Annotated in this window: 40 protein-coding genes and 1 pseudogene; 1 reads left to right on the top strand and 40 read right to left on the bottom strand. The window is 47.0% G+C overall.

From position 1 onward, the window contains the following. From B2751_RS12065 to B2751_RS12035, 7 genes are all read right to left on the bottom strand, one after another. The coding region (locus B2751_RS12065) for a Glu/Leu/Phe/Val family dehydrogenase (RefSeq protein WP_290774967.1) at positions 1 to 552 on the bottom strand (552 nt) is incomplete at its 3' end. A gap of 146 nt (positions 553 to 698) precedes the next feature. Then, complete coding sequence (locus B2751_RS12060; protein ID WP_056062191.1) at positions 699 to 1631, bottom strand: D-alanine--D-alanine ligase; 933 nt, start codon at positions 1629 to 1631, stop codon at positions 699 to 701. 139 nt (positions 1632 to 1770) lie between these two features. Further along, a complete protein-coding gene (locus tag B2751_RS12055; RefSeq protein ID WP_290774965.1) occupies positions 1771 to 2361 on the bottom strand; it encodes an adaptor protein MecA in 591 nt (196 codons plus the stop codon). Positions 2362 to 2418: 57 nt separating this feature from the next. Next, a complete protein-coding gene (locus B2751_RS12050; RefSeq protein ID WP_035407123.1) occupies positions 2419 to 3303 on the bottom strand; it encodes a MerR family transcriptional regulator in 885 nt (294 codons plus the stop codon). 71 nt (positions 3304 to 3374) lie between these two features. After that, the gene (locus B2751_RS12045) at positions 3375 to 3569 is read right to left on the bottom strand and encodes a hypothetical protein (RefSeq protein WP_035407120.1); all 195 of its coding nucleotides are present in this window, start codon (positions 3567 to 3569) and stop codon (positions 3375 to 3377) included. Between the two features lie 43 nt (positions 3570 to 3612). Continuing rightward, entirely contained in the window at positions 3613 to 5043 is a 1431-nt protein-coding gene (locus B2751_RS12040; RefSeq protein ID WP_290774963.1) for a RecQ family ATP-dependent DNA helicase, read from the bottom strand. Next, entirely contained in the window at positions 5043 to 6065 is a 1023-nt protein-coding gene (locus B2751_RS12035; RefSeq protein ID WP_214854459.1) for a helix-turn-helix domain-containing protein, read from the bottom strand. The genes B2751_RS12040 and B2751_RS12035 overlap by 1 nt, the downstream gene beginning before the upstream one ends. Positions 6066 to 6295: 230 nt before the next feature. Here B2751_RS12035 and B2751_RS12030 point away from each other — a divergent pair, with 230 nt between their 5' ends. Further along, positions 6296 to 6544, top strand: coding sequence for a ferredoxin (locus B2751_RS12030; RefSeq protein ID WP_029342027.1), 249 nt, complete (start codon positions 6296 to 6298; stop codon positions 6542 to 6544). Positions 6545 to 6677: 133 nt separating this feature from the next. Here B2751_RS12030 and B2751_RS12025 read toward each other — a convergent pair whose 3' ends face one another. The 33 genes and pseudogenes from B2751_RS12025 to B2751_RS11865 all read right to left on the bottom strand — a co-directional run bounded on the left by B2751_RS12025 (position 6678) and on the right by B2751_RS11865 (position 45878). Beyond that, a complete protein-coding gene (locus B2751_RS12025; RefSeq protein WP_035407114.1) occupies positions 6678 to 7637 on the bottom strand; it encodes an ABC transporter permease in 960 nt (319 codons plus the stop codon). Next, the gene (locus B2751_RS12020; RefSeq protein ID WP_290774961.1) at positions 7637 to 8707 is read right to left on the bottom strand and encodes an ABC transporter permease; all 1071 of its coding nucleotides are present in this window, start codon (positions 8705 to 8707) and stop codon (positions 7637 to 7639) included. Before B2751_RS12020 ends, B2751_RS12025 begins: the two co-directional genes overlap by 1 nt. Then, positions 8704 to 10233, bottom strand: a complete 1530-nt coding sequence (locus B2751_RS12015) for an ABC transporter ATP-binding protein (protein WP_035407107.1) — start codon at positions 10231 to 10233, stop codon at positions 8704 to 8706. Before B2751_RS12015 ends, B2751_RS12020 begins: the two co-directional genes overlap by 4 nt. A gap of 65 nt (positions 10234 to 10298) precedes the next feature. Further along, positions 10299 to 11372 (bottom strand): BMP family lipoprotein, encoded by a 1074-nt coding sequence (locus tag B2751_RS12010; RefSeq protein ID WP_035407104.1) that lies wholly within the window; start codon positions 11370 to 11372, stop codon positions 10299 to 10301. Positions 11373 to 11502: 130 nt separating this feature from the next. Then, a complete protein-coding gene (locus tag B2751_RS12005; protein WP_035407101.1) occupies positions 11503 to 12222 on the bottom strand; it encodes a GntR family transcriptional regulator in 720 nt (239 codons plus the stop codon). Positions 12223 to 12444: 222 nt separating this feature from the next. Continuing rightward, positions 12445 to 13458: a BMP family lipoprotein gene (locus B2751_RS12000; RefSeq protein WP_290751301.1), complete on the bottom strand. Its 1014-nt coding sequence runs from the start codon at positions 13456 to 13458 to the stop codon at positions 12445 to 12447. A gap of 317 nt (positions 13459 to 13775) precedes the next feature. Continuing rightward, a complete protein-coding gene (locus B2751_RS11995) occupies positions 13776 to 15923 on the bottom strand; it encodes a DNA translocase FtsK (protein ID WP_035407095.1) in 2148 nt (715 codons plus the stop codon). A 68-nt stretch (positions 15924 to 15991) separates the two neighbouring features. Further along, positions 15992 to 17656 carry a ribonuclease J gene (locus tag B2751_RS11990; protein WP_023468670.1) on the bottom strand — a complete coding sequence of 555 codons (1665 nt, stop codon included), beginning with the start codon at positions 17654 to 17656 and terminating at the stop codon, positions 15992 to 15994. Between the two features lie 153 nt (positions 17657 to 17809). Beyond that, a complete protein-coding gene (locus tag B2751_RS11985) occupies positions 17810 to 18472 on the bottom strand; it encodes a M15 family metallopeptidase (RefSeq protein ID WP_290774959.1) in 663 nt (220 codons plus the stop codon). Further along, positions 18472 to 19731 carry a lipid II:glycine glycyltransferase FemX gene (locus B2751_RS11980; protein WP_290751309.1) on the bottom strand — a complete coding sequence of 420 codons (1260 nt, stop codon included), beginning with the start codon at positions 19729 to 19731 and terminating at the stop codon, positions 18472 to 18474. The genes B2751_RS11985 and B2751_RS11980 overlap by 1 nt, the downstream gene beginning before the upstream one ends. Continuing rightward, positions 19728 to 21191 (bottom strand): UDP-N-acetylmuramoyl-L-alanyl-D-glutamate--2,6-diaminopimelate ligase, encoded by a 1464-nt coding sequence (locus tag B2751_RS11975; RefSeq protein ID WP_035407085.1) that lies wholly within the window; start codon positions 21189 to 21191, stop codon positions 19728 to 19730. Before B2751_RS11975 ends, B2751_RS11980 begins: the two co-directional genes overlap by 4 nt. 59 nt (positions 21192 to 21250) lie before the next feature. Beyond that, positions 21251 to 22483, bottom strand: coding sequence for a M16 family metallopeptidase (locus B2751_RS11970; protein ID WP_035407082.1), 1233 nt, complete (start codon positions 22481 to 22483; stop codon positions 21251 to 21253). Positions 22484 to 22557: 74 nt separating this feature from the next. Beyond that, positions 22558 to 24777: a polyribonucleotide nucleotidyltransferase gene (gene pnp / locus B2751_RS11965; protein WP_290751315.1), complete on the bottom strand. Its 2220-nt coding sequence runs from the start codon at positions 24775 to 24777 to the stop codon at positions 22558 to 22560. A gap of 138 nt (positions 24778 to 24915) precedes the next feature. Then, entirely contained in the window at positions 24916 to 25185 is a 270-nt protein-coding gene (gene rpsO, locus B2751_RS11960; RefSeq protein ID WP_023468676.1) for a 30S ribosomal protein S15, read from the bottom strand. 123 nt (positions 25186 to 25308) lie between these two features. Next, a complete protein-coding gene (locus tag B2751_RS11955) occupies positions 25309 to 26238 on the bottom strand; it encodes a bifunctional riboflavin kinase/FAD synthetase (RefSeq protein WP_035407075.1) in 930 nt (309 codons plus the stop codon). Between the two features lie 16 nt (positions 26239 to 26254). Further along, complete coding sequence (gene truB / locus B2751_RS11950; protein ID WP_290751322.1) at positions 26255 to 27163, bottom strand: tRNA pseudouridine(55) synthase TruB; 909 nt, start codon at positions 27161 to 27163, stop codon at positions 26255 to 26257. 50 nt (positions 27164 to 27213) lie between these two features. After that, complete coding sequence (gene rbfA / locus B2751_RS11945) at positions 27214 to 27555, bottom strand: 30S ribosome-binding factor RbfA (protein ID WP_035407069.1); 342 nt, start codon at positions 27553 to 27555, stop codon at positions 27214 to 27216. 39 nt (positions 27556 to 27594) lie between these two features. Then, positions 27595 to 29705: pseudogene (gene infB / locus B2751_RS11940) on the bottom strand (translation initiation factor IF-2). A gap of 15 nt (positions 29706 to 29720) precedes the next feature. After that, positions 29721 to 30023: a YlxQ family RNA-binding protein gene (locus tag B2751_RS11935; RefSeq protein ID WP_023468681.1), complete on the bottom strand. Its 303-nt coding sequence runs from the start codon at positions 30021 to 30023 to the stop codon at positions 29721 to 29723. Beyond that, on the bottom strand, positions 30016 to 30285 hold the full coding sequence (rnpM, locus tag B2751_RS11930) for an RNase P modulator RnpM (RefSeq protein ID WP_023468682.1): 270 nt from the start codon (positions 30283 to 30285) through the stop codon (positions 30016 to 30018). The genes B2751_RS11935 and rnpM overlap by 8 nt, the downstream gene beginning before the upstream one ends. Positions 30286 to 30288: 3 nt before the next feature. Then, entirely contained in the window at positions 30289 to 31398 is a 1110-nt protein-coding gene (gene nusA, locus B2751_RS11925; protein WP_023468683.1) for a transcription termination factor NusA, read from the bottom strand. Positions 31399 to 31415: 17 nt separating this feature from the next. Then, positions 31416 to 31883 carry a ribosome maturation factor RimP gene (gene rimP, locus B2751_RS11920; RefSeq protein WP_023468684.1) on the bottom strand — a complete coding sequence of 156 codons (468 nt, stop codon included), beginning with the start codon at positions 31881 to 31883 and terminating at the stop codon, positions 31416 to 31418. 129 nt (positions 31884 to 32012) lie between these two features. Continuing rightward, a complete protein-coding gene (locus B2751_RS11915) occupies positions 32013 to 36284 on the bottom strand; it encodes a PolC-type DNA polymerase III (protein WP_290775058.1) in 4272 nt (1423 codons plus the stop codon). A 147-nt stretch (positions 36285 to 36431) separates the two neighbouring features. Beyond that, the gene (locus B2751_RS11910) at positions 36432 to 38132 is read right to left on the bottom strand and encodes a proline--tRNA ligase (protein WP_035407061.1); all 1701 of its coding nucleotides are present in this window, start codon (positions 38130 to 38132) and stop codon (positions 36432 to 36434) included. 34 nt (positions 38133 to 38166) lie between these two features. Next, complete coding sequence (gene rseP / locus B2751_RS11905) at positions 38167 to 39408, bottom strand: RIP metalloprotease RseP (RefSeq protein ID WP_056062204.1); 1242 nt, start codon at positions 39406 to 39408, stop codon at positions 38167 to 38169. A 14-nt stretch (positions 39409 to 39422) separates the two neighbouring features. Continuing rightward, positions 39423 to 40577, bottom strand: coding sequence for a 1-deoxy-D-xylulose-5-phosphate reductoisomerase (locus B2751_RS11900; RefSeq protein ID WP_035407056.1), 1155 nt, complete (start codon positions 40575 to 40577; stop codon positions 39423 to 39425). 14 nt (positions 40578 to 40591) lie between these two features. Further along, on the bottom strand, positions 40592 to 41392 hold the full coding sequence (locus B2751_RS11895) for a phosphatidate cytidylyltransferase (protein WP_035407053.1): 801 nt from the start codon (positions 41390 to 41392) through the stop codon (positions 40592 to 40594). A 19-nt stretch (positions 41393 to 41411) separates the two neighbouring features. Continuing rightward, complete coding sequence (locus B2751_RS11890; protein WP_290774956.1) at positions 41412 to 42152, bottom strand: isoprenyl transferase; 741 nt, start codon at positions 42150 to 42152, stop codon at positions 41412 to 41414. A 79-nt stretch (positions 42153 to 42231) separates the two neighbouring features. Next, positions 42232 to 42789 carry a ribosome recycling factor gene (gene frr / locus B2751_RS11885; protein ID WP_023468691.1) on the bottom strand — a complete coding sequence of 186 codons (558 nt, stop codon included), beginning with the start codon at positions 42787 to 42789 and terminating at the stop codon, positions 42232 to 42234. Between the two features lies 1 nt (position 42790). Continuing rightward, positions 42791 to 43510 carry a UMP kinase gene (gene pyrH / locus B2751_RS11880; RefSeq protein WP_029342047.1) on the bottom strand — a complete coding sequence of 240 codons (720 nt, stop codon included), beginning with the start codon at positions 43508 to 43510 and terminating at the stop codon, positions 42791 to 42793. 111 nt (positions 43511 to 43621) lie between these two features. After that, entirely contained in the window at positions 43622 to 44503 is an 882-nt protein-coding gene (gene tsf / locus B2751_RS11875; protein WP_056062207.1) for a translation elongation factor Ts, read from the bottom strand. Positions 44504 to 44585: 82 nt separating this feature from the next. Beyond that, a complete protein-coding gene (gene rpsB, locus B2751_RS11870) occupies positions 44586 to 45320 on the bottom strand; it encodes a 30S ribosomal protein S2 (protein ID WP_012370721.1) in 735 nt (244 codons plus the stop codon). A gap of 129 nt (positions 45321 to 45449) precedes the next feature. Then, on the bottom strand, positions 45450 to 45878 hold the full coding sequence (locus B2751_RS11865; RefSeq protein ID WP_035407047.1) for a hypothetical protein: 429 nt from the start codon (positions 45876 to 45878) through the stop codon (positions 45450 to 45452). Between the last annotated feature and the right edge of the window lie 90 nt (positions 45879 to 45968).

The following is a 45968-nucleotide window of genomic DNA, read 5'->3' as shown; positions in this document are numbered from 1 at the left end:
CGGTTTTCCTGTGATGAAACCAGGAGAGTTAAATTCATCGATCCGGCTGTACTCATCCATCATCCAAGCCATGATTTGTGAGTTCGTGAAGACGTCAGGTGCTGGAATATCCTTTGTCGGTCCAACGATCTGACTGATGGCACGGACATATCCACGGCTGAGACGTTCGATTTCGCGGAAGCTCATCTCACGTGGATCACAAATGATCCCGCCTTTCCCGCCGCCATATGGTAAATCAACGATACCTGCCTTCAGACTCATCCAGACGGATAATGCTTTGACTTCGACTTCCGTCACGTTTGGGTGGAAACGAATTCCCCCTTTTGTCGGTCCAACAGCATCGTTATGTTGCGCACGATATCCTGTGAAGATTTTCGTCGAACCATCATCCATTCGCACCGGAATCCGGACTGTCAACATCCGGAGTGGTTCTTTAAGTAATTCATACATTTCGTCTGGATACCCTAATTTCCCTAGTGCTTCCTTGACGATTTCTTGTGTTGCTTCCAGTACGTTCTTGCGATGATTCGCATGTTGTTGGTCAGTAATCATTCCAACGTTCCTCCCCATAAGTGGCATCCCCTATGCCGTTTCCTTGTTCGGATAAAGTATACTCTTTTCTCGAACGTAATGAAAGGGGTTACGCCCATATTTGTAAGCGCTTTCTCACTTCTTTTCCTAGGATATCAATGATTGGATTACTTGATTTGGGCGTGGCGTTCAATCGCTAATTCCATGAAATACTCGACCAATTCCGGATATTCGATACCAACTGCTCGTGCTCCGTCCGGGAATAAACTCGTTGATGTCATACCTGGCAATGTATTCGTCTCTAAAATAACTGGATTTCCGGACTCAGGAACAAGGAAATCTGACCGGGAATACCCAGCACAACCCAGTACTTGATGTGCTTTGACGGCCCACTCCTGAAGTATTGCTGTCGTCGTCTCATCTAGTTCGGCAGGGCAGATATGCTCTGAACCTCCGATTGCATATTTCGATTCGTAATCATAAAAGGCATTCTTCGGAATGATCTCGATGACCGGTAATGCTTTTTCTGCACCTTTATGACCAACGACTGGAACCGTCACTTCGCGTCCTTTAATGAATTGTTCGACGAGAACCGCATCATCGGCTTCGAACGCTTTTGCAATCCCCTCACGTAACATCGTCTCGTCTTGTGCGATTGTCAATCCATTCGATGAACCTTCTTGTGCTGGTTTAACGACACAAGGGAATTGACCATTCCATTCTGCGATTTTCGCCTCGACATCATCTTCACGTTCTAATAATACATCACGTGCAATCGTGATACCCGCTTTATCAAAGTGAACTTTTGAACGTGCCTTATCCATCGCAAGTGCTGACGCTAACACACCTGAACCTGTGTATGGAATATTCGCAAGTTCAAGTAACGCCTGCACGCGTCCATCTTCACCAATTTTCCCATGAAGAGCGATGACAGCCACATCTACATCCAGCTGGAAGAGTTCATGTGCTCGATCAGGATGGAAATCAACAGCCGTGACTTCATGTCCTTTACTGTTTAACGCTTCCATGATTGATTTTCCACTGTTTAATGAAACCTCCCGTTCACCTGAAGTCCCACCATATAACACTGCCACTTTCATCCTACTTCACTCCTTCTTCTTACGTTCAATGATTATCATACCATCCTTCTGACCACGAAAAAATACAAAATGGTGCCACTTCTGGTAGAAGATAAAAAGGTGCGACATTGCCTGACGAGGCAATGTCGCACCTGATGTTCTAAATGTGGAATTGTTCCGCAATCGTGGCAATGGCTTGTTTCGATTGAATCGTTTTTCCGTACTCTGACATGACGAGCGGACTTTTCGGGCTCGGTTCCCCGTATTCTGACAAAATCGTCGTCACCGTACGCTCGAGCGCGTCATTCATTCGTTCCTGGAAATAGAGATAATAGCTGCCTTCGAAGAAATAAAGACTACCGCCTGTCTGCGTGTACGACATATGTCGTAATAACCCATGGCTCGCTTGAATGACATCTTCGAGCGAATTCAAGGCATACAAGACATGATGGACGATGTCGACCGTCATGCGAATTTCGACTTGATCAAATTCGTCATTCATCTCTTCCGATAGATCACCTTCACGACGCACATCAACGAGCATGCCGTCATTCGGAAAGAATGTGACGAAAAATTCGAGTGTTCCTGCTGCCTGAAAACCAAAATTCGATTCAGCTTCCTCTAATAAATTGCGCAATAGAGCTTGTCCCTTCCCAACGGCCAACGTTTCTGGTCGGACATCGTGAAGTGATAACTCTTGCTTCGTAATAAAGACACGAAGGTGTCCTTGTTTCATTTGTTCAAACCTCATATAGACTCCTCCAGTCAAGACCGGAAACATAGGTGTCTCCGTTCGCTATGAACCATACTATACACCAGATACCGGAGTGAGTCGACTTAACCAACTTTTCCACGATTGATCGTCCGCACCAAGTAAGTGTGGTCCGTATCGTTCCGGAAGCTGATCGACCGCGTATCCTCCAAGTCCAATTTCAAGATTCGGAAAATCAGCCATCAAACAGTCTAATGCTTCATCAAGCAATGGTAAATGATCGGATAACGTGCACGATAAGATGACAGCTTTCGGTTGCAATTGATGTGTCACGGCTACTAAGTCCGGCACCGGAATACCAGAACCGAGGAAAATCACATCAAAACCCGATTGCCGCAAGTAGAGTGTGAAGAAGAGTAGTCCGAGCTCATGTTCTTCTTCTGGTGCACAGACACAAACGATTCGCGGCAAGAACGGATTGATCGGCATCTGTAGTGATAACGTCGAAAGACGGGCTCTTAAGAAAGCTGTTGCAAAATGTTCATGCGCAATTGTAATCTCTCCTGACTCCCATTTCAGTCCGATTTCATGTAAGAGTGGACCAACGATATCTTGAATGACTTTATCGAAACTAAACATCGAGAACGCTTTATTCATGATGTCATGCGCGTGTCGTTCTTCGAAGTTCGTCAATGCACGGAATAACTGATCTCGTAGTTCGACTCCGTAATCATGGGGCACTTCAGCTCGATTGACAGGCATCTCATATAATTGAATTGCCTTTGAAACCGACAATCCTTCTTTTTGTTTATCGACGATCCAACGCAATTTCGCAACGTCACTATCACTATAAATGCGATGCCCGGATTCACTTCGATCCGGATCAAGCACTTGATATCTCCGCTCCCAAGCACGAATGGTCGTCGGGTTGAGTCCCACCAACGCAGCGACTGCTTTGATATTGTATTTCCCACGATCCATGCATCGTGCCTCCTTCCCCTTCCTTTCTAGTATACGCTGAAAGGAAAAAAATCTCCGTTCACAATGTGCCTTTACATCATGAAACCGATGGAGACGAAGGCGATGATGATCGTGATCATGAGTACCGTTAGCGTGATTGCTAGCGGATTTTTTCGAAATGGTTGCTTCAGTCGTTCATTTCGAACGTGTTCGATTCGCGAGGAACGTGGTGGTAAGAGTTGCTCCTCTTCGTTCTGATGTAACCGCCGTTGATCTTGTTTACTCAATGTTCATCACCTTTTCTTGAAAAAAATAAGGATATTTTCTAGTTTACACCGAATCTAGTGACGAAAAAAAGACTTGTTCTAAACGCTTTTTCCAATTTACCGTTTGAAGCACCTTACTCTTCACGGGATCCTGCCATTCGATCGTACCGCATATATCACAACAACGTGGCTGAACGATTGCCGGTTCATCAAAATGATGCAATAACATCGTACGGCGACATTCATTCCGGTGAATATAGTCCATCATCTGGCTGACTTCTCGTCCTTTGAGCTGTTTTCGTTCCACCTGCCATTGCATGATACGTTCCTTCGACCAGCCATTCTCAAGTTGCGATTTCAGTAACCGATATGCTGGATCTTCCGGATTGAGGTGTAGACGAGTCTCGATTTTCGCGTAGGACTCACCTCTTCTCACCCCTTGTTGTAACTGATCAATCCAAAGGACAGGCGCATATTGTGTCTCAATCAGAAAGGTTTGTAATTGTTCATCCTGAGGAGCATAAAGCAAGATCGCCGTCGCCTCTTTTCCGTCCCGACCGGCACGTCCGATTTCCTGCATATAAGCTTCAAGCGTCGCCGGCATCGTGTGATGGATAACTGTACGAACGTTTCCTTTATCAACACCCATTCCAAATGCGCTCGTACAAACGAGACAGTCCATTTCATCATGAAGAAACTGTTGTTGAACAAGCTGACGGTCTTCCATCGTTAATCCGGCATGATAGTAGGTTGCCCCTTCAATGATTCCTGCAATCCGTTCCGCTTCTTTACGCGTTGTCGTATAGATGACACATGGACGAACGATACGTGTCATCCAACGGTCGAGTGCTGCGTCTTTTTCTTCTCGATCGACGCGATCCACGATGTATTGGATTTCCGGTCGATTGACGGAACGACGGATGACATGCGGTTCTCGCATCTGCAATTGTATTCGGATATCTCGTTCGACAGCTTGAGTCGCTGTTGCGGTTAAGGCGAGGCACTGCGGAAAACCTAGTTCCCGGCGAATTTGCCCAAGTCTTGCATACTCAGGTCGAAACTCGTGTCCCCACTGCGAGATACAGTGGGCTTCATCGACGACGAATAGCGCGATGTCGACCTGTTTCAGACGAGCCCGTATTTGTGGTAACGCGAGTTGTTCCGGTGATAAGTAGAGATACCGTAGATGTTCGAGTACGGATAAGATTTGCTCTTTTTCTTCTCGCGTCTCAACAGATGTTAATTTTGCGACAGAACGTTCTCCCCGACGTTTGATTTGCATGACTTGATCCTCAATCAAAGAGAGCAGCGGAGACAAAATCAATGTCAGTCCCTCTCCTTTTACATACGAAGGAAACTGATAACAAACAGACTTTCCTCCACCTGTCGGTAAAATTGCTAACGTATCTGTTCCATTCAGGATGGATTCGATGATTTGGCGTTGTCCAGGTCGAAACGCTTCATAACCGAAATGTCGATGCAATAACGCTTCCATTAACTTCCCTCCCATTTACTACGAGCTAAGACCAATCGAATTTGAAAATAGGATACGTCTGATTGCATCGCGCTTTTGATTCGCTTGAGCGCATAAGTTTTGAGTTGTTGTGCGATATGTCGAATTTCTTCTTGTTGAGCCGTATCAACGAAATGATCTAACGGAAAAGTGGGTGCATACATTGCAATTTCAACAAGATGATCTTCCATCGTGCTATTTTTTAGACGTCTTCTGACCGCAACATCTTCAACAGTGAGTCCTTGTTGCAATAATTCCCAAGTCGTTTGAGCAGACTGCGTCATCTTCGGAGTGTGGAGACCGGCTCCGATTTGTTGAATGAGCGGTGTACTTTTTAAGTCATTGATGCATCTTCGCCAAGCTATGATAAATTCGAACTGGACCGTCTCGACATCTACCTTCATCATTCGTGCCAATTGAGGATATGACCATCCCGTTTGCACACCTGATAATCGATGACTGATCAATGTCGCATCTCGTTCCGGTAAGCGCTCAAGGAGGAGCGTCAATTCTTGATACATCTGCGCTAACCAATCTGCTCGATTCGAGATGGTCGGAAGAACACTCTTGACCCACTCCCGAACGATCGTCTCTTGTTGCACGGGAATGAATGGTTGTTGCGCTTCTAGACAAATTACCGTTTGAACGAGAAGACTGAGCCGTTTCCACATCATTTCAGCATATCCCCGAAGTTCACCACCAAGTTGATCAATGATTACTCCATCCGTTTGTCCTACTAGTCGAGCGCCTTCGCTCGTCAGTCGAAGTGTCTCTTGCCGTTCGATCCACTTTTTCTGAGCGAGTTCCGTTAAAACCGACTCGAATCGCTGTTTACTGACTAATACGGTACCGAACGTCGACTCTAAATCATAAAAATGAGCATCTTGAAGAGAAGTTGCTGACTTCTTCCCTTGAAAAACATGATAAAGACTCCGGTCCGAACGTTCGTCTCGAAGACGCTGAATCGATTCTAGAAAAATGCGCTCTAGTAATGAAATTTCCATCTGCCACGCTCCTTTCTGATATATAGTGTTTATCGATTTGAAGATGATACCTCATCCATTTTCTTTTCGTTACGTTTTAGACATACTGTTTGCGGGCATGTGATGATATATACATTTTCTGTTATCACTTACGCTTCGTCATTGAAATGCAACGATGAGTCCGATACAATGACATATAGATGAGAACAGCGTGTTTCAATAATGTTTTCGTATAGAGAGGAGACCGTTCAATGGCTAAATTTACGATTGTCGACAAAGATACTTGCATCGCTTGTGGTGCTTGTGGAGCAGCGGCACCAGATATCTATGATTATGATGATGAGGGTTTGGCATATGTCATTCTTGATGATAACAATGGTACTGCCGAAATTCCAGAAGCATTATTCGACGATATGATTGATGCATTTGAAGGATGCCCGACGGATTCAATCAAAGTAGCAGATGAATCGTTCGAAGGCGATGCGTTAAAATTCGAATAAGTGAATAAAAAAAGATGTTTCCTTGCGAAACATCTTTTTTTGTTGGTCTTTTATTCACGCGATATATCTATCAATCATTAAAAAAACCGGATGTCGCCATTTGGCAACATCCGGTTTCTAAGTGGTAAAAAATTTAGCGTTTTCCTTTGATATATGGTACACCAACAGCTTTTGGTGCATCCGCCCGACCAACGACACCAGCGAGTGCTAGGATTGTCAAGAGATACGGTGCAATCAATAGATACACTTGCGGAATTTGATCGAGTAACGGCAATTGCTGACCGATGATTGAAATCGCTTGAGCGAATCCGAAGAATAGTGCAGCACCCATAGCCCCGAGTGGATTCCATTTTCCGAAGATCATCGCCGCAATCGCGAGGAACCCTTGACCGAGGATCGTCGTCACACTGAAGTTCAGTGAGATTGATGTCGCATAAACAGCACCAGCAAGACCACCGAAACCACCAGAGATCATGACACCGATGAAACGCATCTTCGTGACGTTGATTCCCATTGTATCTGCCGCCATCGGATGTTCCCCGACAGAACGTAAACGAAGACCAAATGGCGTCTTGAAAATGATGTACCACGCGACGAAGGCAAGGATGATCGCGATATACGATGTGTAGTAGACGTTCGCGAAGAACATCTTCAGCACAGGAATATCGGACAAGAATGGCACGTTCTCTTTTGAGATTCGGTTTGGAATCGAATCCGTTTGTCCTTTTCCGTAAAGCGCCCGGACGAGGAAGATGGCAAGACCGACTGCAAGCAAGTTGATCGCAACTCCAAGAACCGTTTGATCAGCCCGGAAAAGGATTGCCGGAATCGCAAGGAAGAGCGAGAAAACTGCTCCGACGACAATCGCAATGAGCATCGCAAGCCAAGGACTCGCAGCACCCAAGCCCATTTTTGATAGCGTCAATGCCGTGACGACACCCGTGAAGGCACCCATGACCATTAAACCTTCTAACGCGATGTTAACGACGCCAGAACGCTCACTGAAAATGCCGCCAAGTGCTGCAATGATCAACGGAGCCGAATAGGCAAGTGCGATTGGCACGATGATATAAAGTACTTCAAGAAAGCCCATTACTGACCGGCTCCTTTCGCTTTTTTAGATTCTTTCTTAACTGCGAACTTCTCGATGACGAGACGAATCGCGTATCCAGAAGCCACGAAGATGATGATGAACGCAATGATAATTTTGATCAGTTCCGGTGGAATACCAATCTGTTGCATCGACAGACCACCGATATTGAGTCCTGCAAATAGTAATGCAGCGAGCACGACGCCGATCGGATTATTCGCACCTAACAAGGCAACCGCGATCCCGTCGAATCCAACACCAGTGAAGGACGCATTCAGCGTCATGTTTTGGAACGTCCCAAGACCTTCCATCGCCCCAGCAAGACCAGCGAACACACCTGAGATGACGAACGATAAGATGATATTGCGGTTAACGCCCATCCCTGCATATTCAGCAGCATTCTTATTGAATCCAACAGCTCGAAGTTCATAACCGAGTGTTGTTTTCCAAAGAATAAACCAGAAGACGAGTGCAGCGATGATTGCGATGAAAATTCCGTTATGAAGACGTGAGAAATCCGTGATCTCTTGTAAGAACGGTGACGCAAGTGATGCTGATTCCTTGATTGTCTCCGTCCGCTCATTCGTAATGCCGATGACATGACGTAAAATATCGTTCGTGACGTATAACGCGATATAGTTCATCATGATCGACGTGATGACTTCATGTACGTGGAATTTCGCTTTTAAGATACCAGGAATCGATGCCCAAAGCGCACCTGCTAAACCTGCTCCAATCAAAGCGAGTGGTAAATGAACAACTGTCGGAAAATCAAACTTGATTCCAATCCAGACTGCAACCATCCAGCCGACGAGTACTTGACCTTCGACACCGATGTTAAAAAGTCCTGTCCGAAAAGCAAACGCGACAGCAAGACCCGCGAAGATCAATGGAGCCGCCGCACGCAATGTTTCACCGATGCTGTACGGTTCGCCAAAAATACCATAGAATAATTGATCAAACCCAGCAATCGGATCATACCCACCAATGAGCATGACGATTGCCCCGACGACCATCCCAAGCACGATGGAAAGAATCGGAATGAGGATGCCGTAAAAACGCTCTAACTTCATGAATGACCTACCTCCTCTTTCTTACCGCCGGCCATCAGGAAGCCAAGCTCAATTTCGTTCGTTTCTTTCGGATCCAAAAAGGCCACTGTTTTTCCTTCATATAACACGGCAATCCGGTCAGAGACTTGTAGAATTTCTTCGAGTTCGAATGAAATCAACAAGACAGCACGACCTTTTTCGCGCTCAAGAACCAATTGTTCATGAATGAACTCGATTGCCCCAACATCAAGACCACGAGTCGGCTGAGCCGCAATCAGCAAATCTGGTGAACGATCGACTTCACGCGCGATGATCGCCTTCTGTTGGTTACCACCAGACAAGGCACGAGCGAACGTCTCTGGGCTTGGAGTTCGGACGTCGAACTTCTCGATGAGCGTTTTGGCTTTTTCCATGACTTGTTTATAGTTCATGATGCCTGCTTTTGAGTACGGTTGTTTGTAGTACGTTTGTAAGACCATGTTATGTCCAATCGAATAATCAAGGACAAGTCCATGTTTATGTCGGTCTTGTGGGATGTGCCCGACACCTGATTCCGTTACTTTCCGTGGCTTCAGGTTTTTAATCGATTTGTTGTTGAGGAAGATTTCGCCACTGTCTGCTTTACGAAGACCTGTAATGGCTTCAATCAATTCCGTTTGTCCGTTCCCGTCGATTCCGGCAATTCCAACGATTTCTCCGGCACGAATGTCGAGATTCAACCCATCGACTGCTTTGATGCCACGACCGTCCTTGACGACTAGATTTTTGATATCGAGGACGAGTTCTTGTGGAGTTGCCTTGGAATACTCCGCATTAAAGTTGACTTCACGACCTACCATCATTTCAGCAAGACGCGACTGTGTCATCGTCTCATCAATATCGACCGTGCCGATATATTTACCACGGCGAATCGTCGTACAGCGATCAGCTACTTCCATGATTTCTTTCAGTTTATGCGTAATGAGGATAATCGACTTTCCTTCCGCAATCAAGCGATTCATGATTTGAATCAATTCTTTGATCTCTTGCGGTGTCAAAACAGCAGATGGTTCATCAAAGATCAAGATGTCTGCCCCACGGTACAACGTCTTCAAAATTTCAACACGTTGTTGCATTCCGACTGAAATATCCTCGATTTTTGCATCAGGATCAACAGCAAGACCATACTGTTCAGAAATCTGGCGTACCTTTTCACGCGCCGATGCACGATCAATCTTAATCCCTGTACGTGGCTCTGCACCTAAAATGATGTTTTCAGTAACAGTGAAATTTTGAACGAGCATGAAGTGTTGGTGCACCATGCCGATTCCAAGATCATTCGCGACGTTCGGACTCGTAATATTGACTTTTTCACCACGTACACGAATTTCTCCAGCCTCAGGCTGATACAAACCAAATAAGACGTTCATCAGCGTCGATTTTCCGGCACCGTTTTCACCAAGTAAAGCGTGAATCTCACCTTTCCGAAGCTGGAGCGTGATATTATCATTTGCGACGAAATTGCCAAACTCTTTTCTGATGTTCAGCATCTCAATGACGTATTCCAAGAAAATCCACTCCCATGTTTAGTTTAAAAGGGGAGTCGCAATGCTAGCGACCCCCGCTTTCATTATTATTTAAGTGACGCTTCGTACTCTTTATACTCGTCGTCAGTCGATGGAACTTTAATGTCACCATCGATGATTTGTTTTTTGTACTCTTCGACTTTGTCGAGTGCTTCTTTTGAGACATTGTCTTTTGAAGGAGCGATATCGACACCGCCGTCTTTTAGACCGAACTCAACGACTTTACCTGCTGGGAAGTTGCCGTCCTTCGTGTCTTTCGCGACTTGCTCTACTGCTGTATCCACACGTTTGACCATTGATGTTAATGTGACGTTCTCTGGCATACCTTCTTCGACTTGGTCACGGTCTACACCGATAACCCAAACATCTTCACCGTTCTTTTTACGGTTTTTCGCTTCTGTGAATACCCCTTGTCCAGTACCACCAGCTGCGTGATAGATGACGTCGACTTTTTTACCGTACATACCTGAAGCGATTGCTTGTCCTTTTTCTGCAGCGTTGAAATCTTCTGCGTATTGAATTTCGATTTCCGCTTTCGGGTTAGCCGCTTTAACACCTGCTTTAAATCCGCTTTCGAACTTTTTGATCAAGTCCGAGTTGACACCACCGACAAATCCAACTTTATCCGTTTTCGTCGTTAGACCTGCAACGACACCAACGAGGAACGAACCTTCGTTTTCTTTGAAGACGATTGAAGCGACGTTTGGTTTATCGACGACTTGGTCAACGAGTGCGAAGTTGTTCTTTTTGAACTGATCCGCTACTTTACCGATATCTTCAGCCATCAAGAAACCAATCCCGAGAATTAAGTCGTATTTTGCACGTGCTAATTGCTGAAGGTTCGGTTGATAGTCTGATTGTTTTGCAGATTGGAGATATTTATAGCCAGTACCTTCTTTTAAGTCATTGTCTTTCCCGAACTTTTGGATACCTTCCCAAGCAGATTGGTTGAATGATTTATCATCCACGCCGCCTGTATCTGTAACCATACCTACTTTAAAGCCTTCTGATTTGCTGCCGCTACCTGAATCTTTCGAATCGTCGTTGCCACCACATGCTGCAAGGACGGAACTCATTGCTAAACCTGTTGCTGCTAATGCGAGAAGTGACTTCTTTTTCATCTGGAAAAATCCCCTTTCGAATATGGTCATACAAAGTTCAAGACTACGTCTAGCACCTGAGGCTGGCGATGAGGAGCGTTACGTAGGTTTTGACGGGAAGCGCTTTCAGTATTCATCCTAAAACAATGGCTCACACACGTTTACGGATGACGTGGAAATCGAACTTATCTGCTCGGAAATAGTTCGCTGAAAAAAGAACGGAACGGTCGAGCTCATCATAATGCGTCTGACGCAAAGCGAGCAGAGGTTGGTCCGTATGTAATTGTTCAGCGATTTTCGGATCAATACGCGGCTCGATATGCGTCACAGCATGTGTGACACGTCGTCCGAGTTCTTTTTCTAAAGCATCAAACAATGATGTCGAAGAGGTGAACTGCTCTTCATTTTTAATATAATGGCTTGGAATCTTATCGATACAATAGACGACAGGAACATCTCCTGCGAGTCGGATTCGTTCGATTCGATATACCAATTCATCCGGACCAAGTTGAAAGCGTTCTCGGTCGCGCTCAGTCGGTTGGACCATCTCGGATGATAGCACTTCTGAGGTCGGAATCATGCCTGCGCGCGCGATCATCTCTGTCACGCTGTATAACTCCTCGATACCAGAAGTAAACGGTGGTCTTGCATTGATAAACGTACCGACACCGTGTTTACGGATGACAATGTTCTCATCTTCAAGAATTCGTAATGCCTCTCGAAGAGTAGCTCGACTGACGCCAAGTTGCTTTGAAAGTTCAAACTCTGAAGGGAGCTTCTCGCCTTCCTTGTAAACGCCGTCATCGATGTCTGACTTGATTTTTTCAATCACACGTAAATAAAGCAAACGATGATCTAGTTTAATCGACATGACGCATCTCCATCCTCTATCTAGTTGTAACCAGTGCTCAGACTTCTGACGTATGAGAACTCCAGCCAAGATAAGTATATGATGCTTAACACAATCCTGCAATCATTTTGTAACAGGTTAGAAGTCTGACTTCTGGCGCTTTTGTAACCCTTTTCATAGCGTAATCAATAATGGAAGAAAATAGGGCATTCTACCTAAGAATGCCCTTTATCTTTTCAACGCTTATTGCTCAGGTACTTCGATTTTCCCTGAAACCACAGCCGCTTTTGCTTTCTCAAGCGCAGTCATCGTCTTCTTCGAGATTTTTTCAGATGGGACGATATCAACGCCGTCTTCTTTCAGACCATAACGAACCGTTTTACCACCTTCGAGTTTTCCATCTTTCGCTGCGTTAGCTGTATCTTCAACTGCGCGGTCGACACGTTTGATGACCGATGTTAACGTCACGTCTTCCGGCATACCTTCTTCTTTTTGATCACGGTCGACACCGATGACCGATACATCTTCTCCATTTTTCTTACGGTTCTTCGCTTCTGTGAAGACACCATTTCCTGTACCGCCTGCTGCTGGGAAGATGATATCCGCTCCTTTACCGTACATGCCGGCTGCGATGGCTTGACCTTTTTCAGGTGCTGCGAAGTCCTCTGCGTACTGAACATCGATTTTGATTTTTGGATTGACGGATTTCGCTCCAGCTTCGAAACCAGCTCGGAACCGCTCGATGACGTCCATTTTCATGCCACCGACGAAACCGATGTGATCTTTTTTCGTCTCCATAGCAGCAACGATCCCTGCAAGATACGCCCCTTCATTTTCCTTAAATGTGATCGATGTGACGTTTTTCCCTTCAACGACATTATCAACGATTGCAAATTGTGTATCCTTGAATTGATCTGCTACGGTTTTAACATCTTCATTGAATGTATTCCCGATACCGAAAACGAGATCTTCTCCACCACGTGCAAGACGAGACAAGTTCGGTTGATAATCTTGTTGTGATTTAGACTGTAAATAAGAGAACCCTTCATTTTGCTTGAGTTTGTTATCTTTGCCGTACGCTTGCAGACCTTCCCAAGCTGATTGGTTGAACGATTTATCATCGATTCCACCTTTATCCGCTACCATAGCGACAGAGAACTGATCTTTTTGGTCAGCTTTCTCACCTGAACCGCCGCAGGCTGCAAGTCCAACTGTTGCTACTGACATCATCGATACGATTACCTGTTTTTTCTTCATATCATCCATCTCCTCTGCATTTATGAGAGCGCTTTCATTATCTATTTGTGAAAAAGTCGCTCCCAGCCCTCATGTTGAAGGTCGGTCACTCATATGTCTGAGTATGCCAAAAAAAATATTGAAAATCAACAGACGTCTGACAACTATTTTCATGAAAGCGATTTTATTTTATTTTTGTCTTTTTTCCTTCCTTTCATTTCTAATTTTCTCATCTCATATACGACTCCTGTGTCATTTTTTTGAGCACATTATACGCTCATCCATATATATCCATTATTTTAATAAAAAAGAATCACGGTGGATACCGTGATTCTTGATTAACGTCCCATGACGCGGCGTGGTTTTGATCCTTCAGAAGGACCAATCAGACCATTTTCTTCTAGAGCATCAATCAACCGGGCAGCTCGGTTGTAGCCGATACGATACTTTCGTTGAATCATCGACGTCGATGCCGTCTCTTGGGTCAGAATGAACTGGACGACCTCATCATAGAGTGAGTCATCGACCTCTGTTTCACCTTCAGGTACATCTTTTGGAATCATCGCTTCAACATACTGCGCTTTTTGTTGACTGATGACATGATTGACAACCTTCTCGACTTCTTCGTCTGATAAGAACGCACCTTGTACACGGACGGGTTTGTTCATGCCGTTACCGAGCAACAACATATCCCCTCGTCCAAGCAATTTATCAGCGCCTCCCGTATCAAGGATCGTCCGTGAATCCGTCGCACTCGACACACTGAAGGCGATACGTGACGGAATATTCGCTTTGATGACACCAGTGATGATATCAACACTTGGTCGCTGGGTCGCGATAACCATGTGAATCCCAGCTGCTCGCGCCATTTGTGCAAGTCGCATGATTGCATCTTCAACTTCGTTTGACGCGACCATCATCAAGTCGGCTAACTCATCAACGATGACGACAATATACGGTAATCGTTGATGCACTTTTTCCTCTGCGTTCATCTTATCGATTAGTGCATTGTAGCCTTCGATGTTGCGCGCTCCGTTTTGACTGAAAATCTCATAACGACGTTCCATTTCCGAGACGACCTGTTTTAACGCCTGCGCCGCCTTTTTCGGATCGGTGACGACCGGTGCCAAAAGATGAGGAATACCGTTGTAGACGTTTAATTCGACCATTTTCGGGTCAATCATCATCAGGCGGACTTCATCCGGTCGAGCTCGCATCAAAATTGAGACGATCATCCCGTTAATGCAGACCGATTTACCGGAACCGGTCGAACCGGCAACTAAGACGTGTGGCATCTTATTCAGCTTTGCTGTCACCGTCTCACCAGAAATGCTTCGTCCGAGTGCGACGAGCAAACGATCATTGTCGGATTGAACGCTCTCCGCTCCTAACACTTCTCGAAGTGATACCATGGCGACTTCACGGTTTGGCACCTCGATTCCGACAGCCGCTTTACCAGGAATCGGTGCTTCGATTCGAATATCTTTCGCCGCTAACGCAAGCGCTAAATCATCGGCGAGTCCTGTGATCCGACTAAGCTTGATACCTTGTTTTGGTTCAATCTCATACTTCGTGACACTTGGTCCGAGATGAATCTTCAACACTTTCGCTCCGATCCCGAACGATTTTAAGGTCGCAATCAATTTCGTCGCATTATCCTTTAGTCGCTTATTCTCACCCGATAAGTCTTTGGACGTCGGCTCTGCTAATAAATCAAGAGACGGCAATTGATATCCGTCCGGTGTCTCCGTCATCGTCAGTGGTCCTTGTGTCTCCGCTGCTTGCGGTTCAACGTGATCCGTAAAGCCGATAATTGGAACGTCTTGAATGTTGACCGAAGGATCCTCTGCTTCTTGCTCTGTTTCGATTGGTTCCTCAACAGTTGCTGGTCGCAACGTCTTTGCTTTTTTCTCGCGGACCGGTTTCGGTGTCAGGTCTTTTTCGATCCGAGGACGAGGTGTCCGTTCACGATTACGAAATTCTTCTGCGCGTTCCCGCAGTCCAAGCCATAGCTCTCCATAAAACGAAGGGTGTAGTAGATGAACAGCTGCGCCGATGAAGAACAGACCAATCAAGAAGGCACCGCTACTTGAAATGTAATATGCTGCGTTTTGATAGAGCCATCCATTGAGAATACCACGCGGTGCTCCGAGCATTAGATCAATCCAGACGACTGAACCCATTAGTAGCATCGACCATGCCCATTTCTGAGCCCGTGACGCGTTCGATAGTAGCAAGAGTAGCACGGCACCTATCCCGCCGTATAATAAGGAACCGAACTGACCGATTAATCGTTCTCCTCCATCAGCTAGCGTCAGTCCGACTTTCCCGAATTCCCCAAATGCGAGAACGAAGGCAAGTAGTGAAACGATTGCGATGATGGTCGCATATGTACGATACGCAATCGGCTGACGTTGTTTCTTCGCTGCCGGTCGTTTCCGTGGCGGCGTTTTTTTTCGTACGGTTTTTCGTTTCGTCGTCGCCATACGTCATCCCTCCTGATAAAAAAACGGCTCAGTGGACCAGGTATTGGTCAATCTGAGCCGCTCGTTTGTTAAATCTCCATGATGATTGGAAGAATCATCGGGCGGCGTTTCGTCTGTTCATAGAGATAAGCACTGAGTTTATCTCGAATCAACGACTTCATCTCCGTCCAATCCAATTCTCCGTTTAATTTACCTTGTAGTTGTTTCGCGACGATTCGGTTCGCTTCATTGATCATATCTTCTGATTCACGCATATAGACGAATCCGCGAGAAATGATTTCGGGTCCCGAGACGATCGTTTTGTTTTTTCGGCTAATCGTAATGACACAGAGGACGACACCATCTTGTGACAACAAGCGACGATCACGAAGGACGATGTTTCCGACATCACCAACACCGATTCCGTCGATCAAGACGTTTCCGGCGTTCACTTTGCGTGACATCCGTGCTTTACGCTTCTCAAACTCAACGACATCTCCATTCTCGATGATGAAGATATTGTTCGCATTGACGCCAACCGTCTGTGCGAGACGACTGTGTGCCTTTTGCATCCGGAATTCTCCGTGAATCGGTAGGAAGAATTTCGGTTTGATCAAGTTGAGCATCAGCTTCAGATCTTCCGCATGACCGTGACCGGAAACGTGTACTTTCCGTTGGTTGTAGATAACATTCGCACCCGCACGGAATAAGAGATCGATCGTTTTCGAAACCGACTTCTCGTTACCTGGAATTGGGGAAGCCGCGACGACAACCGTATCATTCAAGCGAATATTGACTTGCTTGTGTGCGTTACGTGCCATTCGTGTCAAGGCTGCCATTGGCTCACCTTGAGATCCTGTCGTCAAGATGACGACTTGGTTATCATCGAGGCGATTGATGTCAGATAGATCAATCAATGTTTTCTGCTTGAAGCGTAAGTAATTCAAACGCTGTGCCACTTCAACGTTGTTGACCATGCTACGACCGACGACCGCTACTTTTCGATTGTTCGCTTCTGCTGCTGCAAACACTTGTTGTAGACGATGAATGTTCGAAGCGAATGAAGCTACAATCACACGACCCGGTGCTTCATAAATGACGTCGTTCAATTCAGAACCGACAATCGATTCTGACCCAGACATCCCTGGTCGCTCTGCATTCGTCGAGTCAGACAGCAAGCACAGTACGCCCCGTTGACCAATCGCTGCAATTTTCCCGAAGTCTGCTTGTTTTCCATCGACTGGTGTGTAATCGAACTTGAAATCCCCCGTATGAACGATGGCACCTTGAGACGTTTGAATACAAACCCCAACTGCATCCGGAATCGAGTGGTTGACCCGGAAGAACGTAATAAAATGACCTGCAACGGTTAATTTCGTCTTGGCATCAATTGGACGAAGATCTGCCTTTTTCAATAAACCGGCTTCTTTTAATTTGTGTTCAATCAAACCGAGCGTCAAACGTGTTCCGTAAACAGGTACCTTCAAGTCACGCAAGACGTAACTGAGTGCCCCGATATGATCCTCGTGACCATGGGTAATGAAAATCCCTTGAATCCGCTCTTTGTTTTCTTTTAAATAACTGATGTCTGGAATGACTTTATCGATTCCAAGCATCTCATCTCCTGGGAACATTAACCCGGCATCGATGACGAAGATGTCCTCGTCGAGTTCGACGACGTACATGTTCTTACCGATCTCACCGGCGCCACCAAGAGCAAAGACGCTTACTTTTTCCGTCTTCTTCTTTGACACGACATGACCTCCTATAATTCATATTCACTTTTCGTGAGCCGTCCACTTATCACTATCACTATTCTAGCCGAATTTTCACAATCTGCCAACAATCGGACTAGGAAATCTAAAAAAAACGTCATTCCTGCCACATTACTCCAGGAATGACGTTAATCATGTATTCAACAAATCTTCGACTTCTTCTGTTCGTTTCGCTTTTTCCGAACGGCTTGGACGTTCACCAGCCTTCAGTTCGTCGAGCGAATACTCGAACGTCATCTCAAAATGAGGGTAATCGACGAATCGCTTCCAATCGCCTCCCCATTCAAAACCGAGTGCTTTCCCGATATCAGCGACTTCACGCCAATCACTTTTTCCTGACCGATTCCCATCATACTCAAGATCATACGAAATCTGTCCATTTACGAGTTGCACGAAATCAATTGCAAGTCCGTAGTTATGCATCGATTCACCGCCTCGTGCATTCGTGACGACTTCACCTGCCTCAGAACGCCCTTGTTCAAAAAGTGCGTTCTGTTGCTGGATCGAGCGGTACCCTTGCGTGATCTTGATATCGATATTGTAGCAAGAATGTGCAACACGGATCAGATCCTTTGCCCCTGCCTCGACAGCTGGATGGAGACGCTTCAGGTTCGCCTCGCTTGCATTGATCAAACGGTTTTCCCCTGCTACGTCTCGTGGGCAACTATCAATCACGAGTTCCGGTTGGTCCATCAAAATCGTCGGCATCCGGTTCATGGATGCCGCAAGAAACAATCCAATCGCAAACATCGTCAATAAAAATACGATCCAACCGAAGATTGTTCCCCGTTTCATCAGCGGCGAAGCTTCTTCCGAAGTTTTTGTAGAATCGGTAACCCCGTCTCAAGCAACAGATAGAGCGGACGATTGAGTACATAATCAAACTCACCGATTTTTTCAATCATTCGGCTACCCCACCCAGATTTAAAGGCATAGAGTCCCGCGTAATGATCATCCGGGTCGGTCGAACCACTGACTCCACCGAAGTCATAGGAGAGCGCACCATGTTCTTTCGCATATTGCATCATCGTCCATTGCATCAAATGGTTCGGCATGAATTCCCGGTACTCGTTCGATGAGGCTCCATATAAGTAATAGGAACGACGACCAGCAAGCGTCAAAAGACCACCAGACAGGATGACACCGTTTGGATGTTTGGCAGCAATCGTCATCAGTTCCGTTTTCGACTTTTCTGCTTTTTCGATTTGTGCTGTCGTCTGCTCCAAGCGATTGTTTAAGCTTTTTAGCTTCTTCTCGGCCGTCTCTTTCTCAAGCTGACGGTGAATCTTCGAGAGTTCCTTATCGGCTTGAAGTAATAAGGCTTCCGTATTCTCAAGAGCACGTACGACATCAAGTTTCGTCAAAAACAAGACCGCATCACCCTTTGGATGGAGATGATCATACAGATTCTCGAAATAATCCAGACCGCGGATCGAGAACCCATCCCGTTCGCCCGTCTCGACCATCAGCTTCGCAAATGTCTTGAGTCCTTCACGATCCGCTTGTTCGCATACGATCCCTTTGCGTTCAGCAAGACGGACGTTGTAGCGGAACTTCGAATGGAAACCGTCGAAGATCTCTTTTTCTGTTCCTTCAAGATTCGTCTCCATCGTAAAGCGTGGTTGCGCGTAGTCAAAACCGCCGCCAAAACCGTTATGTTTGAAGCCAAGTCCTTGCATCTCCTGTAACAGACCTGGATATTCTTCCCGCTCGACGTTCGGATCGAATTTAATCGCAATCGCCTTCTGTTGTTTTGCGACACGTATCGCTTCATCACGAAGAGCACGAAGTGCGTCCGTATCCGTATAATCGACGACGAAACCGCGCGGTGCATAACAAAGCGTGAACGGTAGCTTCGGTACTTTCTTAAACAAGAGCAGACCAACTCCGGCAATCTCACCAGAAGTTGTTCCGACCGCGATCCGTTCATGTGTCCATCCTGTCGCGCTTTTGACTTCTCCCCATGCTGGAAGCTGAAGTAAGTCGCCTTTTGGATGTGTTTTTACGAATGTTTCAAATTGATCTATGGTTACAACGATTGGTTGATAAGTCACTTCTGTTCCTCCATTTGCCGTATCATCTCTTTGACGATGACTTCCTCATCGAGAGGGATTTTCTCATCCCCAATGATTTGATATTTTTCATGACCTTTACCGGCTAAGATGACGATATTATCTGGTCGTGCGAGTCGTGCTGCATAACGCACGGCCTCTTCCCGATCACCGATTTCAACGAACTGATCGTGGGTCATCCCTTTGGCGATGCCGGATGTAATTGACTCATATGCTTCATATCGTGGATCATCCGTCGTGATGACGACGGTTCCTGCGTAGGTCGAAGCCAGTTCGCCCATCTTCGGTCGTTTCGTCACGTCGCGGTTTCCACCTGTCCCGATCAGGAAGACGATCTTTTCCTTCGGTACGTCAACGAGTGCTTTCAGACACTGTTCAATGCCGTCAGGAGTATGCGCGTAGTCGACATACACGTTATATCCTTCGATTGGTAAGCGTTGCATCCGACCTTTTGCCGGACGGATTGCTGAAATCGCTCCTGCAATCGTCGTTAGGTCGTATCCGCAAGACAAGAGGATCCCTGTCGCAAGCAACAGATTGTAGACGTTAAAGCGACCGATGAAATTCGCCGTGACGTCGACTTGTTCTTCTTTGTACATCATCGTGAACGTCGTTTGTTGAAGTGACTGTTCAATCGCCGTTGCTCGGAGGTCAGCTGCGTTGTCGATACCGTACGTCATGACACGAGCACCTGTCATCATTTCGTACAGTTCGCTCGTCGGATCATCGGCATTCAAGACCGCGACTTTCTCTGTCGACAGCCGTTGTCCGAGCTGTGCGAATAACAATCCTTTGGCACGTGCATAGTTCTCAAACGTTTTGTGAAAATCGAGGTGATCATGCGTCAGATTCGTGAATCCCGCAATGTCGTAATCGACACCCGTTACTCGACCAAGCTCTAGTCCATGCGAAGAGACTTCCATGATGACGTCTTGGACATCTTCTTTATGCATTTGATGCAAAAATGCTTGTAATTCGGAGCTTTGTGGTGTCGTATTGCGACTTGGTACGACGCGGTCACCAATCTTGACTTCGACCGTTCCGATGATACCCGTTTTCCGACCAAGGTGCGCTAATATATCACGGACAATCGTCGTCGTCGTCGTTTTCCCGTTCGTTCCTGTAATACCAATCATCCGCATCTTTTCAGAAGGATAATCATAGAATTTGCCAGCCAATTCGGCAATGGCACGTGATGTACTACGAACGAGAATGACAGGAATCGACACATTGACCGGTTGTTCCGCAACGATTGCGACCGCTCCTTGTGCTTCTGCCTGTTTGGCATAGTCGTGTCCATCAACAGTATACCCTTTGATGGCGACGAACAATGTTCCCGGTTTAACATCCCGTGAATCGGTCGTGATGGACGTGACGTCCACTTCTACCATTCGTTCGATTTTTTGCGTCTGTATGACTTGAATCAGTTCAGCTAAATTCAACGGTATTCCTTCTTTCTCGACATCGTCATTTCATATGTTTCATCTATTCCGTTCTGCTGTCATGCTTCCTCTTCTTGGTCTGCCGGAAGAATATAGGCCTTTGCCGGTTCCTCCGAAAAGATGTGCTCAATCAGCCCTTCGATGTCCGATGGACGAATTCGTTCTACATCCGCTAGTACTTCTTCGAGTGACGGGTGACGATGCAGATGCAACTCATTTCGGGCATTTCGGTTCATATGGCTCGATGTGCCTTCGTTTCCTAAAATCAGAGAACCTTTTAGCTGTTCAATGCCATCTTCGAGTTCCTTAGCGGATAGTCCGTCTCGCTTCAAGCGATCAATCTCAGCAGCGAGAACCTGTTCGACCTCTTCGACTGATTCCGGAGACGTACCGACATAGATCGTGAACGTGCCATGATCGTCAAACGTCGTGTAATAGGAAAAGACTGAATAAGCAAGACCGCGTTCCTCTCGGATTGATTGGAACAAGCGACTCGACATCGTCGCACCGAATGCATTGTTGAGTAAGGCGAGGGCAGGCAATCGTGGATCAGCAGAAGGAATCGCACGGAAATTATAACAAATATGTGCCTGTTCCGTATCCTTTTCCTTACGAATCACACCATTTTGTAACCTTGGTGACGCTGTCTCACGGGTCTTCGATCGTGATATGAGGATTGACATCCGCTCTTGAATCTGCGTAATCAACTCGTCTGAGACGTTTCCGGCAACGGAAATGACGATTTGATCCGGAGCATATGCTTCTTCGAGATACTGTTCAATCATTGTACGATCAATCCGAAGTACACTCTCTTCCGTTCCAAGAATCGGACGAGCCATGACATCCTCTCCGTAAGCCGCAACAGCTAATAACTCATGGACGAGATCATCTGGTGTGTCATCGTACATTTTAATCTCTTCAATGACGACCTTTTTCTCTTTTTCTAGTTCCTCCGCATCGAACGTCGATTCGAGGAACATGTCCGCCAACACTTGAAAGGCTTCACCTGCATGTTCATCTAATGTCTTGACGTAATAACACGTTTGATCCTTACTCGTGAACGCATTAATATTTCCACCAAGTCGGTCAAAATAAACCGCAATCTCTTTTGCCGTATGGCGTTTTGTTCCTTTGAACATCATATGCTCGATGAGATGACTGATACCATGCTCCTCGATCTGTTCCGTCCGACTTCCTGCTTGAATGAAGATTCCGGTCGCGACGCTGCGTGCTTCTGGCATCCGTTCAACGATTAGTCGAACCCCGTTTTCTAGTTGTATCCGTTCGATCATAGTAATTCCTCCAAATATAGGAAACAAGGTGGCTCTCGTTGCATTCTCTGCACCGTCGAGCCACCTTGGATTCATTAGTTACGACGTGGTGGACGTTGTCCGTCACGTGGTGGGCGTGAACCCTGATCCCGGCGTGGCGGGCGGTTCTCACGCTCTGTCTTTTTCTTTTCTTCGTATGCGGCACGGTCTTCTTCGCTTAACCCTTCGACGAGCAGGACTTTGTGCGACGCGTTAACGCGTCCTTTGTCATCGATTTCTGTGACACGGACTTTTAGCTTATCTCCAAGTTTAACGACATCTTCCGTTTGACCAACACGGTCAAGTGCGAGTTCCGAGATGTGGACGAGTGCGTCTTTTCCTTTGAACAATTCGACGAATGCACCGAATTTCTCAACGCGACGGACCGTTCCATCGAACTCTTCACCGACGACGACTTCACGGACGATATCTTCGATCAATTGACGGGCACGATCGATGCCAGCTTGATCCGTCGAAGCGATAAAGACTGTTCCGTCTTGATCGATGTCGATCTTAACGCCTGTCTCATCGATGATACCGTTGATGACTTTACCACCAGGTCCGATGACATCACGGATTTTATCTGGATTGATTTTAAGTGTGACGATTTTCGGCGCGTATTGCGACAATTCGACACGCGGTTCAGCAATGACAGATTGCATATGCTCAAGAATATGCAGACGACCAAGACGTGCTTGTTCAAGTGCTTCTTCAAGAATTTGACGCGTGATTCCGCCAATTTTCATATCCATTTGGAGAGCTGTGACACCTTCGTGAGTTCCAGCGACTTTAAAGTCCATATCTCCGAGATGATCTTCCATCCCTTGGATATCTGTCAAGATCGAGTAATTTTCGCCTTCCATGATCAAGCCCATCGCGATACCAGCGACAGGTGCTTTTAATGGAACACCCGCATCCATCATGGCAAGGATCGAACCACAGATGGAAGCCTGTGATGAAGAACCGTTCGACTCAAGCACTTCTGACACGAGACGAATCGTGTACGGGAAATCAACTTCATTCGGAAGAACTGGTAAAAGTGCGCGTTCTCCGAGTGCCCCGTGACCAATTTCACGACGACCTGGTGCACGCATCGGACGTGCTTCCCCAACTGAGAATGGTGGGAAGTTATAATGGTGCATGAAACGTTTCTCTTCCTTCAGACCAAGTCCATCAATGATTTGAGCGTCACCCGCAACACCAAGTGTCGCTACAGACAAGACTTGTGTCTGACCGCGTGTGAACAGACCTGAACCGTGTGCACGTGGCAAGAGTCCGACTTCTGAATCAAGCGGACGGATCTCAGCAAGACCACGACCATCTGGACGAACTTTGTCTTCCGTGATGAGACGACGGACTTCGTCTTTGACGAACTTGTTGAGCACGCCTGATACTTCTGCCAGTTGCTCTGCTGTGACAGACTCGTCAGCTGCATACAACTCGATGTATTTTGCGATGACTTCGTTGATAGCAATGTCACGCGCTTGTTTTTCTTCAACTTGAACCGCTTGTGTGACTTCTGCTAATGCTTCTGCTTTCAGGCGATTGACGATTGTCTCATCGAAGCTTGATACCGTATATTCGAACTTCTCTTTACCGACTTGTGCGACGATTTCTTCTTGGAACGCGATCATTTCCTTGATGACATCGTGTCCAAGTAAAATCGCTTCAAGCATTGCTTGTTCCGATACTTCCTTCGCACCTGCTTCAACCATGTTGACGGCATGTTTTGTTCCAGCAACTTGAAGGTCGATGTCGCTGACTTCCATTTGCGCTGAAGTCGGGTTCACGACGAATTCTCCGTCGACGCGACCGATCGTCACGCCTGCGATTGGACCGTCGAATGGAATATCCGAGATCGAAAGCGCAATCGAAGCCCCGATCATCGCAGCGACTTCTGGTGAATTGTCAGCATCTGACGAAAGAACCGTCGTCGCCACTTGTACGTCGTGACGGAAACCATCCGGGAATAATGGACGGATTGGACGGTCGATCAGACGCGAAGTCAAGATCGCGCTCTCTCCAGGACGTCCTTCACGTTTAAGGAATCCACCTGGGATTTTCCCTGCCGCATATAATTTTTCTTCATAGTTCACTGTTAATGGGAAGAAATCTAAGTCCTTTGGTTGTTTTGATGCAACGACCGTAGCAAGAACGGCTGTATCACCGTAGCGAATCAATGCTGCTCCGTTCGCTTGTTTTGCTAATTGACCGATTTCAATCGTTAATGGACGTCCACCGAGTTCGGTCGAAAACGTCTGTTTTGTTTGTGACATGCACAAATCTCCTCTCACTGCTATCCGTTTTTTCATTCAAATCTAATTATGTAGGTTCTTGCGCAAAAAGTCCATGAATCGGCAAAAAAAAGAAACAGGAGACGATGCTCCTGCTTCCCTACCTCGTTCTCGTCGGGATTAGCGACGGAGACCAAGACGCTCGATCAACGAACGGTAACGTGCAACATCCTTGTTACGAAGGTATGTGAGCAAGTTACGGCGACGACCGACCATTTTCAAGAGACCACGACGTGAGTGGTGATCCTTTTTGTGTGTACGTAAGTGATCGTTCAAAGTTGTGATCTGTTCAGTTAAAACAGCAACTTGTACTTCCGGCGAACCAGTATCGCCTTGTTTCGTAGCATATGCTTCGATGATTTCGTTTTTACGTTCTTTTGTGAGTGCCATTGTCACTCCACCTCCATCTTATAAATGACCGTATTCCCGAGCATCGGATGGTGAGACCAGATGCCAAGTGAATCGGCTGTACGTGATCGTACTGACCTATCATAACGAACCCTGTCCGTACTGTCAAACGCTTAATTGTACATTTGCTTCTTCGCGGTCCCGTGCCAATTGTTCTTTCAATTGATCGATACCGTTGAAGGCTTTTTCATCGCGTAAGTAAGCGATCCATTCAAGCGTCAATTCTTGACCATAAAGATCTTCATCAAAGTCAAGAAGATGCGTCTCGATACTGACGTCTCCCGTCTCATAGAACGTTGGGCGTCTCCCGACATTCGTCATCGCCTTGAACCGGCGACCGTCTGCTAAGCGAACGAATGTCGCATACACACCAAGTTTCGGAATGACGTAGGCGAATTCCGGTCGCATGTTGGCTGTCGGGAAACCGATTTGCCGTCCGCGTGCGTCACCGTGAATGATTGTGCCTTTGATTTGGTAGGGTTCTCCAAGCAAACGTGCAGCCGGTTCGACTTCTCCTGCAGCAAGTAAACGACGAATCCGGGTTGAGCTGATCTTTTCAGCTTCTTCTTGGAATTCTGCTACAACGGTATGCGTAAATGTGCCACGACTATGAAAATCAAGCGTCGCCATTTTGCCGGCTCCGAAGCGACCGTAGGAATAATCGAATCCAGCAACGACGTGTTCTGCTCCAGACGCAATCAGATATTCGTCGACGAAAGCTTGCGGTGATAATTCCGAGAAAGGAATCGTAAACTCAATCACATAAACACGATCGACACCAAGCTGCTCGAGTTTCTCTAATTTGCGTTCAAGCGGCGTGATGTAGTGGACTGGTTCATCCCCTTTACCAAGCACTTGTTTCGGATGGGGATCAAAGGTCATGACAGCCAAAGGCAGGCGACGAGCCTCCGCTTCTTTTAGTGCTGCTGCGATGACTTGCTGATGTCCGAGATGTACACCGTCAAAAAAGCCGAGTGCGATGACAGCAGGGTCTTTTTGAGGTTGTTCCGGATATGTTAAATGTATGATGTCCATGATGCTCTCTCCGATCTTAATCGATTTGTAGCATGACCTCAACGCGTGCTACCTGTTCTTCTGGAAGACGTCGATATAGCGCTAAAGGTACGTCTTCTTCATTATAGACAGTAAACAGCTCGAATTCGACTGGAATGCTTGTTAGCTTTGCTCCGTTCAAGACACGTTGCGCTGTTGACGCATCGACCGTCAAGCGTGGCCATTTTTGGATGACGTGTTCAATCGGTAGAACGTGTTGCATCCGTTCTTCGACCGTCTCATACGATTCGAGTGTCTCAAGAGTCACTGTATCCGTCTCAGCAATCGCACCAGAGCCTGTCCGGCGTAGTTCACTCATGTGTGCCGCGTAACCAAGTCGTTCTCCGATTTCTACTGCTAATGTCCGAATATACGTTCCTTTTCCACAAGCGATATCGAGACGGAAACGACAAAGACCACCTTCGAACACAAGGTCCGATGTCCGTTCTAATCGATCGATGCGGACGATTCGTGTCGGTCGTTCGACTTCAATGCCTTTTCGTGCATATTCATATAGTTTTTTCCCATTCACTTTAACAGCTGAATAATACGGTGGCGTCTGCTCGATCTCTCCTGTCAATTGAGTCAAGATGTCTGCAATTGCTTCCTCGGTAATAGTTCCCGGTTCAACCGCTGTTTCGCGAACTGTTTCCCCGTGCGCATCTTCCGTTGTCGTTGCAAAGCCAATCGTCACTTCCGCTGCGTAGCGCTTTCCTTCATCCGTGATGAAGCGGGCAAGCTTCGTCGCTCGACCGAGACAAATCGGTAAGACACCCGTTACTTCCGGATCAAGCGTACCTGTATGTCCGACTTTTTTCGTTTGAAACAAGCGACGTAGACGAAAGACGCAATCATGACTCGTCATACCCGCTGGTTTATCTAACGGTAATACTCCGATGGGTTCCACGTTATTTCCTCCTTGAAAAAAGGCAACCACACACGTGGTTGCCTTAGATGTTAATCTTTGTTCAAATTCCGAAGCAACTCATCAATGCGTGATCCGTATTCGACAGAAGAATCGACCTCGAACAATAGTTCAGGTGTTTTCCGTAGACGAATCCGCGATCCGATTTCCTTGCGCATGAAGCCTTTTGATCTTTCGAGACCGATGCGCGCATCCTCACGTGCTTTTTCGTCACCGAGGACCGAGTAGAAGATCGTCGCTTGTTGTAAGTCTCCTGTCACTTCGACACCTGTGACGGTAATCGTCTTGACGCGAGGATCCTTGACATCTTTGATGAGCAATTGCGTAATTTCCTTACGCATCTGTTCGGCGACACGATTCGAGCGTAAACTCATATTTATTCCCTCCAGTTCGGAAGAATGGATTCCGTTCTGTTACTTCCGTTTGACTTCTTCCATGATGAACGCTTCGATGACATCATCGACTTTGATATCATCATATTTTTCAATCTTAATTCCACACTCATAGCCAGTAGCGACTTCTTTGACATCATCTTTGAAACGACGAAGTGTATCGAGTTTTCCTTCGTAGATGACGATACTGTCACGAACGACACGGACGCCTGCATCACGCGTCAACTTACCTTCTGTGACATATCCACCTGCGATCGTACCGACTTTCGATACTTTGATGACATCGCGGACTTCAGCTTGACCGATGATTTTTTCAACGAATTCAGGATCAAGAAGACCTTTCATCGCTTGCTCGATTTCTTCGATTGCGTTATAGATGATCCGGTGAAGACGAATTTCGACTTTCTCCTGATCCGCCATTGATTTCGCGTTACCATCCGGACGAACGTTGAATCCGATGATGATTGCATTCGCTGCCGAAGCAAGGATGACGTCACCTTCCGTGATGGCACCGACACCTGAGTGTACGATGTTAATTTTAACACCTTCGACATCAATTTTCTTCAATGAACCGGCTAAGGCTTCAACTGAACCTTGTACGTCACCTTTGATGATGATGTTGAGGTCCTTGACTTCGCCTTCTTTAATACGATCGAAGAGATCTTCTAAGCTGACTTTCGCCGAATCACGACGTTGTGCTTCGATTTCACGCTGGTAACGCGCTTCACCGATTTGGCGGGCTTTTTTCTCATCTTCGAATGCGAAGAATTGATCGCCTGCTTTCGGTACGTCGTTCAAACCTGTGATTTCGATTGGCGTCGATGGTCCAACTTCTTTAACACGACGACCGATATCGTTGACCATTGCCCGGATACGACCGAACGTGTGACCGACAACGATTGGATCCCCAACACGAAGTGTTCCGTGTTGTACAAGAAGCGTCGCGACTGGACCGCGTCCTTTATCGAGTTTCGCCTCGATGACTGTTCCGCGACCGTTCATTTCTGGTGTTGATTTGTATTCTTGTACTTCTGAAACGAGAAGAATCATTTCGAGCAATTCATCGATACCGTCACCTTTAAGTGCTGAAACGGGTACGAAGATCGTATCGCCACCCCAGTCCTCTGCAACGAGTTCGAACTCTGTCAATTCTTGTTTGACACGGTCTGGGTTTGCGCCTTCTTTATCCATCTTGTTGACAGCAACGATGATTGGAACGCCAGCTGCTTTCGCGTGGCTGATCGCTTCTTCCGTCTGTGGCATGACACCGTCATCCGCTGCAACGACGATGATCGCGATATCCGTGACATCTGCTCCACGTGCACGCATTGTCGTGAACGCCGCGTGACCTGGTGTATCAAGGAACGTAATTTTCTTGCCGTCGATCTCAACTTGGTAAGCACCGATGTGCTGTGNNTACCGTGGTCAACGTGTCCCATGATCGTAACGACCGGTGGACGCTCAGACAATTCGTACTGGTCGAGATTCAATTCGTACTGATCAAAGTCCGTCTCATCGACTTGGACTGTCTTCTCGACTTCAAAGCCGAACTCTGTCGCGAGAAGTTCCACTGTCTCGTCATCAAGATCTTGGTTGATGTTCGCCATGACACCGAGACCCATCAATTTCATGATCAGTTCATTCGGTTTTTTCGCCATTTTTTCAGCGAGTTCACCGACTGTCAAGTTGTCAGAGTATTGAACGACGTTTGCCATCGCCTCTTCTTGTGCACGGCGAGCAGCTTTACGTTGACTCGACTTCGAGTTCGGATCCGCTACTTCAAGTTTACGCGGTTCTGCTTTCTTTTGGTTCGGACGACGTTTGCCGCCACGGTTGTTACGGTTGCCGAATTCTGGGCGTCCGCCTTTGCTGTTACGTGATTGGTTACCTGCTGGTTTGTTTGTACTTCCTGGTCGGTTCGGTTTATTATCTGATTTCACTTGTTTTGGAGCCTCCGTCTTTTGAGCCCGATATTTCTCGGGATTAAATACTTGATCGAGTTGCTGTACTGTCTGTTCATCTAATACTGCCATATGATTCTTGACTGGTTTCTCCAGCTTTTCAAGCTGGGTGATGACCTGCTTACTTGTTACATTTTGTTCCTTGGCGAATTCGTATACACGTTTACCCAAAGGATCCACCTCCAATTAGTCGTTCGAGAGGAGTTCAGTTAGCTTTTTCGCAAATCCGGCTTCATTGACTGACACGACAACACGCGCATCCTTTCCTAATGCTTGACCGAGAATCGTACGGTCGGCGACTTCTAGGTAAGGAACCTGATAACTCGTACATTTATCTGTGACTTTCTTACGCGTGGCAGCCCCCGCATCTGCTGCTAAAAGAACAAGCTTCGCTTGCCCTCCTCGTACTTCTTTCAGTACGAGTTCTTCTCCCGTCGTCACTTTTCTAGCTCGATTCGCGAGACCGAGAAGGGATTCCCATTTACTCATTTGTACCTCCCGCGATTTCAAGCAATTCATCGTATAAGGCATCTGTCGTCTTGACCTTTAAATGATGATCAAGCGTCCGTTTTTTCTTCGCCGTCGCAATGACTGCCGCATCTTTCGATAAATAGGCACCTCGCCCATTCATCTTACCATTTAAATCGATGACGACCTCTTGTTCAGGTGTCCGGACGACACGAATTAATTCTTTTTTCGGTTTCATTTCTTGTGTGATGACACACTTACGTAATGGTACCTTTTTTTGCACGAATTATTCCTCGCCTTCGACTTGGACCGCTTCTACTGCCGGCTCTTCCGTCGCGAAGACATCTTCGAGATCCATCGCTTCCGCTTCAGACTCGCTCTTGATGTCGATTTTCCATCCTGTCAATTTCGCTGCGAGACGCGCGTTTTGACCACGTTTCCCGATTGCAAGCGACAGTTGGAAATCTGGAACGACGACGATTGTCGCTTTCGCTGGTTCGTTGACATAGACCGCAACGACTTGAGCTGGGCTGAGTGCGTTCGCGACATATTCTTTCGGATCATCCGAGTAACGGACGATATCGATTTTTTCCCCGTTCAAATCATTGACGATGCGTTGTACACGTGCCCCTTTTTGTCCGACACATGCACCGACTGGATCGATGTCGTCCGCTGCGACTGCGATTTTCGAACGGTCGCCCGCTTCACGCGCCACAGACTTGACTTCGACTTCGCCACTTGAAATCTCTGGTACTTCGATTTCGAAGAGACGTTTTAAGAGACCTGGATGTGTCCGTGATACGAGAATCGATGCCCCTGATCCCTTGACCATCGGATCAACCTTCGTGACGTACACCTTGATGCGATCACGAATCCCGAAACGCTCGTTCGGCATTTGCTCGTGTGTCGTCAAGACAGCTTCGATACCTTCTAGGTTGACGTACAAGTTGCGTGCATCTTGACGCTCGACGATACCTGTCATGATCTCGTCTTCACGATCCGCGAAGTGATTGTAGATGCGTTCGCGTTCTGCTTCACGCATTTTTTGTGTGACGATTTGTTTTGCTGTTTGTGCTGCAACACGACCGAAGTCGCCTGGCGTCACTTCGACTTTATGGAAATCGCCGAGTTCATATGTCGGATCGATCTCGTGCGCCTCTTCAAGCGAAAGTTGCTCTTCTGGTTGTGTCAATCGTTCGACGACTTCCTTAAGCGCGAAGACACGGATGTCTCCTGTCTGCTGGTCGAATTCGACCTTTACAGCCTCCGACTCTTTTCCGAAGTTGCGTCGGTACGCTGAAATCAATGCCTGTTCGAGCGCATCGATGATGATGTTCTTGTCAATTTCCTTCTCTTTCGCGATTTGATTGATCGCCTCGAGTAACTGTGGTCCCATCGTTCTCTTCCTTTCCGTCAGAACATTACCGCAAGTCGCGCAAGTGAAATCTTGTCGACCGGTATCTCAATTTTCAATTTTCTTGTTTTGACACGCACTTCGATTTCAAGCATCTCAGGTGTATACGCGAGCAACGTTCCTTCGAATTCAACCGCATTCTTTACCGGATCGTGCGTTTTAATGTACACATGTTTCCCAATCGCCTTTTCGAAGTCCTCGTCTTTCTTCAGTGGACGTTCCGCTCCTGGACTAGCGACGTCGAGGTAATACGGCTCGTCGATCGGATCATTGTCATTCAATGCTTCCGATAACTGTTCATTGATTTTGACGCAGTCTTCAAGATCTACGCCACCCTCTTTGTCGATGGAGACACGTAGGAACCAATCCGCCCCTTCTTTGACGAATTCAACGTCGACTAGCTCCATCCCCTCTCGTTCGACGATTGGTTTTGCGAGCGCTTCGACCTTTTCCGTTACGTTCGTCATCTTCATCCTCCTTCAAAAAACAAACAAGAAAGGAGCAGGTCCCCCTACTCCTTCCAAGTCGTAGTATAAAAAACATTTCCTCACTCAATATAGCATAGGAAAGCGCTCAAAGCAAGTGTTCCTAAGGGCTTACAAGTCGAACAAGGAGAGCTGATTCTCGTCTGGTAACCCTTCGAGACAGCCTAGGTTATCGAGCGTCTCGATGATCGATTTCGACAATTTGGCGCGTTTTTGGAGGTCTTCCTTCGAGAGGAATTCGCCGCCTTTACGTGCTTCGACGATTTGCTTCGCAGCATTCGTCCCTAGACCTGTCACGGCATTAAACGGTGGTAACAACGTATCCCCGTCAATGAGGAATTCCGTTGCACTCGAGCGATAGAGATCGACCTTTTGGAACGTAAAGCCGCGTTCGATCATCTCGAGCGCGATTTCAAGAACCGTGTACAATCCCTTATCCTTCGCCGTCGCTTCGAAACCTTTGTCCTTGATGTCTTGCAAGACTTTCCGAACGGCAGCAGAGCCCTTATTCATCGCACCGATATCAAAATCACCCGCACGTACCGTAAAGTACGAAGCGTAGTAATACATCGGATGATGGACTTTATAATAGGCAATCCGGACAGCCATCAAGACGTAAGCGGCAGCATGGGCTTTCGGGAACATGTACTTGATTTTCTTGCAGGAATCGATATACCAGAGCGGCACATCGTTCTCGATCATCGCCTCTTCCATGTCAATCGAGAGTCCTTTCCCTTTACGGACCGACTCCATGATTTTAAAGGCAAGTGACGGTTCAAGACCGGCATAAATCAAGTAGACCATGATGTCATCTCGACAACCGATGACATCTTTTAGTTCACACGTTCCGTTGTAAATTAATTCGCTGGCATTTCCGAGCCAGACATCCGTTCCGTGCGAGAGTCCTGAAATCTGAACGAGCTCTGAGAACGTCGTCGGTTTCGTCTCCTCTAACATTTGGCGAACGAACTTCGTCCCAAACTCCGGAATACCGAGCGTTCCCGTTTTTGAATCAATCTGTTCCGGCGTCACACCGATCGATTCCGTCGAACTGAAGATTTTCATCACTTCTGGATCATCGACCGGAATCGTCTTCGGATCACGTCCCGATAAATCCTGTAGCATCCGGATCATCGTCGGATCATCGTGACCGAGGATATCGAGTTTGAGTAAGTTATCGTGAATCGAATGGAAGTCGAAGTGTGTCGTCTTCCATTCAGAACCCATATCGTCTGCCGGATACTGAATCGGACTGATATCATAGATATCCATGTAGTCCGGTACGACGATGATCCCTCCCGGGTGTTGACCAGTCGTCCGTTTGACGCCAGTGACACCACTGACAAGACGATCGACTTCCGCATTCCGATATGTCAGCTCATTCTCTGACTGATACCCTTTGACATAGCCATACGCCGTCTTCTCAGCGATCGTACCGATCGTTCCGGCACGGTAGACGTAATCGTCACCGAACAAGACTTTCGTATAGGCGTGTGCTTGCGGCTGGTATTCCCCACTGAAGTTCAAATCGATATCCGGTACTTTATCCCCTTTAAATCCAAGGAACGTTTCAAACGGAATATCATGACCATCCTTGAACAATGGGACATCACATTTCGAACAGGACTTATCCGGTAAGTCGAATCCCGAACCAACGGAACCATCATCGAAGAACTCCGATTCCTTACAATTTGGACAGACATAATGCGGTGGTAATGGATTGACTTCCGTGATCTCCGTCATCGTCGCAACGAGACTTGATCCGACCGATCCCCGTGAACCGACCAAATAGCCGTCGTCGAGTGATTTTTTTACGAGTTTATGGGAAATCAAATAGATGACAGCGAATCCGTGACCGATAATCGACTTCAACTCTTTTTCGAGTCGGGCTTCGACGATCTCCGGTAACGTCTCGCCGTAAATCCGGTGCGCCATATCGTACGACAGATTCCGAACTTCTTCGTCTGCCCCTTCGATCTTCGGTGTATAAAGATCTTTTGGAATGATATCGATGTTCTCGAACTGTTCCGCGACGGCTTGACTGTTCGTGATGACGAGACGTTCCGACACATCTGGTCCGAGGAACTTAAAGTCGTCCATCATTTCCTTCGTCGTCCGGAAATGCGCCGGTGGCAATTGTTTTCGCATGTTCAGCATGTTCGCTCCACCTTGCGTCCGGATCAAAATTTCTCGATACGTGGCGTCATGTTGATCGAGATAATGTACGTTACCAGTCGCGACTGGTAAGATGTCATGTTCTTCCGCGACACGGATGATCTTTTTGATCAGCTCGCGCAGTTCAAGTTCATTCTGAACGATTTCCCGTTCGATCAAATGACCATACATCGCTGGTGGTTGAATCTCGATGAAATCATAGAACTGCATCACTTTTGCTAAATCTTCGTCCGACTTATTCAAGGCGGCATCAAATACCTCGCCGTTATCACAAGCTGACCCGATGATCAATCCATCCCGATGTGCGATGAGTTGCGAGCGTGGTGTCCGCACGACACGGTGCACGTGTTTTGTGTGAGCAATCGAAATCAATTGGTACAGATTCTTCAAGCCCGTCCGGTTCTTCGCATAGACCGTCGCGTGGTATGGTCGTGCCCGCGAGATATCTTTTCCCATCTCTCGGTTGAGTGAGGCATGTGTCTTCATGTTGAACATCTCATCTGCCATTTGAAGCAACTTGACCATCAAATATCCTGTCGCTTCCGCATCATAAATGGCGCGGTGATGCTGCGTCAATTCGATGTCAAATCGTTTCGCGAGTGTGTTCAACCGGTGGTTTTTAAGTGTCGGCATCAGGACACGGGCTAACTCAAGCGTATCAATGACCGGTAAGACTGATTCATCGTGACCACCAGACCGGAGTGTCGCATTCAAGAATCCAATATCAAACGAGGCATTGTGGGCAACGAGAATCGAGTCGCCGACCCAGTCCATGAATTCCTTGACGACTTGTTCCGGGTCTGGTTTTCCCCGGACCATATCATCGGTAATCCCTGTCAAGTCAATCGTCGTCGCCGACAATAGATGCTTCGGATCCGCGAATGCTTCGAATTTATCGATGATATCACCATCGTGGATTTTAACAGCTGCAAGTTCGATGATCTTGTTGTACATCGCCGATAAACCAGTTGTCTCGACGTCAAAGACGACGAATGTCGCGTCATCCAAATTGCGCTCCACCGGATGGTAGGCGACTTGCACCCCGTCATTGACGACGTTTGCTTCAATTCCGTACAGTACCTTGATATCGTTTTTCTTTCCGGCATAGTAGGCATCCGGAAAACTTTGTGCACCGGCGTGATCCGTAATCGCGACAGCAGGGTGACCCCATTTTGCGGCACGCTCGACGTATTTTGTCACGTTCATGACGGCGTCCATCTGGCTCATTTGCGAGTGTGCATGTAACTCGACACGTTTCTCGCCTGCCCAAGGGTCAGCAGGGGCTTCCATCTTCACTTCTGACAGTTGGGCAATCATCATACAGAGATCGCGCAGGAACGTATCGAACTCGACACGACCTGCTGCTTGAATCCACATGCCTTTTTTGATGGCTGAGAGGATTTTGACGTCTGTTTCGTCACGCGCAAACATTTTGACGACGAGCGAGTCCGTATAATCTGTCATCTTGAACGTAAAAATTGTCTTCCCACTTCGTAGTTCACGACTCTCAGCTGAGAAAACAAGACCACGGATCGCAATCCGTCGTTCCTCATCTTGAATCGTCTTGATCGGAACGATCTCATCTTGAATTGGTTTCCCGATCCGGATTTCGACAGGGCCATCATCGTCATCTCGCGATTGTTCCCGTTTGAATTGCAACTCGAGCATCCGTTTTGCTTCTTCCATGTCTTCCTGTTTCACCTGATTTCGCAACGCTTCTTGTTTCGATTCGTTGATCTGAACAATCGGTTCACAGTTGAATTTTGGGAATCCGTAAGCACTATAGAGTAATTGTAATTCCCCACATAAGCTACTCTTTAAGAAACCTGCTTCCGGTTCACTTCGGACCGGAATGAATAGTTTCTGTTCTTTAAACTCCGGTAAGACACGCCCGAGTTGTGTCCGCATTGCCGATGAGACATCTGCGAGATCCTGCACGACATATGGCCAGTAATCATGATACATCCGTTCATCTGGACGGCTATCTGCGTGTAATATGATTTTGACTTCGGCAAATTGCTGATACCGACTTGTCAAACGACTCGTAAAGAGTTGATAGACGTTTTGGGGTAAAACATGTGGCAAGCGAATTTCAAATGTCCAGGTTGCCTTTGCTTTATTGACGCGAAGCTTCTCGAGAACTGCTTCGTGAAAGTATTCTTCAATGATACCGTTCGGTAATTCCAAGTCACTGAGCAACAGTGACATGCGTTGTTGTGTATCCACTCGCAATTGTGCTGTCTGATCGCTTCACACCGTGACAGCAACTCCTCCTCCTCTTGCGGATTGCCCAAGGGGCGAATGGGTGTGAGACAAGAAAACAGTCACTTTATGAAAAGTGACCGTCTCCATTCTTTATTCTAAACCTTCATAGAGTGAACGAACAGCCTCAACGACTTGTTCCTGTCCAACTTCTTCTGCATCGCCACCACGACGGGCTTTTAATTCGACGATTCCTTCTGTCGCTTTTTTCCCGACGTTCAAGCGAACCGGTAGACCGATCAAATCAGCATCGGCGAACTTGACACCTGCTCGTTCTTTCCGGTCGTCAAGCAAGACGCTGAATCCTGCAGCCGTCAACTCACGGTACAGTGTCTCTCCGAGTTCGAGTTGTTCTGCATTTTTACCATTGACGACGATTAAATGAACATCGTATGGCGCGATTGCTTTTGGCCAAATGATTCCACGCTCATCATAATGTTGTTCAACGACTGCCGACAATGTCCGCGAGACACCAATGCCGTAACAACCCATGATGAGAGGTTGTGCTTTACCGCCCTCGTCGAGGAACGTCGCTCCCATTCCTTCTGAGTAACGTGTTCCGAGTTTGAAGACTTGACCGACTTCAATCCCGCGAGCGAACTTGACTTGACCGTTACCGTCTGGTGACGCGTCACCTTCTTCTGCGAAGCGCAAGTCTGTATATTCTGCTTCGAAATCACGGCTTGGGTCGACATGGATATAATGCGTTTCCGCTTTATTTGCACCACAGACAGCGTTCGTCAAGGCACGAATCGCGTAGTCCGCGACGACCTTCATATCTGCCCCGATTGGTCCAAGTGTTCCAGGCGTTGAGTGAAGCGCTGCTTCAATCTCTTCGTCGCTCGCCATCGTGATGTCGAGTGCACCGAGATAGTTTTTCAACTTGATATCGTTGACTTCGTGATCGCCCCGGACGAGTGCCATGACAAGCCCTTGCTCCGTCTTGAAGATAACGGTCTTGATTGATTCGTTTGCTGGTAAATTCAAATGTGCGCTGACCGCTTCGATCGTCTTCGCATCTGCCGTATGCACTTCTTCAAGTGCTTCTGGTGCTTTGTCTTGCTTCGGATAGGCATCGATCGACTCTGCCATCTCTAAGTTTGCCGCATAGTCCGACTGATCCGAATAGACGATCGTATCTTCACCGATTGCTGCTAACGCATGGAACTCATGTGTTCCACTACCACCTATCGCACCTGAGTCAGCGACGACTGGACGGAACTCAAGACCGACACGTGTGAAAATCCGCGAATACGTATCAAACATGTTTTGATACTCTTCGTCTAAGCTCTCTTGTGAAGAATGGAACGAATAAGCGTCCTTCATGATGAACTCACGACCACGTAATAAACCGAAACGTGGACGACGTTCGTCACGGTACTTCATTTGAATCTGGAAGAGATTGACCGGTAACTTTTTGTACGAGTTCAATTCATCACGAACGATCGAAGTGATCAGTTCCTCGTGTGTCGCTCCGAGCGCGAACCGGCGATCATGACGATCCGTCAAGCGCATTAATTCAGGTCCATAGATATCCCAGCGTCCTGTTTCTTCCCATAGTTCAGCTGGTTGAATCGCTGGCATCAGTAATTCTTGCGCGCCCGCCGCTTCTAATTCCTCGCGGATGATCGTCTCGATGTTTGCGAGTACTCGTTTTGCGAGGGGTAGATACGAATAGATCCCAGCGGCATTTTGACGCATGAATCCTGCACGAAGCAAGAGTTGGTGACTGATGGCTTCTGCATCAGATGGTACTTCACGCAACGTTGGCATGAATAGTTTTGATTGTTTCATAATGAGTCACGAACTCCTTTGACTGAGTGATTAATTAAAAGAATTTTTGAATGTCGTTCCAAGTGACGACGAGCATGAGTAGCATCAAAAGCGCAAAACCGACGAAGTGAACCAATCCTTCTTTTTGAGGATCAACTGGTTTACCGCGTAAGGCTTCAAGGAAGAGGAACAACAATCGTCCTCCGTCAAGTGCTGGAAGTGGCAATAAGTTGAAGACTGCTAAGTTGACGGACAACAATGCTGTCCATGTCAATAGCATCGAGAACCCACTATCTGCGACCTGATCGGTCATTTTGACGATCCCGACTGGTCCTGATAATTGATCGACGCCGACGACACCCGTCACGAGATCTCCAACAGCTCCGACAATGAGCGTCGACATCCGCCATGTTTCTGAAACTCCGGTTTGGAGTGCTGTCCCGAATGATTTTTCTGTCTCATTCGTGACGCCGATGATACCGACCTTCTGTTCTCCTTGCTGTTGTACTTTTGGCGTGATTTGTGTTGTCGTTTCTTTCCCATCACGTTCGTATTTCACTTCTGTCGCTTTACCGGCACGATCTTGGAATCCAGCACGTAAATCAGTCCATTTGGCTGTATCCTGACCGTTGACCGAGACAATCCGGTCACCTTCAACAAGTCCAGCTTGATCGGCCGGAGAACCCTTTTGAACTGTTCCGATGACGCTGTCCCCCGTTGGAGAGCCATTATATAAGGCAAGACCGAACAGGATAACGAACGCGAGGACAAAGTTCATGAACGGTCCTGCAGCGATCGCAAGGACGCGCTTCCATACGGATTTCGAACCGAATGTACGATCGTACGGTGCAATTTGTGTCCGTGTCTGACCTTCAACGAGAAATGCTGTCGGTGAAACGGGGTAGCGAACCGATGTCTCGTCTTGTAATCCAACGAGTTCGAGTTGACGCAATAAGTCAATCCGTTCGACAGTAACGACTTGGTCGACTTGTGGCTGATCCGCATCGAAATAAATCGTCTCGATGACGCCGTCCTTTAACTGTAATCCGACGGTTTGACCTGATTTGATCTCAACGAGTTCCGGTTCTTCACCCGCCATCTTGACGTAACCGCCGATTGGCAACAGACGTACCGTATACAACGTCTCATTCTTAAACACTGAAAAGATCTTCGGTCCAAATCCAATCGCGAATTCCCGACAGAGAATACCTGCCCGTTTCGCCATCACGAGATGACCCCATTCATGGACGGCGACGAGTACACCGAACATCAGCACGATTGAAATAAAGGTCGTCATTACTTATCCCATCCTTAGTTAGCGAATGTAAGAGACGATACGAACTCACGCGCCCATCGATCAGCCTCAAGGATTTGATCCAAGGAAGGCTCCTCGATAAGTTCATGAGCTTGAAGCGCCGCCTCAACGCTCGCTTCGATTTCTAAAAAGCGAATGTCTCCTTTTAAGAAGCGATCCACCGCTTGTTCGTTCGCAGCATTGAGTACTGATGGCATCGATCCGCCGGCTTGACCTGCTTCAAAAGCAAGTCGCAACAACGGATAACGCTCAAATGAAGCATCAGCAAAGTGTAGGCGTCCGATTTCCTTTAAGTTTAACCGTTCTCCCCCTTGAATTTCAAGGCGGGACGGATATGTAAGAGCGTACTGAATCGGTTCTCGCATGTCAGGCATACCAAGTTGTGCCATGACCGCACCATCGTTGAATTCGACCATCGAGTGGATGATGGATTCACGGTGAATGACGACATCGATATCTGCATAATCGACATCAAATAACCAGTGTGCTTCAATGACTTCGAACCCTTTGTTCATCATTGTCGCAGAATCAATCGTGATTTTTGCTCCCATCGACCAGTTTGGATGCGCTAGTGCTTGTTCGACCGTAACATTCGCTAACTCATCCCGCGTTTGGTCGCGGAAGCTACCACCTGAAGCCGTCAAGATGATTTGACGCACATCTTCACGACGTTCCCCGTTTAAGCATTGGAAAATCGCCGCATGTTCACTGTCAACTGGTAAGATCGTCACGTTTTTCTCACGTGCCAACTTCATGACAAGATGACCTGCCGTGACGAGTGTCTCCTTATTCGCAAGACCAATCGTCTTACCCGCCTCGATTGCAGCAAGCGTTGGACGTAAGCCAACAGCTCCTACGACCGCTGTAATGACCGTATCGACTTCGGGATGCGTCACGACATCAAGCAATTTTTCTTCACCGACAACGATCGTTGGCTGATAAGTCAAGTGTTGCTCGAGTTCTTGACGTGTCGTCTCATCTTGGACGCCGACAAGCATCGGTTGCAGACGGTTCAACCACGGTATGGCGACCGTCGTGTTTCGACCAAATGCAAAACTCGTCAATTCAAAAAGGTCTGGATTAGCCGCAATGACATCGAGCGTCTGCGTACCAATCGATCCTGTACCACCGATGATACTGATTTTCTTCATAATGAAGTGCCTCCTCAAGCAAAGATATCAAGTACGACGAGGACCGTAAAGACGATCATCATGCTGTCGAACCGATCTAGAATACCACCATGACCCGGTAGTAACGTTCCAGAATCTTTCACACCATAATGGCGTTTGTAAGCAGACTGGACCAAGTCACCAAGTTGCCCAACGACGGCAACGATGATGGCAAGGACAATGACTTTCCCAAAACCGACTGTCGGTTCGATACCTTCAAATACGACACCGAGTAAGATGGCAAGCAGTACGCCACCGACTGCCCCTTCGATCGTTTTGTTGGGACTGATCGACGGCCACAGTTTATTCTTACCGAATCGTTTCCCGACGAAGTAAGCGCCTGAATCCGTGAACCAGATCAAGAGGATAATCAACAGTGACCACGTTAATCCGTGTTCGAGTAAGCGGATATAGGCGAATGATGCAAAACCGACACCGACATACACGGCCGTCAGCAGTAAAAACGCAACATCATCGAACGTAAAGACATTTTTTGAGAATACGTTCCAGAAGAGACCGATCAATAAAATGATCATTGCCCAAGCGATTGGCGAAAGTCCGATCGGAAGCGTCTGATCGACTGCTTCTTCATAAATACCAACGAAAGGCAATAACGTCCCAATACCAAACAGAATCCGAGGAACGCGTGAGCCGCTCCATTGTCGCATCCGAACGAGCTCGGTATATCCGAGAAGCGTTAAGATTGCCATAAATGCTAAAAAGGGAAGTCCGCCGAGATACAGAAGTGCCAAAAAGATAGCACCAGCCCATATCCCTGTGATGATTCGAGTTTTCATAAGCTAGTTCCTCATTTAATCAGACGCCACCGAATCGGCGTGTCCGTTGATTGTAATCTTCAATTGCTGCTAAGAAAGCATTTCGGCGAAATTCTGGCCACAAGACGTCTGTGAAATAAAACTCCGCATATGCCGCTTGCCAAAGTAAAAAGTTCGATAACCGTTGTTCCCCACTCGTTCGAATGACGAAATCGACGTCGGTTACGGATCCTGTCATCAACTCGCGTTCAATCGTCTCCGTTGTAATCGCATCCGGTGACAGTGTTCCTGCCTGAACCTGTGCGCCCAGTTTTTGCATGACTTGAACGAGTTCATCGCGTCCTCCATAATTCAGAGCGAAAATCAGACGAAGTCCTGTATTATGTTGCGTATCCAGTTTCGCTTGTTCCACTGCCTCACGTGTGAAATGAGGGAGGCGTGATACTTCTCCTGCTACCTCGACTTTAACATTTTGCGCGTCTAACTCTTTTAAATCCGACTCTAAGAATTGCGCCGGCAGCTTCATGAGAAAACTCACTTCTTCTTCCGGACGCGTCCAATTCTCCGTCGAGAAAGCATATAATGTCAGACTCTTAATGCCGAGTTCATTTGCAACCCGAACGACTTCACGAATCGATTTCATACCTTCGCGATGTCCCATGATACGCGGAAGTCCGCGTTTTTGTGCCCATCTACCGTTTCCGTCCATGATGATAGCGACATGCTCCGGTACCCGATCATAGGTTTCGGTTTCTTTCGTCTGATTCAACCATTGAAACATCCGCACTTCCTCCTCTCTCAATTATGAAGAAAGGGACTCTTCGTGTGACAAAGAGTCCCCCCCATGACGATCCGTCGCGTCATACTTCCATGATTTCTTGTTCTTTTTCCGTTGCCGTCTGATCAAGTTGTTTAACGAACTTGTCTGTCAACGTCTGAACATCTTCTGTGTATCCACGCAGATCATCTTCTGTCAATGCGCCATCTTTTTCTTGTTTCTTTAACTGCTCGTTCGTATCACGACGAATATTACGGAGGGCAACTTTACCTTCTTCCGTATACTTCTTGACGAGTTTGACGAGTTCCTTCCGGCGCTCTTCCGTTAGTGGTGGAATCGCAAGACGGATGACCGTACCATCAGACGACGGCGCAAGACCAAGATCAGCACGTTGAATCGCTTTTTCGATTTCGCTGACCATTGATTTATCCCAAGGAGTGATCAAGATCAGACGTGCTTCTGGTGTGTTGACGTTCGCTACTTGATTGAGCGGTGTCGGTGAACCGTAGTATTCGACTTGAACGGGATCCAAAATCGCAACGTTTGCACGACCTGCGCGGAGCGTCGCAAGTTCTTTCTTAAGTGAAAGATGTGCTTTCTCCATCCGTTCTTCGGCTTGTTTTAAGATTTCTTTTGACATATTATTTCCCCCTTACGATTGTCCCGATTTCGTCACCGATGACGACACGTTTGATGTTACCTTCTTCCATCAACGAGAAGACGATGAGCGGGATGTCATTGTCCATACAAAGTGAAGTTGCTGTAGAATCCATAACTTGAAGTCCATCTTTTAAGACGTCCAAGTAAGAGAGCGTCTCGAATTTCTTCGCTTCTGGATCAACATTCGGGTCAGCTGAGTACACACCATCGACGTTGTTTTTCGCCATTAAGATGACCTCTGCTTCGATTTCAGCTGCACGAAGAGCAGCTGTCGTATCTGTCGAGAAGTACGGGTTCCCTGTACCTGCTGCAAAGATGACGACGCGTCCTTTTTCAAGGTGACGCATCGCACGGCGGCGGATGTACGGTTCTGCTACTTGGCGCATCTCGATAGATGTTTGGACGCGTGTCTCGACACCTACATCTTCCAAGCTGTCTTGAAGCGCAAGCGAGTTCATGACTGTCGCTAACATCCCCATATAATCGGCGTTGGCCCGGTCCATCCCAAGTTCTGCACCTGTTTTGCCACGCCAAATGTTTCCAGCTCCGACGACGACCGCTACTTCAACGTTCAGTTCAACTAATTCGCGAATCTGTTCCGAGATAGATTTGACGATGACAGGATTGATTCCAAACCCTTGATCTCCTGCGAGCGCTTCTCCGCTCAATTTTAACACAATCCGGTTATATTTCGGTTGCATGACTATGTCCCCCTTGCTAAATTCCGTAAAAAAGGAACACGAACCACTTCCACACGAAAGTGGATTGAAGCATACGTGTTCCTTCTCTTGTCATCAGGATGATCCCGATTCTTATTTTTTAAGTTGGTTCATAACTTCTTCAGCGAAGTTCTCTTCGCGTTTTTCCATACCTTCTCCAACTTCGAAGCGTACGAATGACACGACTTTACCGCCTTTAGACTCTACATATTTACCAACTTTGAAGTCTGGATCTTTGACGAACGTTTGATCTACAAGGCAGATTTCCTCGAAGAACTTGTTCATACGACCAACGATCATTTTTTCAACGATGTTAGCTGGTTTTCCTTCGTTCAATGCTTGCTCAGTGAGGACTTTTTCTTCACGTGCTTTTTCTTCTTCTGTGACAGAAGTACGGTCAACGTAAAGTGGACGTGCTGCTGCGATGTGCATTGCAACGTCTTTTGCAACTGTTTCGTCTGTCGTACCTTCGATGACGACAACTGAACCGATGCGTCCACCCATGTGGAGGTAAGAACCGAAGACTGCATCATCTGCTTTTGTGAAGAGCGCTACACGACGGAGTGAGATTTTCTCTCCGATTGTTGAAGCTTCTTCTGAGATGTATGTGTCGATTGTTTTACCTGCTTCATATTCAGAAGCAAGAGCCGCTTCAGCTGTTTCTGAACCGTTACGGAGAACAGCGTTTGCGATGTTTTGAACGAGCGTTTGGAAACGTTCGTTTTTTGCAACGAAGTCTGTTTCTGAGTTGATTTCGACGAGTGCCGCTTTGTTGCCATCAACTGCAACTGCAGTCAATCCTTCAGCTGCGATACGATCGCCTTTTGCTGCTGCTTTAGCGATTCCTTTTTCACGCAAGAAATCTACTGCTGCATTCATATCACCGTCAGTTTCAACGAGTGCTTTTTTGCAGTCGAGCATACCTGCACCTGTTTTTTCACGAAGTTCTTTAACCATTGCTGCTGTAATAGCCATTCGATATTCCTCCTTATAACATCCTTAGTTTCAAAAAAAAGGTGATAAAAGGTCGATTCCCTTTATCACCTGGCATCACGAATTACTCAGCGTCTGCTACTACTTCTTCAGTAGTTTCAGGTGCTACGTTATCTTCGCCTTGTTTAACTTCGAGGATTGCGTCAGCCATTTTACCAGTGAGCAATTTGACTGCACGGATCGCATCGTCGTTCGCTGGGATGACGTAGTCGATTTCGTCTGGATCACAGTTAGTATCAACAATCGCAACGATTGGGATGTTGAGTTTGTGTGCTTCTGCAATCGCGATACGCTCTTTGCGTGGGTCAACGATGAAGAGTGCATCCGGAACGCCTGGCATATCTTTGATACCGCCGAGGAATTTCTCAAGACGAGTCATTTCTTTTTTAAGAATGATGACTTCTTTTTTAGGAAGAACTTCGAATGTACCGTTCTCTTCCATTTTTTCGAGTTGTTTCAAACGGTTGATACGTTTTTTGATTGTAGAGAAGTTCGTGAGAGTTCCACCTAACCAACGTTCGTTGATGAAGTATTGACCTGCACGGATCGCTTCTTCTTTCACAGTGTCTTGAGCTTGTTTTTTCGTACCAACGAAAAGAACGTTTCCGCCTTCAGACGCTACTTCACGGATGAAGTTATATGCTTCGTCTACTTTTTTGACCGTTTTTTGAAGGTCGATGATGTAGATTCCGTTCCGTTCTGTGAAGATGTATTTTGCCATTTTTGGGTTCCAACGGCGTGTTTGGTGACCGAAGTGTACACCAGCTTCTAACAATTGTTTCATCGAGATTACTGCCATGATGAATTCCTCCTTTTGGGTTTTGGATGTCCTCCGCGATGATCGTCTGTCCAGCTAACCTATTAAAGGCACCGCAGCTGGCGATACATGCGTGCGTAATTAACACCGTAGACTAATATAGCATAAAGATTACCGAGGGGCAACCTTCGTTTGATGAGAAAGTTTAGCAATCAAAGCCACCTCGCCGGTCCCCCGATTCAAAGATCGTGCAAGCGTCTCAAGATCTGCTCCTTCTCGTAGCGCCTGCTTGATATCCGTTAACGATGGTTCCTTTGAAACGGACCGTTCGACTTCGACGGTTTCTGGCTTCTCATTTGTAGCAACCTGCACTATTTGTAAAGACGCATCCGGTACTTGATCAACGGGTTCGGTTGTCTCATATATAGATGTATCCGTCATGGCGTTGACGTGCTCCATGAAATGTAATAACACTTGTTCCGTCTCGTTTTTTTCGCGTTCTAAATGTGTGATCCGGTCTTTGAGCGCCGCCTGCTGACGAAATAAAACTAGCAGGGCATAACAGACGAGTGCAGCTAATAAGATATAAACGACAGTCATAATTCTCCCTTTCACATGGCGACACGATCTGCTAAATAGGCACTTCCGAGCGCATTTTTCAACTTACGAAGCGCTTTGGAATGGATTTGC

The organism is Exiguobacterium sp. UBA6282, assembly GCF_002440475.1.
Lineage (GTDB): Bacteria > Bacillota > Bacilli > Exiguobacteriales > Exiguobacteriaceae > Exiguobacterium_A.
Note: the sequence above shows the minus strand (reverse complement) of the source record. Positions and strands in the feature narration are given on the sequence as shown.

Excerpts from the sequence above, each read along its gene's own strand:
- rbfA (WP_035407069.1), bottom strand. The coding sequence starts at position 27,555 with ATGAGTTTACGCTCGAATCGTGTCGCCGAACAGATGCGTAAGGAAATT.
- pyrH (WP_029342047.1), bottom strand. The coding sequence starts at position 43,510 with ATGCAACCGAAATATAACCGGATTGTGTTAAAATTGAGCGGAGAAGCG.
- B2751_RS12055 (WP_290774965.1), bottom strand. The coding sequence starts at position 2,361 with ATGAGGTTTGAACAAATGAAACAAGGACACCTTCGTGTCTTTATTACG.
- B2751_RS12025 (WP_035407114.1), bottom strand. The coding sequence starts at position 7,637 with ATGGGCTTTCTTGAAGTACTTTATATCATCGTGCCAATCGCACTTGCC.
- B2751_RS11985 (WP_290774959.1), bottom strand. The coding sequence starts at position 18,472 with ATGAAACGGGGAACAATCTTCGGTTGGATCGTATTTTTATTGACGATG.
- B2751_RS11995 (WP_035407095.1), bottom strand. The coding sequence starts at position 15,923 with ATGGCGACGACGAAACGAAAAACCGTACGAAAAAAAACGCCGCCACGG.
- pnp (WP_290751315.1), bottom strand. The coding sequence starts at position 24,777 with ATGTCACAAACAAAACAGACGTTTTCGACCGAACTCGGTGGACGTCCA.
- B2751_RS11935 (WP_023468681.1), bottom strand. The coding sequence starts at position 30,023 with ATGAGTAAATGGGAATCCCTTCTCGGTCTCGCGAATCGAGCTAGAAAA.
- B2751_RS11890 (WP_290774956.1), bottom strand. The coding sequence starts at position 42,152 with ATGTTTCAATGGTTGAATCAGACGAAAGAAACCGAAACCTATGATCGG.
- tsf (WP_056062207.1), bottom strand. The coding sequence starts at position 44,503 with ATGGCTATTACAGCAGCAATGGTTAAAGAACTTCGTGAAAAAACAGGT.
- B2751_RS12000 (WP_290751301.1), bottom strand. The coding sequence starts at position 13,458 with ATGAAGAAAAAACAGGTAATCGTATCGATGATGTCAGTAGCAACAGTT.
- rseP (WP_056062204.1), bottom strand. The coding sequence starts at position 39,408 with ATGACGACCTTTATTTCAATCGTGCTGATGTTCGGTGTACTCGTCGCC.
- B2751_RS11910 (WP_035407061.1), bottom strand. The coding sequence starts at position 38,132 with ATGAAACAATCAAAACTATTCATGCCAACGTTGCGTGAAGTACCATCT.
- B2751_RS12020 (WP_290774961.1), bottom strand. The coding sequence starts at position 8,707 with ATGAAGTTAGAGCGTTTTTACGGCATCCTCATTCCGATTCTTTCCATC.
- B2751_RS12005 (WP_035407101.1), bottom strand. The coding sequence starts at position 12,222 with ATGTCGATTAAACTAGATCATCGTTTGCTTTATTTACGTGTGATTGAA.
- rpsO (WP_023468676.1), bottom strand. The coding sequence starts at position 25,185 with ATGGCACTCACAAAAGAACGTAAAAACGAAATCATCGAAGCATATGCT.
- B2751_RS11895 (WP_035407053.1), bottom strand. The coding sequence starts at position 41,392 with ATGAAAACTCGAATCATCACAGGGATATGGGCTGGTGCTATCTTTTTG.
- rimP (WP_023468684.1), bottom strand. The coding sequence starts at position 31,883 with ATGACGAACGTAACGGAAAAGGTCGAAGCGCTCGCAAAACCAATCGTC.
- frr (WP_023468691.1), bottom strand. The coding sequence starts at position 42,789 with ATGTCAAAAGAAATCTTAAAACAAGCCGAAGAACGGATGGAGAAAGCA.
- B2751_RS11865 (WP_035407047.1), bottom strand. The coding sequence starts at position 45,878 with ATGACTGTCGTTTATATCTTATTAGCTGCACTCGTCTGTTATGCCCTG.
- B2751_RS11970 (WP_035407082.1), bottom strand. The coding sequence starts at position 22,483 with ATGATCGAACGGATACAACTAGAAAACGGGGTTCGACTAATCGTTGAA.
- B2751_RS11955 (WP_035407075.1), bottom strand. The coding sequence starts at position 26,238 with ATGGACATCATACATTTAACATATCCGGAACAACCTCAAAAAGACCCT.
- rpsB (WP_012370721.1), bottom strand. The coding sequence starts at position 45,320 with ATGGCAGTAATCTCGATGAAACAATTGTTAGAAGCTGGTGTACACTTC.
- B2751_RS12030 (WP_029342027.1), top strand. The coding sequence starts at position 6,296 with ATGGCTAAATTTACGATTGTCGACAAAGATACTTGCATCGCTTGTGGT.
- B2751_RS12010 (WP_035407104.1), bottom strand. The coding sequence starts at position 11,372 with ATGAAAAAGAAGTCACTTCTCGCATTAGCAGCAACAGGTTTAGCAATG.
- nusA (WP_023468683.1), bottom strand. The coding sequence starts at position 31,398 with ATGGGACCACAGTTACTCGAGGCGATCAATCAAATCGCGAAAGAGAAG.
- B2751_RS12040 (WP_290774963.1), bottom strand. The coding sequence starts at position 5,043 with ATGGAAGCGTTATTGCATCGACATTTCGGTTATGAAGCGTTTCGACCT.
- B2751_RS12035 (WP_214854459.1), bottom strand. The coding sequence starts at position 6,065 with ATGGAAATTTCATTACTAGAGCGCATTTTTCTAGAATCGATTCAGCGT.
- B2751_RS11900 (WP_035407056.1), bottom strand. The coding sequence starts at position 40,577 with ATGAAGAAAATCAGTATCATCGGTGGTACAGGATCGATTGGTACGCAG.
- B2751_RS12060 (WP_056062191.1), bottom strand. The coding sequence starts at position 1,631 with ATGAAAGTGGCAGTGTTATATGGTGGGACTTCAGGTGAACGGGAGGTT.
- B2751_RS11915 (WP_290775058.1), bottom strand. The coding sequence starts at position 36,284 with ATGTCACTGTTGCTCAGTGACTTGGAATTACCGAACGGTATCATTGAA.
- B2751_RS12050 (WP_035407123.1), bottom strand. The coding sequence starts at position 3,303 with ATGGATCGTGGGAAATACAATATCAAAGCAGTCGCTGCGTTGGTGGGA.